This window comes from Microbacterium oxydans (assembly GCF_000956525.1).
GTDB classification, from domain to species: Bacteria; Actinomycetota; Actinomycetes; order Actinomycetales; family Microbacteriaceae; genus Microbacterium; species Microbacterium oxydans_A.
Genome location: NZ_JYIW01000019.1, coordinates 114630 through 170386, shown reverse-complemented (window position 1 = coordinate 170386; position 55757 = coordinate 114630). Strand labels below are relative to the sequence as shown.

Genomic DNA, 55757 nt, shown 5'->3' with positions numbered 1-55757 from the left:
ATCGACGCGCACGATCGGGTGAACGGAGCCTACGACTCACTCGAGCAGTTCCTGCACCTGGACCAGGAGGGCCTGAACGAGCCACCGGTCGTCGAGCCGTTCTTCTCGACCCCCCTCGGTCATGGCATCACGGCACTCATGCGTCGGAGAGTCGAGGGGGCGCTCCACGGTGTGCGCCTCTACGGGTGGGAACTCGGCAACACCTGGGTGTCGCTCAGCCTGGCGGACTTCGATCTCCGCTACCTCGATCGCCTCCGCGTGCACACCGACGCGCTCGCACGTGCGCTCGCGTTCGACCTGGATTCCGGTGCGGGACCGCAGCCGGCGCGAGCGCGGGACTGAAACTGCGAGAGGCGGCTCACACCGCCGGATCGAGGCGTGCAAGGGCAGCATCCATCTGCTCGGTCATGTGACGGTAGCCGGTGTCGGACGGGTGGATGCCGTCGGCTGCCATCCAGCTGTCGCCCGATCCGGCGTAGTGCCCGTCGAGCCAGCGACTCGCGCCGGGGATCCAGTCCGCATCGATCGCGGCCGCGGCATCCTGCACCCAGCCGATGATCGTCTCCACCGATTCGGGGCGCTCTTCGGTGTACCAGAACGGTTCGACGACGATGATCCGTGCGGTGGGCAAGGCGTCGCGCAGACGGGTCAGGTCGCTCGTGATGGTCTCGCGGATGAGGTCGGCGCGGGTGTCGAAGCTGAAGTTGTCGTTCAGTCCCATCGTCACGAACACGATGTCGGGATGCTGCGCGATGACGAGCTCGGGCAGGTCGTTCTCGCCGAAGTCGGAGCGGTGATTGACGAACCCGAGCCCGTTGACGCTCGGGTTGAACTCGCGCCATCCGCGCTCCTCGCTGATGACGGTCGACCAGCGGAGCGTCGGGTCGCTCGCGCCGGTGCCGAGGGTGTACGAGTCTCCGTAGAAGGCGACGACCGGTCCGTCGCCCGGTGTCGGAGACGCGTCCGGTGCGGGGGCGGCGCCGCAGGCCGCGAGGCCGAGGGCGAGGGCGACCACGGACGCGAGCGATCGGAGACGGCGCATGCGGGTTGTTCGGCGCCGAGCGCTGAGCGGATGGCCCGCGCCCCGCCCGCCCCCCGCCGAGGGGTCAAGAACCGCCGCACGCCCAGCGTCGGCAGCGGCGGGTGATGACCCCTCGCGCGCGGTCGGCGGCCGAGATGTGGCCGGCTAGGACGCGGTCGCTCGCGCGCGGGGCCGGGTGAGCCGCGGGATCAGCGCCGGCGTCTGCTCGCGGTACTCGCGGTAGTCGGCGCGATCGCCCCACTTCTCCTCGGCGCGGGCTTCGAGCAGCGGGATGCCGCTCACCCGCGTGAGCAGCAGGATCACGAACAGCGGCGAGAGCAGGGCGACCCACTGCCATCCGGCGAGCACGGGCGCGGCCGTGAGGAACACGCCCACCCAGATCACGATCTCGCCGAAGTAGTTGGGGTGCCGCGAGCGCGACCACAGCCCGGTGCGGATGAACTCGTGCCGGTTGCTCGGGTCTGCGCGGAACGCCGACTTCTGGGCGTCGGCCACGATCTCGATCGCCATGCCGATGACCCACACGATGATCCCGACGATCGTCAGCCAGCCGATCGGGGCTCGCGACCCGGCATCCGTGCTGATCGCGATCCATGCTGCTGCCGCGGTCAGCGACACCCACGCGCCCTGGATCACCCACACCTGCAGGAAGCGCAGCGGCGAGCCCTTGATCGCGTCGAATCGACCGTCCGATCCGGCCTTGTGCACGCGCAGGGCCAGGAACGACCCGAGGCGGACGGCCCACAGCATCACCATCGCCGCGAGGATCCAGCTGCGAGCGTCAGGCATGGGCGCGAGCAGCACGAGCGCGCCGGAGATCACGAAGAACGTGAGGCTGCCGGTGAGATCGAAGAACCGCTCGGTGCGCAGGAGCATCGCCGGGATGAAGGCGATGACCTGGATCGCGAAGGCAGCGGCGACGGCGATCGCGAACAGCGGGATGCCGCCGATCGTCTCACCGTGCTGGCTGCCGGCGATGGCGACGAGGGCTCCGATGACGAGCGCGACGATGATCGCGATGAGCGACGAGCGGGACGACTTGGCGTTGGTGGGTGTCGGGGAGGACATGATGTGCTTTCTGTTTCTCAGAGGTACAGGTCTTCGACGGTGACGGCTGCGCGATCCAGCACGACGCTCCGCTTGAGTTTCATGGTCGGGGTGACGAGGCCGCGGTCTTCGAGGTCGGCGAAGACCACGCTGAACCGACGCACCTGCTCGCTGCGGGCGACGAGCGTGTTGGCGGCGTCGACGGCTCGCTGCAGGTGTGCTCGCAGCGTCGGATCGGTCACCTCGCAGATCTCGAGACGCGTCACGGCGGGGATGCTCGCGCCCTCGGCATCCGCCCAGGCCAGAGTCTGCTCGGGATCGAGCACGAGCAGCGCGGAGAGGTACGGCTTGCCCTCGCCGACCATCACCGCATGCGAGACGAGCGGGTTGGCTTCGACCGCGTTCTCCCAGCGGGTGGGCACGATCGTCTTGCCGTTCGACGTCACGATCACGTCTTTCAGGCGCCCTTCGAGGATGAGCCTGCCCTGATCGTCGAGTCGTCCGAGGTCGCCGGTGCGGAAGAAACCGTCGACGAAGGCGCCCTCGTCGTGCGCCGGATTGCGGTAGCCGCCGAAGACGCCGACGCCGCGCGCGAGCACTTCGCCCTCGTCGCTGATCCGCACGGTGAGGCCGGGCAGAGGCGAGCCGACGCTGCCCGATGCGATGCGACCGGGCAGGTTGCCGGTGAGGGGCGCCGTCGTCTCGGTCAGTCCGTAGCCCTCGATCACCGGGACGCCGATGCCGCGGAAGAACAGGGAGAGCTCGGCGTCGAGCGCCGCGCCGCCGGACAGGATGTAGCCGACCCGGCCGCCCATCACGGTGCGAAGGCGTCGGTAGAAGAGCGCCTCGAACAGGCGATGGCGAAGGCTGAGTGCGGGGTGCCTGGCCGGCGTTCCGCCGGCGTCGATCTGCTCGGCGCGGCGGCCCCATGCGATGGCCGTCGACTCCGCCTTGGCCCAGACTCCGGACAGTCCCTTGTCTGCGGCCTTGGTGGCGGCGGCCGCCTGGATCTTCTGCAGCACCCGCGGCACGACGACCAGGAATGTCGGACGCAGCGTGTCGAGGGTGGCGACGACCGTCGACGGGTCGGAGAGGTGCGCGATGCGCATGCCGCTGGCCAGGCAGATCAGCTGCAGTCCGCGTGCCAGCACATGGGCGAGTGGCAGGAAGATGACGGTGTTCCCGTCTTCGTTCACGATCTCGCGGTAGGCCGCGGCGATGTTGAGCACCTGACCGAGGAAGTTGCGGTGGGTGAGGACGACGCCCTTGGGCTCACCGGTGGTGCCCGAGGTGTAGACGATCGTCGCGGGGTCGTCCTGGGCGGCGGATGCCCTTCGGGCCTCGAGCGCTTCGTCGGTGACGTCGACGCCGAGCGCGACCAGGTCGGAGAGGGTTCCGGATGCCGCGGCATCCGATGCATCGGCATCCATCATCCAGGCGCCGAGCGTGACGTCAGCCGTCTGCGCGAGTGCCTCGTGCAGCAGTGCCGCATGCTCGCGGCTGCCACCGATCGCCAGGCGCACGCCGGCATCGGCCACGATGGCGTTCACCTGCGAGGGCGACGAGGTCTCGTAGATCGGCACGACGACCGCGCCGGCGAACCAGGATGCGAGGTCGGCGACGGCCCATTCGTAGCGCGTCGGTGCCATGATCGCGATCGGGTCGCCGGCCTGCACGCCCTGCGCGATGAACCCCTTCGCGAGCGCGCGTACCTCGTTCGAGAACGCCCGTGTCGTGATCGGCCGCCACGATCCGGCATCCGCTCCGTCGACCTCGAAGGCGACGTGGTCCGGTGCTGCTGCGACGCGAGCGACCAGCAGGTCGGTGACGTTGCGGTAGCTGTCGAGGGCTGCCAGCGGCGGGGTCGATGATTCGATCATCGGGGCTCCTCTCGGTCGTACGGGCGGTTCGCTGGGCGCTCGAATACCGGCCCACCTGCTCTTGTTCGGAACCGATGCGGAATCGGATGGGAGCGCTGTCGTGCGCGGCGCGACGTGTGCGGCCGACGAGAAAACCCCCGGATAACCGGGGGTCTCATGGAGTGTCACTTCCAAAGCTAGTCCGGACTACTGTGCCGCTTTTGCCCCGTTGTTCGGACTGAAGTTTACGCTTATTCCTGTGAGTCGCGCAGGAGGGCGTTCCACAGCTACTCCAGACAAGTCGAGCCGGACAAAACCCAGCTCAAAGGCGTTTTTGAGGCTCCTGTGCGTCAAGTCGTGACTGATGGAGAACGCAGATCGACTGGCACCCGAACAGAGTCTGTTTGAAGTGCAAGAAAGATGAGGACTCTCAGGCCGGAGAGCCACCACCGGTGAGGGCCCGCCGACTTACCACGCCGGGCGCGTCGTAGGCGCGCCATGCCGGCGGCTAGCTTGGATGGGTGCGCAACATGACGGATGCTGCCGAGACGGCCAATCACATCGCCGAGCTCGCCTTGGTGGTGTCTTCGCTGGCTGCATTCTTCGCGCTGCTGGCAGCCGCATTCACCGGCTGGCAAGCGATAATCTTGCATCTCGAACGCACGAAGCCTCGACCCGCGGCGTTTGCTTTCTTGCCAGCGGCTCAGGGGCAACCTCGACTCATCAAGAACGAGGGCGGGTCTGCAGCCCACAGCATTCAGGTATTCGCGTGGGGTGTACCCCTGGCTCGCAAAGACCGCCGCGCCGCCCTTCGTATCGTCCGTAACGGCGTCAAGCGACGCTACGAATCGCCCGGTGAGCCCATCACCGGCGCGGTTGTCGACGGGTCGCTAGCAGCGGGCGAGCACGCGCCGCTCCGCGGCACTGGCCCTCGGGCAGAGATGGTAGGCCCGCCGCGGCAACACGGCGTCGGCGGGTTGGACCTTATGTACAGCCCAGCTCTTGTCTGTTGGCAGGACGGGGAGAACCGGCAACGGCACGATTGGGTGCCTCTTCGCTGACAGCCGGATCGATCCACGTGCGGGCGAACTAGGTCCCAGTAGATCTGTCGCCGATGCCCTGACTGGTGAGTCATCGGACCCCAGCGCAGCAGAACCTGTACTTCCTCCCGCTCCCGCATCGGCAGGGGCCGTACACGCCGAGTTGTGCACGGGCGTCCTCGTCCGTGTCTGCGAGGAGGCGTGGGTCGGCATCCCAGATCAGCTGACCCGCAGTGACGGAAATACTCATCCCCGGTTCGCGGGGGATGCCCCACGGGGTGTCCTCCACGCTGGGCGCGGCGGGCGCGTGCTGTACTCCTCTCACCTCATCGCTGACGCGCTGGTTGTGAGCGACCAGTGACGACCAGATGCGTACCGGACCCTCATCGCGCCGCGACCTGATGGCGTCGTCGGCGAATGTCCCGGCGACTGCGATGGCAGTCGCCGCCCCCAGCGTCCCGACAGTCACGTCTGTGGCAAGAGCCGCCGCGATGGCGAACTTGTTCTGAGATAGTGATGCGCCCAGCCGAGCGAGGAATCCGCGGGATGCTGCCCGCTCACCCTGCGTGATGAGGGGCTGCAAGAGTGCGTTCTCCTGGTCGCGGATATAGGCCGCAGCCGCCGCGGGGTCCTCGACCGGAGTGCCTTGATAGACCTGGTGCAGCGTTGCACGGAACTCACCGAAGGCGTCATCGTCATGCACGTCACGGATGACTTCGGGGGTCAGGTCGTGGAACACGGGGAGTCCCGAGCGTAGGACGGCGTCGACTACGCGCGATGAAGTTCCCACGAGCCGGCTCACGCCCTCCTGGCAGAGGTAGCGTTCGTGCGCGAACGGGGCTGTGTAGGTGACACCGTAGTTGTCGGCGAGGCTGAACTCGCGGGCGAAGTAGCGGACGCCGTGGCTAAGGGCCCGTCGAACCTGCGGCGCCGGGTCAGGCCCCGGTGCCATCGGAAAGTAGCCGCGGACGTTGTCCTCGGTCGCGATCTCTTCCGCGTTGAACCGTGCGGCGTAGTGCACCGGATCCATGGCCAGATGGCTTTCGATGTCCCGACGCAGGCGGTCGATTCGACCGCGTTCCCGGAAATACAATGGCTCAGACGGGACAGGTACGACGATGCCTGCTTCGATGAGCGGCCTCATGCGCATAAGCTGCGGAACGACCGTGGCGAGGAACGCGCGCGTACGCCGAGTCCTAGTCTCTGCATCCTCGTCAGGCGGGTGAAAGCCTCGTCGTGCGCTCATCATGTGCTCGACGCGGTACTGCTCGACGGAGAACCAGTCGGCGATGGGGTCCCTCACAAGCACCTGACCGCTGTACAGCAAGCTGGTCAGGATCATGTCGCCACCGAGGAGGGCGAAGTTCGCGGACGGCCATCCTCCGAGGTAGATCGGGTGGTTCCTTTGGTCGATGTCAGGTGTGTGGTGCGTCGAGAACTCTCTCACTCGCTCGCCGAACGATTCCAAATCTCGGCCGGCTACGGTGGTGAAATCCGCGTCGTCTCGGCCGGTGAGGTACGCATCGATGACGTCTATGGTGGACAGCACACTCTGATCCTGCCGGACGTTGCCGCATTGCACGTCCAGATGAGCGGCGGTGCCCCTTCTCAGCAGGAGCTTTCATCCGTTGATGCGTCCGGTGAAGAGCTGCGCGGGGTCTTTTTTCGGTGTGCGCGCGACCGTGCCGGAGTCAGTACGTCTGGGCTAGGTAGATGGGAAACCATCACCTGACCGAGGCCCGAAGCGCCCGGCAGGTCAGCACGTAAGGATCGACAATGTCTGTTGGCATCACCGCAAGAACCGGGGAGCGTTGCCCGGAGTCCGGCGTCTGGCAGGTCCAGGGTACGCCTTCGACCACCGCCCCCATCGCGAAGGGTAACATCATGCCGCCCTACGCGAACAAGGGTGTTACGTGGAAGTTGATCCGCCTCGCCTAATCACTGCTGCGGGGACAGCATCTGCTGTCCCCGCACGGCAGACCTGAGCACAGACGTTGCCACGCGCCCACCGAGAGGCCAGTATCGATAGCGGTGACGCTGTGGGAGGCGTGCGCGCAACGGTGCAGAAGCTGGGGAGGGTGGCATGGGTTCGCCTTACGAGGAGATGGATCGTGACGGGGAGATGGGCCCCGTCACGTATGCACTATTCATCGACCTCATTCCGCGAGCAGCTTCCTGGTACCCGCCGCCGCCCGGGTACAAGTCGTGGTCACGAGAGGCCTCAAGCGAATGGTTTCACTCGTACTTCCTTGAACACAAAGGGCATGCCACGGCCGTAAAGCTCTACGCCCTGGCCACCGACGACGAGTCCTTCGAGAACCTTGCGTTCCGCGCTATCGCGCGTGCGCTCATCGACTGGGCGCGAGCGACTGCTCCCGGTCGGCTGCAGAAGCGGCTGAGGGGGATCCTGCCCGCTGATAGCATCCTCGACGCGAAGGCTATCCTCGCAGGACAGGATGGGTGGACTCTCCCCGCGCTCGGCGAGAGCATCTTCAGCGGAGACTGGCGAGAGTTACTCGCCGCCCCCGGCCTGCGCATGGTAGGTGTCATCAGCGTCCTGAACGAAGGCGGACCCACTTCCGCGCACAATAGGCGGTGCCTAAGCGATGCCGCCCACGCGATTCTGAGCGAAGCAGGGGGCGCGATGCGGGCTCGGGAGCTTGCCTGCGCACTTGTCGAGCACTTCGAGCTCGACGACCCCGACCTCTACCTGCTGTTTGACGATGACCTTCCCGACAGCGATGCCTCCCTGCTGGAGGAACCCGGAGAGCGGGTAGAGGCCGTCGAGCAGGCCGACATCATTTGGTCCGCACTGAATGTGGACGAACGCCTTGTTCTTTGCCTGCTGCCAGCACCCCTGGCGACCATCAAGGTTGTGGTTCCCACAGCGACTGCGACGTTCGTGTCTGGTCTGGAAGACAAACTGCGCGCTTTGGTCGTTCGTGATGATACCGCGCAGGCCGTGCTCGGGATCGTGCGTGCGCGCAGCCTGGATATGCACGCAAAATGAACTATCGCCTTTCTTGGGTGAGGAGATGATTATGGCCGACGAAGAGCGCGACACCTTCTCGAGAGTCGCCGGACGGAGACCCGTGCGGCGTCACGACATAGAGGATCATGTACCGGGCCCCGGCAGTATCTGGCGTGCTCGATGGGACGATATCGTTCAGCTGGTTTTGGTGGACACCGCACCTGATGACAGCAACCGTGTGCGCGTGACACCGGTAGGGATAGGCGACGAGGACGCGGATGAGACGACGGTTGTCGTACCTGCGGAAGAAACGGAGCTGAACGAACCGCTGAGCATCTGGGTGACGCTCACCGCGGATGTCGGCGCCATCATCTTGGATCGCCAGGTGGCGACGATGAAGACGTACCGTTCTGTGGATGAAGTAGCCGTGGCCGCCGAGGCGGGGGTGCTTCGGTGCGGATACATGGTTGCCAACGAAAGTAGCCCGCGTCTCGCGCAGAAGAAGGTTCTTGAGTACTCGATTCAGGCTCTGACGCATGCTGCGTGTCTTCGGGGCGGTCAGGGAACGTTGCAGGAGCGGTTGAAAGGCATCGCTCTTGGCGACCTCGCCAGCGCTCTTGGCGGGGATACGCCGTTGGCAGTCAAACTGAAGCGCGGAAAGATCGCCCTGGACGAACCCCAAGCCGAGCCCGTCGCCGAGCTGTTGGGAGTCAGCGCAGAGGAGCTCTTGGACGCGAACCCGGCGCCGCCGGAGCAACTCGTGCCAATCGTGAACGATTGGCACCGCGGTGCGACATTGAGAGCGGTGGCCCGGCGTCGGCAAGAACCCGAGTCAGAAGTGTTCAATCATCTCGCGCAGAGCGTGCTGGGATTGGCCGCAAGGGGCGAAAGGCGCGATGAAGTCGACTGGGCAGGTCGCGTCGACACCTATCTGCAGATGGGGATGGCGGAGTGACGAGCACGAGCACTCAGGCATTCATCCTCGCTCGAGCCCTTGTTCCCCCCCGGGTGCAACGCATGCTTGAAATCGTGCGAGAACGGGGCTCAGAGACCCTCGTATCGCTGCGAACCTACCCCATCGCAGAGCTTGAGACGTGGCCTGAACTCGAGGTGATGCTTCTCGATGCGGTGCCGACCAGCGATTGCGCAATCGCGGGCGTGTACTTTTCTGACCATACCCCTGCCCGCATTGGCATCTGGGCGAAAAGTTCCATCCCCCGACAGCACTTCACCGCTCTGCACGAGCTCGGGCATCATCTCCAACTACATGATGCGACCCTGAGTGCCGAGTTCGACGCCCAAGTCGACCAAGGGGAGCAACTAGAGGAACTCACCTGCGACGCGTTCGCCGCAGCAGTGCTCTTCCCGGACGAAATGCTGAAGGTGCACCTGGGATCCGGAACACCGTTGGCTACGCAGGTCGCGGGGCTGTGGCAGGCGTCAGGGGCGTCGCGGGCAGCGGCATGCGTCGCGGCGGCTCAACGTCTGCAAAGCCCTGGACATGTTGTTCTCCTGGACGAGAATGATGATGTTGCCTTCGCGAGCAGTGTGGGAGAGCTCCCACTGAGACGAGGACGGGACCAGTCCCAGACAAAGGTACTGCGAGCGTTGCGCGCCACATCGCTGAACGCGGCTACGGTGCGCGACCACCGGTTCATCTACCGGGACGGTATCGAAGGCACGTCTCTCTATGCGCAAGCGACCGCGATGGGAGGTTACACGGTGGTCGTCGCGGTTGCTCATAACGCTCCATGGGAGGCGATCTCGCTTTCGACGTCTGCTCCGACGGTGCAAGCCAGGTGGCAGGAATGCACGCAGTGTCAGGAACTGTTTCAAGTCTGGGGCGAGCGGTGCGACCGGTGCAGCGCGGGATTCTGCCCAGAATGCGGTCGCTGCGACTGCGCGTCGCGTGTCGCGGTGCAGACGTGCAACGAGTGCTTCCTCGACAAACCCGCTCAACTATTCACCACCAGCGCGACCCTCTGCGACGAGTGCGCGGGTTTGTGACGCCAGAGGCCGCCCGCACGTTTGTGCAGCGGTGGCAGCTGGACATGACTTCCGCGCTCGCTTCGGTACTTGCTAGGCAAGCGAATGCGTCGGCGATGGCTGAGCCGACAGAACCGTTGCGGCTGGAGCGTCGGCGACTGCGGCACGCTAAATAGCATCCGTGGGGTCGGCGGACATGCATTTCGAAGGCCGCTGGTTGAATCTCGAAGCGAACTTTGTGCGCCCGTGTCCGAACTGATGGTTGCAGTTGCCCCCGTCCGCTCCGCTATGCAAAGGGCAACCCGTATGTTGGCTTCGAGTGCTTTGCTGTCTTGGCATGCTTCGCAACTGGAGGGGTCTATGAACGGACAAGCGTGGCGAGACACTGGTTGGTACTACCTACCAAAGAGCGCCTCAGAGCTCATGACTGCTGTCGCACGAGTGGGAACGCACGGTACGAATCATCGCTTCGCTTGGCGGGGGCACGCTGATGCCGACTTCATTTGGACTTCATCCCTTCAGCGTTTGCTACGGCGAGAAGGATTGCCTGAAACCGAGACAGCCATGCTTGAGCGCGAGAACCGCATCCTTGAGGAGGCCCGTCGTTGGGGCCTTGGCGTTGAGGGTGGGCAACTCGTTGACGACTTTCAACTACTTGCGGATCTTCAGCACTTCGGAGTTCCGACGAGGTTGATGGATGTGACCAGCAACCCGATGACGGCCCTCTGGTTCGCCACCGATTCGGTGACGATGGCTGTGAAAGGCGGTGCACGGTCGAAGCCAGGGCTTCTGATTGCCATGAACATGCCCTGGTATAGGGAGGTTGGAGAAGAAGGGCGCCCGCCAACTGTCTTCAAGACGGTCGGTAGCCCCGCTGTGACGTGGAACGACCTGGAGGGCTTGAGCGCCAAGAGAACGTTGGCGCTCAGCCTTTCGTCACCCTTCGTGGTCAGTTCGAGCATGCCCAACGCGCGACTTCGTGCACAGGAGGGCTACTTCATCGCTAGCGCGCTCCCGGATGAGCCGCTCCCTCCGTTGGCGGGCCTACACATGACGGTTCCGCAAGGTGACTCCGCGGAGGTTGCGCGGCTGCTAATGGAGCAGCGCCGACAGGGGTTGCCTAGAAGCATGCCATTCGTAGCCATCCTCGTGCCCGCGAAGATGAAGGAGCAACTGCGCACGTACCTCAGGCTCACATATAGCCGTACCGCGAAGAGCCTCTTCCCTGACTACACGGGCTTTCGTGAGTTTGGTAAGTGGATGGAACATTCGAAGGGCTAGTAGCTCATCGTCACCTCGTCGCCTTGTTCCCCGGCCGCTCATGCCACGGGCATTCCACGCACCCGCCCGACAGCCGCCGGTTCGGGATGCTCTGGTGGGTCTCGTGGCCGTTCTTGCACCTCCAGTGGTGCTTGTCATTCGACCCGCGCATCACCTCGTTCGGGTACTTGCGGTTGCGGTAGGGATGCCAGTCGCCAACGAGTTCCGGGTCTGTGGTGGCGAAGTCGTTGAACCCGGGGAGGATGAGGCGGCCGGCGCAGTACGGGCAGTCGGAGCCTCGGGTACGCGCCTCGAGGCGCATGGGGAAGGTGTGCGTGTGCCAGTTCTTGGTGCACAGCCAGATGACCTCGAGCTTCGAGCCCTTCGTGTAATCCGCGGGCTCGCGCCCGTCGTTGAGTTCCGGCAGCCAGCTCGGGACCAGGTGCGGGTGAGCGTCGACGATGCTGCGCCCGGAGGTGCGGGTGCGCTGCTTCTTGCAGTCAGGGCAGCTCTTGCCGCGCACGCGCTGCTTCACCGAGGCGCGGTACGCGTGGTCCTTCGGGCAGAGCCAGTCGCGCGTCTTCGGGTCGGCGGCGTTCAGCTGCGTCGCGGTCTTGGCGTAGCCGTTCTTCGGATGCAGCTCTCGCGCGATGCGTGGATGCGTGGTGGCGAGGTCGTTCACGCCGACCAGCGTCACGCGGTTGAGGCAGACGGCGCATCCGGCGTCGTTGAGCGTCCGGTTGAAGGGCATTGCCCGGAACGGGTGACCCTTCTCTGGGCACTTCCACCAAGCCACCGTGTGACTCCGCGCCGTGATGCCTGCGGCGGTCAGGTCCCCGTTCAGGGTGGGGTGGAGTTGTGCCCCGATGAGGGGTGACACCGTCGCGAGGTCGTTCACGCCCCGCTCTACGTGAACCCCGGTGCAGGTCGGGCACGGGGTCTCGACGTCATCTTCGTCCGCCGTGCGGACCTCGATGTAGAGGTGACCTCGCGTGCAGTGGATGGTGCGGAACTGCGGTTCCGTCACCGTCGGTGCTTCGTCACTGTCTCGGGCGAGGCGTGCGAGAGCCGAGAGGTTGTCGTCCCCGGTGCACGCGAGGTACTCCCGTGTGCTCTGCAGGGCCGAGGGGCGGGGATACCGGCTGGTGATGTCGTCGGGCAGCTGGAAGTCGTGGGCGTTGCTGGCGCGGTACCCGGCGTAGCCCCGGAGCGCCGTGTTCAGCGCGAGATGTGCGGGCCAGAGGTGCAGCCAGACCGCTCGAGCGGCGGCCGGGGTCGGGCGCGCGACGATGTTGGCCATCGCCTCTCGGAGCCAGGTGAACGTCGCGGCGTATGGGACGGCGGGGTCGAACAAGCGCTGCGCCGTCTCGGTCCGCTGGGCCCAGCCGACGATGGCGACGGCATGACGGAAGACATTGGCGGTCGGCTGGTCAAGGTCACCCTTGAGTGCGCTGAGGACTCCGAAGAACAGGTGGAGGTCGAGGCCGCCACCACGACGGAGGCGCTGGAACCGGCGGTGAGCGGCGACCTCGGCCGCCGTCACCGCGGTCTGTGTCTCCGCAGTCGTGCCCGGGCCAGTCCATCGCCGGTGGCGCTCGCAGACGAGGTCGTCGAGGTGAGGGTGCTGCTGGATGTGCTCACCGTGGCTGCAGAGCAAGCACGCCCACCGTTCGAACGCCTGCGACCGACACAACTCGCACTCGTCAAGCCCGGCGTCGTCGAGGGACGGGGTGGTGACGAGCCTGTCGAGCGGGCGCCGGACCTTGGTGCTGAGGAGCGACTCCCATGTCGCGTCGGCGTCGTGTTCCTTGGCGAGCGTGACGAGGTGCCGCGGGAGCGCGGTGCTTTCGCCGTTGACGGCGAGGGTGCGGCGCGTGAACGAGTCGAGGGTCTCGCGGTGGGCGGGGCGGACGGTGAACGGGAAGCTGCGGTGCAGGGCGGCGGGGGTCATGCCATCACCTTCTCGAGTGCCGACATCGACTTGGTCTTCTTCTTTGCGAGCACGTTCCGGTAGAAGGTCTCGGCGGTGAGGTCGAGCGTGTAGGCGTCGAGCAGCTTCTTGTCGAGGAGTTCCACCTTCGCCTTGTTCTGGATGAGGTCGATGGCGGTGCCGGTCAGCAGGCGGCCGAGCGAGCCGATGGAGCCGCGCGTGCGCTCGTAGAGGTACTCGGCGAGCGGGTCGAGCGTCTTGACCGGGTGGTGCCGGAGCTGGAGCTCGGCTTCGAATCCGCGGATGAGGTTCTTCCACTCCTTGCGGTGGTCGGCGTTGGACCACTTGTAGGTCTCGAGTTCGACGACCGCGAACCTGTTCATGAGCTGCCGGCCGCGCGGTCCGTGCATGAGGGTGGAGGTGGTCACGTCGAGGCCGCAGTAGAGGAACGTTGCGGAGACATCGTTGTGGAGGCCCTTGAGGAGGTCGACGGCTTCGCCGAGCCCGGAGGCGCGGCCCGCGAGGTTGTGGAGCTCGTCGACGACGATGAGCTGGGTGCGGGCGCGGCGGATGGCGCCTACGACTTTGGTCCGGAGGTCGGCGGTCGTGTCGCGGGACAGGACTGAGAGGCCGTAGAAGTCGCAGAACTCGCGGAGCAGATCCTTGGCGTTGCTGCCGGAGGGCACCTCGACATACATGACCGGGATGTGCTCGTCCTGCTCCCAGTGGGGAACCTGCTTGGTGTACTCCTCGAGGACCCAGCGCATCAGGCGCTTGGCGGTCGTGGTCTTGCCGAGAGCGGAGTCACCGGAGAGCATGACGCCGGCGTGCCCGGAGTTGCGGGACCGGTTCTCCTGGAAGGCGCGGGTGAGGAGGAGCTTGCCCTCGGCGACGGTTGAGGTGCGGAGGACGATGCCTCCGGAGAGGTAGTCCATCCGCTGCTGGTCGTGCTCGTGCCTGTCGGCGGATGACGTGGAGTCGAGCGGCGCCGGCGCGGTCAGAGGGTGCTGCAGGTAGTGGAGAAGGGACTCCCAGCGGTTGAGGGCGGTGATGTCGGAGTCGTGGCTGGTGAAGGCGAGCGTGGTCATGGTGGTCCTTTCAGAAGGTGGGGAGGTAGTCGTCGTCGTCGAGGGCTTCCTCGATGACCGTGTACTCGGGAGGGGCCGTGGGCTGCTTGGCCTGCGGGAACGGCGTTCCGACGAGTTCGGCGTCGGCCTTTGCGGTGAGGACGCGGTAGTCGTCCTCGACCGGGGCGAAGTCGGGCTCGTACCGACGCATTTCAGCGCCGCGCTCAAGGCACTCGATGAGCTCGCCTTCTCCGCCGATAACCCACACAGCCTCGGGGTTGTATGGGTCGACCTTCACTTCCCACTTGCCCTTGTGGCGCGGCATGTCCGACAGCGTGCCGCGGAGCATGTTGAGTTCCGGAGCGTCGTACTCGCGCTTATCGACCTTGACGCCGGTGGCCGTGATGCGGCGGAACTTACTCGGGAACATGAGGATGAAGTTGTCCTCGGTGAGCGGCAGGTGCAGCTGCGCGACGCTGAGCGCTGCTTGCCCAGCCTTCTCGTTGGGTGAGATGAGACGCGTCTGATGCAGACGATGGCGGAGGCTGCTGTGAGGCTCGTTCTGCCACACGCTGACGACCCAGTCCTCGAACAGCTCCCGGAGCGCCTCCAGGGTCAGCAGCTTCTCGGTCGGGACTTCCTTGCCCTTGTGCTCGGGGCTGCGGCCGACGTAGCCCTCGAGGTGTTGAACGAACATCGTGTTGATGGTGTGGAACTGGCGCTCGACATGCGGCTTGCTCGTCGGCGTGTACGGCGCCGAGAGGACAACGCTCCCGCCGCGCTGCTCCACCGCGTTACGGAACGTCGGGGTGATGTAGTCGGTGCCGCGGTCCACGGTGATGTTGGCCGGGTAGATGTACGGGTGCTCTGCAGCGTGACGCTCATAGTCCTCGTTGGTGAGGAGGGGCAGACCTGGGTGCTTCCGTCGAAGCTGCTCGCGGTAGTCCGAACGGGAGCGGCGATTGGTCCGCGGCATCAGGGCCTGGGCGAGCAGCATGGTGTGGTCGACGCCCTTCGCCGCGTCCAGGCGGAACGTGTAGGCCATGATTGTGCGCGAGTGCACGTCCAGCATGAGGGACAGGCGTGCGCGCTTGCGCTCGCCCTTCGGCGTTTGGACCTCCAGGTCCATGGTGTTCGTGTCGACCTCGACCTGTGAGCCGGGGAGGAGGGGCTCGCTCTTCCCCATCATGCGGTCCTTGGGCCGGTTGGCGAGAGACTTGCGGGTCTTGGCGCTGCCGGTGACATGCTTGCCGTGACCGAATCGGTCAATGAGCAGGTACCACGCGGACTTGCTCGGGAGCTTGATGCCCGGGTACACGGCTTCGACTGACTTCGTGGTCTGCTCGATGACACGCTTCTTCGTGCCGGTGGACCACTTGACCTGGTCGTTAATGGCCTTGATGAGGTGACTGATAACGGCCGGCTCGACCTTCTCGTTCGGGACGTAGTTCCTAAGGGCGCGTCCGTCGATGAGCCCGACGAGTCCGTCTCGCTGGTACTTCATGAGCTTGTCGAAGAAGGTGGAGCGGGCCATGCCACGCCCGGCGCGCTCCAGCTCGACGAGCTTGCGGGCGATGCGCTGCTCCTGGCTGGTGGTCTCCAGGTCGTACTCCGGCCAGCACTTCCCCTTCCGGCCCACGCCGGTGAGGACTTCGTCGATGTCGGTGGCAAGGATGCTCGCAGCGTGCAGCACGTGGGTCGGTACCTGCTCGAGCAGGCGAGGTGAGCGCTGCTCTTCGCCGGGGACGATGTTGGCGAGCTCGGCGTGGGTCACGGTGCGGCTGTCGCCCGTGACACGGTGGATGAGAGTCACGCCCCTAGTGGTGGCGGCTTCGAGCTCGTAGATGTCTCCGTCGATGGATACGGCGACGGCGATGTTAGGCGTGGGCATGCGGGAACTCCTGACGGTGAGAGGCGGGGGTGACGAGCGGGGTGCTGTTGGAGAAGAGAGCGTTCATGTCGATGGACAGGGCGCCCGCCCAGATGAGGTGGAAGACGTGGCTTCGGGCGAGGGGCGTGCTCTTCGCGGTGATGAGCGTGATGGCGTCGCCGACGGTTGAGTCGGGGCCGAGCGCGGCGAGCAGTTCGTCTTCTGCGTCCATGCCGGGGTGGTGGCCGGGATGGCGGAACTGGCCGAGCCAGGTGAGGTTGACGTGATGCTGGTGCGGGAGCTCGGTGAGGATGCGGTAGTTCCAGCCCACGGTCTCGCAGACGGTTCGGGTCCACTCGAACTGCGCCAGCGCCTTAGCGTTGAGCCGCCCGTAGGGTTTCACGTCGTAGACGGTCTGCTCGCCGCGGGCGTCGAGGGCGATGAAGTCAGGGTAGTGGTAGACGCCGCCTCCGTTCACGAGCAGCATCGGCTGGGAAGCGATGGCGACGATGTCTGCCGTGTGGTCAAGCCACATCAGGGAGTCGCGCTCCAGCAGCGACTCATGCCAGACGTGCTTCTGAGTTGCGGCCATCCAGTAGTAGCCGTGGTAGTTCCGCTGGTGTGGATAGGCGTTTCCGACGCGAACCGGGTCGGCGACGTAGAGCTCCTGTGCGAGGAGGCCGGCGTCGAGCGGTGCGGACTGCGCGACTCCGTCTCGAATCCAGGTCGCAGTGCCGGGTGAGTGTGTTGTGTTTTCTGTCATGTCTAGTATTTCCGCGGCACCAGGAATCCAAATGCGTCAGACAGTGAAATCCCAGATGCGACCCATAAATGGCGAGATTTCGCTCCCGGCTAGATGCCATATAACATCGGGAAAACGATGAAATATGAGAAACGAGAGATCACGGCGGCGGACGCGGCAGCAGTTCTCGCAGTCAGCGAGCGGCATGCTGAGGCTTTGCTGAAGGATCGGTTGATAGCGGGTCGTCAGTTGCGTTCAGGGGCGTGGCTCACGAGCCGAGCTGCCGTCGAGCGCTACCGAACGACTGCGCAGCGAGGGAGAGGGCGTGCACTGAGCGCGCCGACTGCGTGGGGGATGCTCTGGGAGCTATCAGGTCTACAGGCGACGTGGCTGTCGACGAGCACGTTGGCTCGGGTGCGTCAGCAGGTCACTGCGCTATCTGCGGAGGAGATCGTGCAAGCCACCTCTGGTCGAACTCGTGCGCGCTACTACGCTCCGTCATCAACGACTCCAGACGTCGCATGGGAGGGCCTCATCCGCACGGGAAGGCCGGCTGCGCGTCACCTCGGAGTGCGGGTCAATCGCGCGTACAACTACGCAGCGGGATACGTCCGGGACGGAACGAGTGCAGCCTTCGCCACCCGTCATGCCTTCGTCGAGGACTACGAAGGAATGAACGTGCTGTTCGATAACACGCTTCCAATTCCCTATTCGCGGCAGTCCATGCCGGATGCGGTCGTGGCCGTGGACCTGGCGCTCACTGGAGGTGTTTACGAGCGCGAACGGGGGGCTGTCATCATCGCGAGGCTCCAGAACACGTGGCGAGAAGCGCGCCTCCGTAGCTGACCTGGGGGGCTCGGATGGAGCCTGCCAAAGATGGCTGCGCCTCATGGGGTAGCACTGTAATCCCGGTTTACCGGGATTACAAGCGGCGCGCCAAGAATCACGAATGGGACCTTGTACCGTTAGACACGTCCAACGGGGCGCTTTCGCACCTGAAACGCATCGCCCCCTGTCAAGGCGTGGTGTGCGATGTGGGGTCCTGAAGCGGCTGAAAGGTTCGGCGGCGTCGTCCGTGCGCTCCGTCAGGGCTCGGGCCTGACGCAGGAGATGCTCGCCGTGCGAATCGGGATCACCAAGAACCAGCTCCAGCTCATCGAAGCCGGCCGGTCGGCAAGTGGTAAACAGGATGCCGGGCCGTCAAATCCTCGCATGACGACGCTGGTCGGCATCGCTGACGCTTTCGATCTGTCTGTCGAACAGCTCATGGCTGAGTCTCGCCTTTAGCATGCGCTCTACCGGCGCGAGCGACTCGCACTGACGGGCCTCGGGCGCCGCGGGGCGGCGGGGCCGCCAGCCGCAACTGCTCAGCCTTTCTTGGCAACGGATCTTTGACTGCTCAGCGAGCCCTCAGCAAGTGTGAAGCAGACCGCTTGGGGCGGTCATCCGCGTCGGAGGTGGGAGATAGCCTGACCTCGACGGTTGGACGAGCGGGGGATTCACGGATGGCAAGACGGCGACTGCGCTACTACGGTTCGGGGGACTTTGCGACGTACTGGCAGGTCGATGATGCGGCATCGATCTTGCGAGACTTTGACCATGGCGCACCGCTCATTGACGCGACGGACGCCATCGAACTGTACAACGCTCACCGGTTCGAGGATTCGGGCTTCGTGCCAGTGTCGATGGCGGAGGGGGACCGCTTCGTCCTATCCGAACAGAGCGCTCGCGCCAAGAGCGCCGTCGCCCGCTTTTTCACTGAGGTGAATGAGGCCAACGTGCGTGATCTTGTTCAGGGAGTCCCGCGCGAGTATCACTCCGACGCGCTCACGCTGCTGGGTAGCAATCGTGCGTTCGAGCGCTGCAGCCCGGAGGTAATGCTCGCTGTACTTGTGGGCAACGGCATCCATCTGAGCGAGATGTTGTCGAACAAGGCGTTGGTGAAGGCGTACGACTCGAGTCTTCGAGAGCTACTTCTGAACGATTCGAAGAACGCCGAGTTGCTCATACGGCAGCTCTTTTCAAAGGACAGGCGGAATGCGCGCTACCTTCCTAGATCGCTCACGGCCGCAGACTCTCGGGAGCTGATGGCCAGTTATGTTCGAGCCGAAGAAGCCAACTCGAACTACCTGCGTCTCATAGAAACTGCCCCAATCAGCGAGAAGACTACCGGCGTTGATGCTCGCTTGAAGCTTGAGGCCAAGCGGCGCCGGGATCGCGAGACCGAGGCGATCTTCAAACAGAACCCCGGCATCAAGTCGGGTGCCGAGCTCCGGATCGTTGACGACCAAGCAGAGCCTGTCGTGTCGGACATCGATGGCATGGTGGTGCACTCCTCGTACAGTCGGGAATGGCTAGAGAAGACGACAGACAACCCGAGCATTCTGAACAACTTTCAGCACCTCTTCGAGTTCACCGACGAGAACGTGCTGCTCTCCCTTCCGTCTCACCAGGCAGAGTTGGGCGTTTTCGAGCGTTTCATGATGACGACCGGACAGACCGACTATCACATCGGTGCGGCATACCGGGTTCGAGACATGTTGTCGACGCTGCAGACGCAACTCGCGCTGAGCTTCCTGGAGAGCCAAGACGTCGAACTAGAATCCGTCGTTTCGTGGTTCTTTCACGACTACCTCCCTGATGAGTTCGGCGCCCGAGGATTCTCGTTCAGGGCATCCGCTAGAGGATCCAGCTTCCTTGAGAAGACACGACACTTGCTTGTCGAGATGGAGAGCGTAGTTCGTCAGTTCGCACTCTACGCAGAAGACGGTGAGATCGACCGCGAACTGCTCGGAATCGCTTCCGACAACGTCCGCTACCACCAGGTGCCGAGCCTGTTGGACAAGAAGTACCTCTACTCGAGCAATGCGCCGGAAATCGAGGGGATCCTTTACGCCCTGTTCTCGGACCAGTCGGCGATGAACTACATCAGCGAGGATCTGCAAGCCGACGATCTGGCCACGCTACTCCTCCGCAACCAGGTCACCTACGACCAGTTTGAAGAGCATCAGAGGCCGACGCTTGACCAGCTCATCGGCCTCGGAGTCTTGCGGAACTCCGGCAACCGGGTTCAGGTTGGGAGCGCGCCCCAGTTCCTAATCCTTCGGTCCTTGGTTTCGAACGAAGCGGCAAGCTATATCCATCTCACAGAGCGTGCCCGCGCTGCAGCAGACGAGATGGTGGACCGAGGGTGGCTACGGCTGGCCGCTAGCTTGCTCACGACCGCCGAAGCCAGCTACTTCAACTATCAGCTCAATAAATCGCAGTTTCACAATGGGCCTGAGATCCGTAACAAGTACCTGCACGGTTCGCAGGCGGATCTAGACGGTCCAGGCGCCCACTTCGAGGCGTACATCACAACACTGAAGCTCACCATCGCCCTAGTCATCAAGATCAACGACGAGTTCGTGTCTGCAGCGATGCTTGTGGAGGGCGAAGAACGCGAACTGTAGCGACAGTTCGCCACGGGTCACGAGCTCCACGACCAGGCATCGTGCCGGGCATCCCGCAACGCCTCCCCGAGGCGTCCTTCGTAGAGCAGCGTGATGTTGCGGGGCGGGTCCTCTTCGGGCAATGCGGCGTTCAACCACTGCGCCCACGTCCAGGGGTCGTCTGCCCCCGTCTGGAGAACGACAAGACTTCCCGCAGCCCCTCAACGACCTTTCCGTCCAAGAGCTGGAATGACGGGAAGAGGTAAACGCCGTCGTCGGTGTGCAGCATGAGGAGACGGAGCGTGCGTCCACCCTCCATGACCTCCTCCTCCGACCATCCGAGTGCGCGGGCCACGCTCGACACCGTGTAGCACGGGCCGACAATCTCAGCCCACGGGTTCGGTGCATCCTCGGTCATGACTCTTCCTCACGGTTACGGGTGTGGCGGCGCCGGACGTCTTCGATGAGCTCGTCGAGGGTGCGGGCTCCGTCGATGTAGTCCTGAGCGTCCCGGAGCGCCCGAGTAGAGGGCTTCAATCCGCCAAGGACGCCCGAGTGCAGGGCTTCAGCGGTACTGTGCATCCGCTGCTCTCTCGTGCGACGAGAGTCCTCCGAGTAGCCGCGGAGTATCGCCAGGCTCGGGGTCGCCATCCTCAGGTTCTTCATGTCGAGGATCCCGAGGTTCCACTCGTGGCCCTCGCGTCCGAGGCTCGCCACGCGGCGGCCGTCCGGGGTCTTGCCGCCTGCCCCGACGTGCATGTGGCCGTGCGTGAGCAGCTCGGGGCGCACGGCATCCCAGACTTCGCTGATTCGCGCGCGTGATGCCGCGGACGCCTCCAACGCCGCCTTCGTGAACCAATGCGGGTTCTTCCGCAGGGTCTCACGGACAGCGCGGACAGGCGTGCCTGCCGGAGACTCGTGCGTGAGCATCAGGTCCGCGGGACCTCCGGCGATGGCCTCGGCGACCTGGGTGTCGGTGATGGCCTCGTCCGGCCACCACGTCAATCCTTCCTGCCTGGACTCGCGGTCGACGGATGAGGCGCCGCCGAGCGACAACACGGAGCGCCCGCCGATGGTGAGGCGTGCCGGCCGCGGGAGTATCCAGGTGAGCTCGGAGACCTTCACGGCTTCGCCGGAGTGCTGCTCAAGGAGCGGGGTGATCTCGTCCCACTGCTCGTGGTTCCCAAGCGTGACGTAGAAGCGGGTGATGGAGGTCTTGGCGAAGATCTCGTCGACCGCACGAGGAGGCATCCACCAGTCACCGAGATGCAACAGCGTCGTCACGTCGGGCGCAATATAAGGCAGCGCTCGGGAAATCATCCGAGCCCACCCCTGGTTACCATGCCAATCTCCACAGACCGCCACTCGCTGGTCGGGTAGATCAATGTCCTTCGCGTGGTCGCGTGTCTGCATGATGCCTCCGAATCCAGGTATACCGGGTTTGACGCTTATGCAACACTGTGCGTTCCGGAGCGCGCTGCTCGCGGGACCCCTTGCTGGTGCGTGTGCATGGTGTAGCGAGCGGTCACCTGCTGTTTCGGACTCTTGCCGGCGACTGTTTCAAGCGCTGTCGAGCTCGGGCTCATCGCGGCGTTGCCTGATGCGGCTTCACGGTGTCGCTGCTGCGCGCACATCCCGAGTCCAGCATGGAGCTGGGGGCCAGTATCTGAAGCAGAGGTGGGGGTCAGCTTCGGAAGCGCAAGTGGATGCAGGTTCAGCGCAGAGCGAGGATCCGACCCTCCGGGTCATACTCACCCTGGAGGGTAGGTGTGCGACCGTCTTCTCTGGCTACGGCAGGGAGGGAGGGCCAATCATCCTTGAGAACTTCAGTCTGAAGTAACTCAAGAATGTCCGGAGTAACTCTGGAAGTCACATGGAGGGACTGACGGGAATCGAACCCGCGCTATCTGCTTGGGAAGCAGAAGTTCTGCCATTGAACTACAGTCCCGTACCTGCATCCGAGGAGCGGGTGAACGCAAGCCTACCCGCCCGCCGCCGGTTGGCCAAAGCACGGCGGATGGACGGACGGGCAGGCAGGGTGCCCGAGGGCGAACCCGTCAGGCGATGATATCCAGCGGATGCTCGAGCAGGTCGGTCAGCATCGCGAGGAACTTCGCGGCCAGCGCCCCGTCGATGATGCGGTGGTCGGCGGAGAGCGTGTACCGCATCCGCCGTCGCACCTCGACGGCTCCGTCGATGACGACCGGCTCTTCCATCGCGGCGCCGACGGCGAGGATCGCACCCTCCGGTGGGTTGATGATCGCGGTGAACTGCTCGACGCCGAACATCCCGAGGTTGCTGATCGTGAATGTGCCGCCGGCCATGTCATCGGCGGTGAGCCCGCGCTCCTTCGCGCGTTCCGCCAGTCGCCGGGAGTCCGCCGCGATCTGCGACGCGGGCTTGCGGTCGGCGTCGGAGATGACGGGGACGACGAGTCCGGCATCCGAGGCGACCGCGATCCCGATGTTCACGCGCCCGTGCTGGAGCGTCGCGCCCGAGCCCTCAGGCGAGTACGAGGCGTTGACGCCGGGGAACGCCGTGAGCGCGATCGCGCACGCGCGCACCACCAGGTCGTTCACGCTGATGCGGGCACGTCCTGCCGCGTCGAGGCGGGCGTTGAGCTCGGCCCGGAGCGCGAGGAGGTCGTCGACGACGGCAACGGACGCGACGGTGAAATGCGGCACGGATGCTGCGCTCTCGGTGAGGCGCCGGCTGATCACCTGACGGGTGCGATCGAACGGCACCGCGGTGGACTGCCGTGCGTCGTCGGAGCCCCGCGGCTCCGGAGCAGTCGGCTGAGCGACGGATGCCGCGGCCTGCGGCACCGAGAGACGATCGAGGTCGGCGCGGACGATCCGCCCGCCGGGGCCCGACCCCTCGATGTGCGCGAGATCGATCGCGTGCTCCCTGGCGAGCCGACGCACCAGGGGAGTGGCAAGCACTCGGGCGGATGCTTCGGTCGGCACCTCGGGCTCCGGAACCGGCACGCCGGCATCCGCGACCGGCGCCTCGGCATCCGGAACCGGCGCGGCACTCGGACTCGCAGGCTTCCCGTCGTCGAGCAACGCGATGACCATGCCGATCGTGGCCTGCTCGCCTTCCGGCACGAGGATCTCGCGCAGGATGCCGGCCTCGTACGCCTCGTACTCCATGGTGGCCTTGTCGGTCTCGATCTCGACGAGGATGTCGCCGATCGCGACCTGGTCGCCCGGTTGCTTGTGCCAGGTGGCGATCGCGCCCTCCTCCATGGTGTCGGAGAGGCGGGGCATGAGGATGTCGATCATCGGGGGTCCTTCTGCGAACGGTGGCCGACGGCGGCGAGGGTCTGCCGGATGGCGGTGGCCACATCATCGGATGAGGGGAGCGCCGCGGTCTCGAGCGGCTTCGAGTAGGGGAGCGGCACCTCGGCCATGGCCACCCGGCGCACCGGGGCATCGAGCCAGTCGAACGCGCCGTCCGAGATCGTGGCGGCGATCTCTGCGCCGATGCCGTACGTCAGCCAGTCGTCTTCCAGCACGACGGCGCAGTGCGTCTTCTGCACCGACGCGATCACGGTCTCCCGATCGAGCGGCCGCAGGCTCCGCAGGTCGACCACCTCCACCGAGATCCCGTCGGTCTCGGCGAGGCGCTCAGCCACGTCGAGGGCGACGGCCGCCATCCGCGAATAGGCGACCACGGTGATGTCGGCGCCGGTGCGGGTGATGGCCGCGCGGCCGATCTCGGCCGGGGTGTCATCGTCGGGCACCTCGCCCTTCGTGTTGTACAGGGCCAGGTTCTCGAGGAAGAGCACGGGGTCGTCGTCGCGGATCGCGGCGAGCAGCAGTGCTTTCGCGTCTGCAGGACTCGACGGTGCGACGACCTTCATGCCGGGCACGAAGGCGTAGTACAGCTCGATGTTCTGCGAGTGCGTCGCGCCGAGCTGCTGACCGCCGCCGCCTGGCGTGCGGATCACGAGCGGCACGCGCGCCTGCCCGCCGAACATGCCGTAGATCTTGGCGGCATGGTTCACGATCTGGTCGAGCGCGAGCAGCGAGAAGTTGATCGTCATGATCTCGACGACAGGGCGCAGGCCCAGCATCGCCGCGCCGATCGCGGCACCGGTGAATCCCTCCTCGGCGATCGGGGTGTCGCGCACCCGTTTCTCGCCGAACTCGTCGAGGAGTCCTGCCGTGATCTTGTACGAGCCCTCGAAGACGCCGATCTCCTCGCCGAGGAGCAGCACGTCTGGGTCGCGCAGCATCTCCGCACGGAGGGTGTCGTGCAGTGCCTGCCGGTAGGTCATGATGCTCATGCGGATGCTCCGTTCGAGGTGCGGGATGCCGAGCCGAGGGGCGCGGGGGTGAACAGCGGTTCTCCCGGCAGGCGGCGCGAATCGTTGGGCACCGGGGTCGCGTAGGTGTAATCGAAGAGGGTGTCGACGGAGGGGTGCGGGCTGGCCTCGGCGAAGGCGACGGCATCCGCGACGACGTGCATGGCGTCAGCGTCGATCTCGGTGATGAGTTCGTCGGTGAGCAGGCCGTCGGCAGCCAGGCGCACCGCGAAGGCCGCGATCGGGTCGGCGGCCTTGAGCGCCTCGGCCTCGTCGCGCGTGCGGTACTTGGCGGGGTCGACGACGGAGTGCCCCTTCAGTCGTTCGCTCACGGTCTCGAGCAGGAACGGACGGCCCGACCTGGCCGATGCCAGCGCAGCGAGTGCGGCCTCGCGTACCGCGACGGGGTCGTTCCCGTCGACGCGGGCGGACGGCATCCGATACGAGGCAGCGCGCTTGTAGAGCTCCGGCTCGCCGGCGGCCTTCTCGACGGTCGTGCCCATGCCGAGGCCGTTGTTGACGACCACGTAGACGATCGGGAGGTTCCAGAGCGCGGCGATGTTGAGGGATTCGTGGAAGGCGCCGATGTTCGTGGTTCCATCGCCCATGACGCAGACGACGGCCTCGGTCCCGCCGCGGTAGTCGATGGCGAGGGCGGCGCCGGTCGCGAGCGGCACCTGGCCGCCGACGATGCCGTAGCCGCCGAGCAGCCGCGCCTCGAGGTCGAACAGGTGCATGGAGCCGCCCCATCCCTTCGAGACGCCGTCGCGGCGACCGTAGAGCTCGGCCATGATGCGGCCGGGGGCGATGTTCCGCCCGATCGCGTACCCGTGTTCGCGGTAGTTCGTGAAGAGGTAGTCGCTCGGATCCATCGCCGACATCAGGCCGGTGACCGTTGCCTCCTCGCCGAGGTTGAGGTGGCAGTAGCCGCCGATCTCGGCCTGGGTGTAGGCGCGGGCGGCCCGCTCCTCGAATCGGCGGATCAGCACCATCTGGCGGTAGAAGTCGAGGAGGGCATCGGTGTCCCTCGTCTCGGTGCGGGGCGTCGGGGTCTCCGTGCGCCGCTTGGCAGCCGATGTGCGCGTGGCCATGCGGACCTCCTAATAATGAAACGAATCCGTCTCATTATATGATGGGAGGGGGGGCGCAGATCGCATCGCTCCGAATCGAGGAGAATCATGGATGCCGCGTCAGCAGGAGCCCCGCGCAAGCGCGGCCGACCGACGCCGGAAGAACGTGAGGAGCGCCGCGACCAGATCCTCGATGCGGCCGTCGCGCTGTTCGTCGCCCGAGGGCTCGGGCAGGTGACGATCGACGAGATCGCGGCAGCCTCCCGCGTGACGAAACGCACCATCTACACGTACTTCGGCGACAGGACAGAGGTGTTCACGGCAGTCATCGAACGCTTCAGGACCAGGGCGCTCTCGGAGTCGGATGCCGCGGCCTCGACCCTCCTCGACGCCGCCGCGCGCCTGGTGTTCGTGCTGCACTCCGACGACGCGGTCGGCATGCATCGGCTGATGATCGGCGAGTCCGCGCAGTTCCCTGACCTGGCGGCGCGCTTCTACACCAGCGGGCCGGAGGGGTACATCGGGATGCTGCAGCAGCACCTCGCGGGCGACGACAGCGCCGAGCGCGCAGAAGCCCTCTTCGGCCTCCTGCTCGGCGAACCGCACCGGCGCCGGCTGCTCGGCCTGACCGCTGCGCCGAACCGTGCGGATGCGCTGGCTCAAGCCGAGCGCGCGCTGCGGCTGCTCGGACATCAGGGCGGCACGCAGCAGTGATCGTCGAAGTCTTGTTGCGCGATGAGGCGCGAAGACGGGGCGCGGAGTAGTTTCCGGCCCCGTCCGAGAACTTACTGTTCGCGTCGAGAGTGGTCGCGAAGTCGGGTACCCATCGTCATGGCCGCGAACAGCGCGACTGCGACAACAGCGAGACCAGCTGCCACGATAAACGCGCTATCGCGGCCTGTGCTCACTCCGAAGACGACAGCACCCGCAGCGCACGCCGCCGCGATAACAATGCCGATCCACCACAATGTCCTCGCGGTGCTTGCATTTTGTGCTTGATTCATTTTGTTTCCTTGCGATCTGAGTCAGCTCTTGGAGCAGACAAAGGTGCCATTCAGCGACCGTTACGCTTTGCGCGCTTCATACGTTCCCCCTGGGATTCCGACCCAGCAGCGGCGCTGGATGGTTGGTCCAACGTACAGAGTAGAAATTCCCGCGCGCCCCACGAACTGGGGGTATTGGGCTCAAGCGTCGCCAAGCTTCCCGCAAGTGGTTGCTCGGGTGTATTGCGCTCATGCCATGGGTATCTCCGTGCCCGGCGTCTATCGGTTTTGCCTCGAAGGCTCGGCGGATGTGTCAGTGACCTCGGACATCAGGGCGGCACGGGCAACTAGGCTGAACCCGTGCTTCTCAGCGATCGCGACATCAAGGCAGAACTCGCATCAGGCCGCATCGGCCTCGAACCGCACGAGCCGGAGATGATCCAACCGTCGAGCATCGATGTGCGCCTCGACCGGTACTTCCGTCTGTTCGACAACCACAAGTACCCGTTCATCGATCCGTCCGAGGATCAGCCGGAGCTCACGCGCCTGATCGAGGTCGCCCCCGACGAGCCCTTCATCCTGCACCCGGGTGAGTTCGCGCTCGGCGCGACCTTCGAGCAGGTCACCCTGCCCGACGACGTGGCCGCGCGCCTCGAGGGCAAGTCGTCGCTCGGGCGCCTCGGTCTCATCACGCACTCCACCGCCGGGTTCATCGATCCGGGCTTCACCGGACACGTCACGCTCGAGCTCGCGAACGTCGCGACCCTGCCGATCAAGCTGTGGCCCGGCATGAAGATCGGTCAGCTGTGCTTCTTCCGCCTGACATCGCCGGCTGAGAACCCCTACGGTTCGGGTCCGTACGGCAACCGCTACCAGGGGCAGCGTGGACCGACGGCGTCGCGCTCGTTCCAGAACTTCCACAGGACAGACGTCGGGATCACCGACAACGGCGCAGTCGGAGGTTGACATGAGTGATGACGGCACGAACCAGCAGGATCCGCAGACCCCGCCGGACGCTGTCATCCCCCCGGCCCCGCCCGAGACGCCCATCCCGGAGGGGCTCATCTCCGCCGAGCCGGTGATCCCGCCCCCGCCCGCCGACATCCCGCCGGCCGACGACGTCATCCCGCCGCCTCCGCCGGAGGCCATGCTCCCGTCGTCGCGTAGCGCGCGCCGGAAGCCCGCGATCCTCGACGGCGAGCAGCCATCGGCCGTCGCCGATGACTGGGCCACGCCGACGGTCGCGCCCGAGGTGCCGTCATCCGGCGGCTACCGCGGCCTGACCGTGGCGATCTTCGCATTCCTGCTGATCCTGCTCGTCGCGGCGGTCGGTGTCGGCATCTTCCTGGCGACGACCACGACGTTCCCCTTCGCGGCGGGATCCGCGGTCGACGTCACCGCGCAGATCGTCGGCGGGGTGCTGCCGCTCTGAGCGGGCGGATGGCGTGGGAGCTGCGCCCGAGCACGACGGCTGACGCGACCTGGATCGCGGAGCTGCGGGCGGTCGTGCTGTTCGATGACCTGGATCGCCTCGGCCGGTACGACCCGGTCCGGGTGCGGCAGCGTTTCCTCGACGCCTTCGATCCGTCGTCGACTCGGGTGATCATGGTCGACGGCGCGGATGCCGGGTCGATCGCGCTGCGCCGTGACGATGCGGGCGCGGTGTGGGTCGAGCACTTCTACCTCGACCCGGCGATGCAGGGGCGCGGGATCGGATCCGGGGTGCTCGCGCAGGTGCTCGGCGATGCTCAGGCGCAGACGTTCCGACTCAACGTGCTGCAGGGGAGTCCGGCTCGGCGGTTGTACGAACGCGCCGGCTTCGTCGTCGACGACGAGGACGAGGTCGACGTCTTCATGCTGCGCGCGCTGAGTTGACCTGCATCCGCTGACGTGTCGCGAGCAGGTACGCGGGAACCGCGACGAGAACGACCACGACGTGCATCGCCATCAGCGCGATCGCAGCCGACGTCGTCGTGCCGGGGATGAATCGGAGCACGAGCAGCAGGATGTCCGGGATGAACGACGCGACGAGGACGACCGGGACCAGCACCGAAAGGGTGCGGCTCGGGTGCTCTGAGCGGCTGAGCACGAGGCGCCATCCGAGCCAGCCGATGCCGACGCCGAGCACGGTGAAGAGTCCGTACGCGGGTGGGGTGAGCGGACCGTAGCCCGAGGGTGCTCCGGCGGCGACGGCCACGGCGGCGACCGCCGCGTTCAGGAGGATCGCGACGACGGCGGCCGCGAGCAGGGTGATGCCGACGCGCACGCGGGACCGTGTCGTCGGGTGTTCGGTGGGGGCGATGGCGGCCATGAGGGGCTCCTTCAGCAGATGATGCACGCGATATCGGGATCGGTTGGTACCGATATATACGGTACTGCTCGGTACCGAAAGATACAATGGCGACACATGGACACCGAAGAGACCAGAGCGGCGGGGCGTCCTCGCGACCCTGGGCTCGAGCGGAGCATCCTCACTGCCGTGCAGGATCTGCTGATCGAGCACGGGTACGCGGGTATGACGATCTCGGCCGTGGCCACCCGCGCCCGCTGCGGGAAGTCTGCGATCTACCGACGGTGGGAGACGAAGGCGGAGCTCGTGGTCGCCGCCATGCGCGCGCTGCAGGTCACCCCGGACGAGCCCGACACCGGGAGCCTCCGGGAAGACCTGATCGCCGCCGGCATGCACTTCGCCGGCGCGGACGAGCGCGCAGCGACAGTGCTCGCCAGCCTGCTGAGCGAGATCGGACGCGACGAGGAGCTGCGAGACGTGGCCTACCGGCTGATCGGCGGCCCGCCGGTCGCTGCGATCACGGCGGTGATCGAACGGTGGATCGAACGTGGCGTGGTGCCGGCTGACGTGCCGGTCGCGCTCATCGCCGGCATCGTGCCGACCGCGGCGTTCGGCAGCATCAGCCTGCGCCGTCGATCTCTCGACGCGGCGACCGTGACCGATCTCGTCGACCACGTGATGCTCCCGGCGCTGCGCCAGGGGTAGCGCAGAAACGCCCCACCCGACGTCGTGTCCGGTGGGGCGTTCCGTGTGCGCCTGGTGTCAGGCGTCGCGACCGCGGCTGAAGCCGGCGTCGAAACCGCGCTCGTAGGCGTGCTGGGCGTGGCGGGCGGCCCGGAGTGGGCCGCCGTGTCCGCGGTGTCCGTGGTCTCCGTGCTCGCCGTGGCGGGCGTCGCGTCCGTGCTCGCAGCCGTGCTGGTGCTCGCCGCCCTCGCGCGGGCCGAAGCCCTCACGCGGGCCGAAGCCGTGTCCTGGGCCGAAGCCGCGACCGAACGGGCGACCGAAGCCGCGCGGGAAGCCGTGGCCTCGTCCGTGCCCGCCGAAGCCGTGGCGACGTCCTCGGGGGAGAGGAGTCTCCTCGTCCCAGCCGAACGCGCGGGCGATCTTCTCCAGCGAGGCGAGGGTGGTGGCCATCTCCTCCTCGGAGACGGCGTCGGTGACCTTCGAGCGGATGCCGTCGACGATCGCGCCGAGGCGATCCTTCGCGGCGCGACCGTCATCGGTCAGGGCCCAGTCGTCGCCGTCGGCGGTGACCCAGCCGCGCTCGACCAGCTCGTGCAGCTTGTGCTCGTGCAGCGGGCGACGGGCGGGAACAGTGCCGTCGATCACGTTGAGCAGGCGCCAGTCGCGGCGACTCGTGCGCTCGCCTTCGAAGGCGTTGGCGAACTCGGCCGCCATGAGGCGGTCGATGGCCTTCAGCCAGTAGCCGAAGGGGCGGGCGGTGTTGTCGGTGTTGTGTGATTCAGAGGTGTTCATCGGAAAGTCCTTTTGTTGTCAGTGTGCATGTGTATGTCACAGTGCATGTACATGTAGTGTGACATGGAGTAGTGATGCATGTCAAGTCGCATGTAAAATCGTGCTGTGACCTCCGACGACATCGATCCAGCCGAAGCGATCGCCCATGCCCTCTCACGCCTCCGTGGACGGCGGCCGGGCGAGCGCGGTGCGGGCCCGCACGGCTGGCACGGCACGGAACACGGGCATGACCACCCGCACGGCGAGCCCTTCGGCCGCCGCGGATTCCCCGGGGCCCCGCCATGGATGGGTGACCCATCGGCTCGGATCGGCGGGCCGGCCAGGATGCGGATGCTGGAGGCGCTCGCCGCAGCATCCACTCCCCTCAGCGTGAGTGCGCTCGGCGAGGCGATCGGCGTCGATCAGCCCCGTGCCTCCCGCCTCGTGCAGCAGGGGGTCGACCACGGTCTGGTGCGCCGTGAGGCAGACCCCGACGACGCCCGCCGAACCCGCATCGCGCTCACCGATGAGGGTCGTCGTTTCGCGCGTGGCCTGCGCGGCGAGCGGCGTGAGCACCTCGGACGCGCGCTCGAGTCGTTCACCGATGAGGAGCGCATCGAGCTCGCTCGGCTCCTGAACAAGCTCGCCGACAACTGGCAGCGCTGACGCGCAGGTCTGCGGGGAGCTAGTCCGCGCCCTCCACGAACTCGAGCGATGTCTCATCGTCGACCGAGAGCGACAGCACGACCGTCTCGATCGCCTCGTGCGCCTCGATCCGCTGTTCGATGTCGCGCAGCTGCTTGGCCACGTCATGCTCTCTCGCATCGCCGGCCAGATCGATCTCGGCGACGAGGAACAGCCTGTTCGGCCCGACGTACTCGATGTGCAGATAGGTGACGCGCTCGATCTGCGGGAGGCTGAGCAGCGCATCGCCGACTCGCGCGCGCAACGTTGGCGAGGCGTTCGCGCCGACCAGGAACGCGATGTTCCGCCGGATCAGGATGATCGCGACCACGCCGAGCAGCACGCCGACCAGGATCGAGCCGATGGCATCCCAGGCCGCGACGCCGGTGATCTGGTGTAGGAAGATCGCGCCACCGGCGAGGGCCAGGCCGATCAGGGCCGCGGCATCCTCGAAGAACACGGCCCGCAGCGTGGTGTCGCTCGTCTCGAGCACGTAGTCCCACGTCGAGGAGCCGCGCTCCTTCGCGAGGCGGCGGGATTTCACCATCGCCTGCGTGAACGATGCGCCCTCGAGCACGAACGAGATGCCGAGCACGATGTAGGCGACGAGCGGGCTCTCGACCGGTCCCGTCTCCGAGAGCTCCTGGATGCCATGCATGATCGACACGATCGAACCGGCCGTGAAGATGCCGAAGGCGGCGATCAGAGACCACACGAACGCGTTGCGTCCGTAGCCGAGCGGATGCCGGGAGTCCTTCGCCTTGCCCCCTCGGCGGTCGGCGATCAGCAGGAACACCTCGTTGCCGGCATCCGCCCACGAATGCGCGGCCTCGGCGACCATCGACGCCGAGGAGGTGATGATCGCCGCGACCGTCTTGGCGATCGCGACCAGGATGTTGGCGAGGAACGCGATGATCACTGTCACGCGGTCAGGCTACTCCCGTCGGCGGGGTGTGAAGACGCCTCTCCGACGTACGGAGGATTGCCGTACACTCCTGATATGACTGCCCCGCTGAAGGATCGACGAATCGAGCTGCGCGTGACCGCCGCGCAGAAGGCCGCGATCGAGGAGGCGGCATCCTTGCAGGGGCGTTCGGTCACAGACTTCTCGGCAGACGCGCTCATGGCCAGGGCCGACGAGGTCATCCAGCGCGACCGCCAACTCCGTGTCGACGCGATCCGCTTCGATGCATTCATCGAGGTGCTGGATCGACCGGCGCAGAGCCTCGACGGACTCCGCGAACTGCTGACACGGAAGTCACTGTTCGTTGACTGAGTTCCTCACACCGAGGCCGCTTGCCGCCGGCGATCGCGTCGGCGAGTTCCGGTGCGGACAGGAGCAGCTCGATGCCTGGCTGCGCGGCCGCGCGCGCGGCAACGAGCGTTCCGGCGCCTCGCGCGCGATGGTCTCGGTGACCCGAGAGGGTCGTGTCGCCGGCTATTACTGCCTGTCGTCGAGTTCGATCGTCCGTGACCTCGCGCCCGCAGGCCTCGCGAAGCAGCAGCCCGACCCGATCCCGGTGGTCCTGCTCGGGCGCCTCGCGGTGGACGAGGAGTACGCCGGTCGAGGTCTCGGAGCATCATTGCTGCAGCACGCCGTGACGCGAGCGATCGAAGCGGCCGAAGCCATCGGCATCCGCGCGATCCTCGTGCACGCCATGATGGAACACGAGGTCCCGTTCTACGAACGGTTCGGGTTCACGCGATTCCCGGGCGAAGAGCGCACGCTCTTCCTGCTCCTCGCAGACGTCCGCGCGACGATCGCGTGACGCCTTCTTCGCTCAGCGGGGGGCCTTCACCGGGAGCAGCAGCAGGAAGCCGGCGATCAGCACGACCATGATGCCGAGGATGCCGAAGGCGGTCTGGGCGGTCAGGGCGATCAGCACGGTCCAGGCACCGGATGCCATCCAGCTCGCCGCACGCCCGGTGGTGGCGTAGAGGCCGAAGATCTCGCCCTCGCGCCCGGCCGGAGTGACTCTGGCGAGGAAGGAACGGGCGGCGGCCTGTGCCGGCCCGACGAAGGCGCACAGGATGAGCCCGCCGATCCAGAACACCATCGTGCCGCCGTCGCGCAGCAGGAAGACGGCGAGGCCTGCGACGATCATCGACCCGATCGAGGCGAGGATGATGCGCTTCGGGCCGACCCGGTCGTCGAGGCGGCCGGCGAGGATCGTCGAGACGCCCGCGATCAGGTTCGCAGCGATGCCGAAGATGATGATGTCCTGCGTGCCGAACTTGAACACCGCGGTGCCGATGATCGCGCCGAACGCGAAGACGCCGCCGAGTCCGTCGCGGAACACCGCGCTCGAGAGCAGGTACCAGAACGTGGGTCGCGTCTCGGGGTCGCGGTAGAGCCCGGCGACGTCCTTCACGAGCAGCACGTACGACTTGAAGAAGCCGACCTTGCGCTCCGGGCGCCCGAGCGACGGCTCCGGCACGTTGAGGAAGATCGGGATGCTGAAGATGATCGCCCAGACCGCGCATCCGACGGCGATCAGTCGGTAGGCGAGGCCGTTGTCGGTCGACATGCCGAACCAGTCGAAGGTGTCGAGCACGACGACGATCACGAGGGCGATGATGCCGCCGAGGTACCCGAAGCCCCAGCCGAGCCCGGAGATGCGCCCGACGTTCTTCGGGTTCGCGATGCCGATCAGCATGGCGTTGGAGTTGACCGCCGCGATCTCCTGGAACACGGTCGCCGCCGAGATCAGCGCGACACCCAGCCAGAACAGGTTCGGGGTCGGCTCGACGAACCACAGTCCGAGCATGCAGAAGATGAGCGCCCCGGTGCCGATGCCCAGCCACAGCTTCTGGCGGCCGGCGGCATCCGCTCGTTGTCCGAGCACCGGCGCGAGCAGCAGGATGCCGAAGGCGGCGATGGTCGACCCGAGACCGAGGCTCGACGTGAGACCGGCGATCGCGGTGTCGTACGCCTTGCTCGACGGGTCGAGGGCGGCGAGGTCTGCCGGGAGGAATGAGTCCGTCGTGAGATACAGCGCCGTGAACACGAAGGTGAGGATGACCGTGTTGAAGGGTTGCGTCGCCCAGTCCCACAGTGCCCAGGAGTACACCTGCTTCTTCGGCGCCGGGGTCTCGCCGCGCAGGTCGAGGCCGATCACGCCGACGGCACCGCTGTTCGCGATCGCCGGCGGCTCCGGAACGGCGGGGCGAGATTCGGGTTCGCTCATGATCGAAGTCTGGCCGTCTGCGGTGAACGGCCGGTGACGGCGCGCCGCATGCTGCTGCGCGCTCCCCCTCTCCCTCCTTGCCGAGCGGCCCCTCTCTGTGCGAGCGGCCCCCTTGGTGCGCGCGCATAGCGGGGTGGCTCGCACGAAGAGGGGTGGCTCGGCAAGGAGGAGCTCGGCGCAAGGAGGGGCTCGGCGTAAGGAGGGGCTCGGCGCAAGAGCTCGGCGTCTCTCGCGCGTCGATCAGAGCGCGGGGCCGCGGATGATGCGCACAGGCCCCCGCGCCTCCGCGATCCGTACGGGCTCGCCCTGCTGCGTCACGATGACCTCGTCGCGCTCGGCCAGCTCTCCGGCGACGCGTCGCACCTCGTCCATCCGCGACCGCCAGGTCTCGCCGCCGATCGCGCGGGCGACGTCGCTCGGGCAGATCGACGACTCGTCTCGCTTGCGGGTGAGGGCGCGGATCGCGGCAGCCGCCCGCTCGGCGAACTCCGCATCCGATGACTCCTCCCACCAGGGTGCGCCGCGTTCGCCGAGCGCGGTCTTCGCATCGTGCACCCGCCGACGAGCGTCGGATTCGGAGGCTTTGACCGCACGCCGCGCCGCCATCAGCTCGTCGACGAGTTCCTGACGCAGCTTCTCCGGGATCTTCGGATCCGTCGCACGCCAGCGCCGCCCGTTCACGACGATGTGGTGCCCGTCGGCGGTGCGTTCTGGCTCGTGGCTCTCCGTCATCCGCTCAGCATCCCTCCCCACCCGCGCGCCGAACCACCCCCTTGCGCGCGAGCGGCCCCCTTCGGAACGTCGACAAAGGGGTGGCTCGCGCACAAAGGGGTGGGTCGGCGCAAGGGGCGGGTCGACCGGTCCCGACCCCGCGACATCCGACATCCGCTCGCGCCCCGGCCCCGCGCCCCACGTCCTACGCGAACGACGCGGCGACGAGCTCGGCGAACAGTTCCTCGGCGTCGCACTCGACCCGCCGACGCGTGAACCAGTCGCAGATGTTGACGCAGTCCCGGTGCAGCAGATCGAGGCCCTGTGGGTTCGCGATGATGTCGACGATCTGCGGCAGGTCGATCACCCGCACCCGCCCTTCGTGTACGAGCAGGTTGTACGCCGAGAGGTCGCCGTGCGCGAAGCCCGGTGCGGCGAACACGCGCATGATGTCGACCACCTGCTCGTAGTGGTCGGTCAGCTCGGCGCGGCCGCTGCGCAGCTGCGCGAGTCGAGGCGCCGCTCTGCCGGCCGAGTCGCCGAGGAACTCCATGAGCACCTCGGTGCCGCTCACCTGCACAGGGTATGGCACGGGCGCGCCGAGCTCCCACATACGGCAGAGGGCTTCGAACTCGGCGAACGACCACTGTGCGGCGGCGACCTCGCGTCCGTGGACCGACTTCTTGGCGAGGGCCCGCGTGTCGCGCGAGTTCCGCGTGGTGCGTCCTTCGGTGTAGAGGGCGGATCGGTGGAAGCTGCGCTGCTCGCTGCTGCGGTACCGCTTCGCCGCGAGCAACGTGCGCTGCGTCGGATCATCCGGCACGGCTCGCTCGATCAGGAACACGTCGGCCTCCTTGCCGGTCTTGAGGATGCCGAGTTCGGTGTCGAACGCACCGGCCGAGGTGACGACCCATGCCGGCCAGGGCTGCGGCCCTCGCTCGGTCGGCGTCACGGACGGCCAGGTCGTCCAGCGTTGGCCGTCGCCGGGTTCGGCATCGGCGAAGAAGAGATCGGTGGATGCGTCAGCAGACGCTGCTTCCGAGGAAGCGAAGTGGTCAGACACGATGTGGCTCCGAGGAGGTGGAGGCCACTCGCGGATCAGGCGCGGGCGGCCTCGAAGGGAAGGTGGTCGGCGGTGTGCCCGACAAAGACGGTGTTCATCGTCCGCTCCCTCCGCTCTGGCCTTCCGGGCTCGTCCCGGTGCGTCGTCGACCCTAGGGCGTCCACGGGACGCTGTCCAGGGTCAGGGCCAGTTGTCGACCGGCGGCGTGAGCCGCACGAGCACCCCGTCGCTCTCGCCGCCGATCGCGACGACCCATGACTCGCCGGTCCAGACCGCGTCGTTCGCTCCGCACAGGAAGGGCAGCGGATGCGCTCCGGCGGCGTCGCTCAGGCGGAGGGCATCCTCGCTCGACCTCCCCTGGCACTGCGCCCGGCGCTCGATCGCGGATCGCGCCTCGGACGAGCCGCCGACGATCACGCCGCGCGCTTCAGACTGCTCCTGTCCGCCACCCCACCAGAGCGCGGTGCCGTCCGGACCCACCGCGACGAGCGGGGCGTTGGCCACCTGCGGCTCCCGGCTCAGCTCGGTGCCGTCGGCCGCCAGCACGATCCGTGCGGAAGGAGTCGCGAGATGCACGCGGCCGGCCTCGTCGACGTCGATGCCGATCGGCGGCACGCCAGGCCGAGCATCCGGCGCATCGTCGAGTTCGAGCTCGCCGCTGTGCAGCAGGGTCCGGGCGCCGCTGTCGAGGTCGACGCGCAGCACCTCGTAGTCGAGGTAGTCGTCGGGAGGGCGCGGCTGGTAGCGCACCACGATCGCGTCGCCGTCGTGCGTTGCGACGTCGCCGAACTCGAAGTCGCCGAAGTCCGAGTCCCCCTCGTCGCCCACGATGTCGCCAGGCAGGTCTCGCATGGTCATGGTGGTGGTGTCGAGCACTGAGAGCATGGGCATGACGTGCACCCGATCGCCCTGCGCCACGACGAGCTCGGTCGGCGACAGTGCTGCCATCGCCCCGATCTGCGACAGCGGGGCGCCGGGCTCGGCGTTGAATCTGGCGAGCGTCTCGCCGTCGTCGCCGACGTGCAGCCATGATCCGGCGGATGCAGCCCAGAAGCCGCCTGCGCCGTCGGCTGACAGCACGTGCATCCCGAAAGCGACATCGGTCGGCTGACCGGCCGGATCCGCATCTGTTCCGGTACCAGTGAACGAGGCCTGGAACGAGATCGGTTCGAGGGCCCAGTCGCGCGGTCCCGCCGTCGGCCGCGGAGTGCATCCGGCGACGAGCATGATCGTCGTGACGGCTGCGGCACCGCGCAGCATCCGCTGCCGTGCTGCTCCCCGAACCTGCATGCCACCACTCTGCAAGCTCCGGCTGGGAAGCGGCAGGGACCACGCCGGACGAATGGTCGGATGCCGCGGACGCCTGGTCGGGCGCCGGGGTCCGCCGACTGCGAGTGTGGAGAGCATGACAACCACTGCGCCCATCCCCACTGCCGCGTCCGCCGCGGAGCGCATCCGCTACGGCGGCCTCATCATGCTGATGCTGATGGGATTCCTGCTGGTCACCGCCGAGTTCCTGCCGAACGGCGTACTCACCGAGATGGCCGAGGCGCTGCACGTGACCCCCGGCCAGGCCGGGCAGACCGTGACCGTCACCGCACTGGTCGGACTCGTCGTCGCACCGACGATCGGCCTGATGTTCCCTCGCCTCGACCGCCGCTCGCTGCTGGTGTGGATGGCGCTCGCCGCAGCCGTCTCGAACCTGATCGTGGCGATCTCGCCGAACCTGATCATCATCCTGCTGGCGCGGTTCCTGCTCGGCGCGGCGATCAGTGCCTTCTGGGCGATGTCGATCACGGTCGCATCGACGCTCGCCGGACCCCGGCATCTCGGACGGGGCGTCATGTTCACCTCCGCCGGCGTCTCGCTCGCGACCGTCGCCGGCGTCCCGCTCGGTGTGATGCTCAGCGAGCTCGTCGACTGGCGCATGGTCTTCGCGATCGCCGGCGTGCTGATGGTGCTGCTGTCGGTCGCGCTGCGGTTCGCGCTGCCCTCGGTGCCGGCGGCTCAGGCCTCGAGCCTGCGTCTGCTCGTCGACACCGTGCGTCGCCCCGGCATCGGGCTCGGCATGCTCGGGCACGTCTTCGTCGTGCTCGGACACTTCTCGGCGTACACCTACGTGCGGCTCGCGCTGGAGCGCATCCCCGACGTCGACGCCTCGACCATCGTGGTGCTGCTCGCGCTCTTCGGACTCGGCGGACTGGCCGGCAACATCACGATCGGGCTGGTGATCGACCGGTCCTTCGCGTTCTTCTCGGTGTTCGCGCCGCTCGTCATCGCCGTCTCGGTGCTCGCGATGATCCTGTCGTCCGGCTCGGTCATCGGCGTCGCCGTGGTCGTGCTCGTCTGGGGATTCTTCTTCTCCTCGTGGCTGATCGTCGCGAACACCTGGGTCGGGCATCGGATGCCGGACCGCCTCGAAGCCGGCGGCAGCCTGGTCGTGGTCGGCTTCCAGGGTGCGATCGCGCTGGCAGCGGGCTTCGGCGGACTGCTCGTCGATGCGCTGAACGTCGAGCTGGTCTACGTGCTCGGGGCGATCATGCTCGTGGTCGGGGCTGTGCTGTTCGGCTTGTCGAACCGGGTGCGCACGACGGGCTGAGTGCCCTGAACGGGTCTGCGCGCGGGTCGCGCCCTATGCCGGGATCGGCGTACGGTGCGCGGCTCGCCAGGCGGAGGGCGTCATGCCGGTGCGGCGGCGGAAGGCGCGGCTGAATCCCTCGTCCGAGGCGTAGCCGAGCTCCCGCGAGGTCTCCGACACCGAGCGGCCGGCGTCGAGCATCCGCTTCGCCGTGTCGATGCGCACCTCGGTGACGTAGTCCGCGGGGGAGCGGCCGATCGCCGTGCGGAAGCGCTCCGCGAACGCCGACCGCGACATGGCGCTGACGCTGGCGAGCCGCTCGACGGTCCACTCGCGGCCAGGTGCCTCGTGGATCGCATCGACCACGCGGTCGAGGAACGGGTCGTTCGACACCGACGGCCAGCCGACCGGTGCGCAGCCGTTGGCAGCCCAGGCGCGGATGACCGAGAGCAGCACGGTCGTCGCCATCATGCGGCAGATGAGTGGATCGCCCTGCCGCACCGGGCAGGTGCCGGCGTCGACGACGCCCATGGTCGCGGCGAGTGCTGCCGCCGGCGGCTCGATCGCGTCGAACCCGGTGACGGTGATGATTCCGGGCAGCACGGCGCTCAGGCGCGATGCGCTGTCCGACAGCAGGAGGTCGATGACCAGCACGCTGGCTCCGGCATCCGCCTGCAACGTCATGGGCGATCCGCCGAGGGTGAGGAACGCGTCACCGCCCACGAGACGGTCGGAGCCCTGGGTCACGGCGAGCTGCTGCGACGCTCGATCGACGTCGAGGTGGCAGCGGGATCCGAGCGGCGGATGCCCGTGCACGCTGCCGTCGGCGATGTACACGAGGGTGACCGCGTCGCTGACGAGGGGGAGCCGTCCGCCGGCAGGCAGCGTGATGCGTCGCGCCACGCCGACCTCGAGGTCGACGGAGCGGAGCAGCTGCGAGAGCGCGTCGGCATCCACCATGCCTTCGGCAACGTCCGCTCGCGTGCTGGTATTCCGGGGGCCGGGACCACGGCGCGCCGCCGATACCCTGGAAGGACCCCCGACCCCACCCGAGGAGTCCCGTGTTCCGTTCGCCCGCCCGTCTGTACCGTGCCCTCGCGATCGCCGAGGCGATCACCTGGACCATCCTGATCTCCGCGATCATCGCCAGGGCTGTGGGGGCCCCGGGCATCGTGGTCACGATCGGTGGCGGCATCCACGGATTCGTCTTCCTCGCCTATGCGGCGACCGCGATCCTCGTCGCACTCAACCAGCGTTGGCATCTCGGCGTCGCCGCGCTCGCCGTGGTCAGTGCCGTGATCCCGTACGCCACGATCCCGACCGAGATCTGGCTGCATCGCACCGGGCGTCTCGACGGCGTGTGGCGGCTGGAGCCGGGCGACGATCCACGCGACCGGCGGTGGGTGGATCGGCTGATGCGGTGGTTCCTGCGTCGACCCTGGGTGCTCGCTCTGCTGCTCGCTGCCGGCATCGTCGCGCTGTACGTGATCCTGTTGCTCGTCGGCCCGCCCGGAGGCAAGTGAGCTCGGTCGGCCCGAACGCCGGGCTCGTGCACCTCAGGGCGTGACGACGACCGCGTTCTTGTCGGTGACCTCCGACAAGATCGTGGCGGCGTCGCCGGTGCTGCAGTCGACGATGACGTACAGGCCGACCCCGATCGCGGTGAACGCGCGTGCGGCCATGACCCAGGTGCGCTCGCCGTCGGCGCCGACGATCTGACGGTTCTCGACGCCCCCGGATCCGCCGACCTGGTAGCTGAACTCCCCGGTCGTGGCGAGTGGCGTGATCACGGCCGCAGTCGATCGCAGGAGCGCGGCGAGGATGGCATCCGACGAGGCGCTGTCGTCGCCGTCGACGACTGCCACATCAGAGGTGAGGCCCTGCCAGAACCGGGCGGTGCAGGAACCGTCGGCCGTGGCGTAGCTCCACCCGCCGTTGCCGTCATCCGGCGATTCGGTCACCCAGCCGTCGTCGACCAGCAGCCCGTCACCCCACTCGACGGAGACCGTCGGGGAGAGTTCCTGTCCTTCCGCGAAGCCGAGCGTGCGCGGCAGATCGCCGGCCGGCTCATCGGCGGGAGCATCCGGCTCGTCGGTCGTCACCACGTCGATGGTCGGTACCTCGTCCGGGATCTGCGCGTACAGGCATCCGCTGAGCGAGAGGGTCGCTGCCGTGACGGCGGCGATCGTGACGAGACGGAGCAGCGGTCGGGACGTGGTCATGCGAGTCAGCGTAGCCCTCGGTCGCGGCGCCCACGATGGGGCGCAATGCCCATCCGGGGAGGGCGTCAGTGGGCGGTCGCGACGCCGACCGAGTCGTGCACGATCACTGCGGCCACGCGGGCTCCGGCGCCGGCGGCGACGATGAGCTGCTGGGGTCCGGGGGTGGCTGCATCGCCTGCCGCGTAGAGCCCCGGTATGTCGGTGCGCCCGGATCGGTCGGTCAGCAGGTTGCCCGCATCGTCGACCGCCGGATGGATGCCGTCGAGGAACGACAGCTCGGTCTCCCACTCGGGACGCACGAAGCCGCCGTCGATCGCGACGCTCGTGCCGTCTGCGAGTCGGATCGCCTCGATCCTGCCGCGTTCGCCGACGAGTTCGGTGATCGGATGCCGCTGCACCGCCACCCCGATGGCGGCGAGCTCGACCTGTTCTCCGGCAGTGACGACGTCGGCGCCGTTCGTGAACACCGTGAGGCTCTCGGTCCAGCGCGCGATCAGGCGTGCGCGGTCGGCGAGATCGGCGGACTCGCCGATCAGGGCCAGTCTCCGATCCTGCAGCTCCCAGGCGTCGCAGGCCGCGCAGCTGAACAGGCTGATGCCGTAGTAGCCGCGCAGGTTCGGCACGTCGGGCAACGTCTCACGCAGCCCGGTGGCGAGCACGACGGCGGATGCCGTGGCGGTGCCGGAGGGATCGCGGCGTCCGATATCGGCCGTGAACCCGGCATCCGTCTGTCGCAGCGACAGGACCCGCACCCGCGACCGCACCTCGACGTTCGGGTAGGCGGTCAGTTCCTCGCGCGCCAGCCGTCGCAGCTCGTGCGGGGGGATGCCGTCGCGCGTGAGGAAGCCATGCGACAGCAGCGTCGCGGCGTTGCGCGGCCGGTCGGCGTCGATCACGAGCACCCGTGAGCGGGCGCGGCCGAGGTTGAGCGCGGCGGAGAGTCCTGCCGGCCCGCCGCCGATGATGAGCACGTCGTACTCGGCTGTCTCGGTCACGCGCTTCCTCCCCGTGCGGGGCGGTGTCGGATCGCAGGCCGGGCGGCGATCGAGGCGACGCCGCCATGCGAGCGCTGTTCGGATACGGCTCGCCTCAGTCCCATCCTGCCATCTGCAGGACGGGTGGGTCTCAGGTTCTGCCGGCGACCGGCACGCCCGCATCGCGGAGCGCGGCTCGCAGCGGACGGATGCCGGTGAACGCATGCGCGTGCATGCCGACCTCGCGGGCACCGATGAGCTTCGAGGGGGAGTCATCGGTGAAGAAGACGGCGTCTCCCGGCAGCGGCAGGGCGTTGAGCGCGTGCGTGAATGCGCGCGGGTCGGGCTTGGCGAATCCGATCTCGGCGGTGTTGAAGATCGGATCGAAATGCTGGTCCAGGTCGCAGGATGCCGCCTCCTGCGGGATCGTGTCGGTGCCGTTCGTCAGGATCGCCGTGATCAGTCCGAGCGAGCGCAGTTCGGCGGCGAGCTCGAGCAGGTCGGGGTCGACGTGGAATGGCGTGCGGCCCCACTCGGCAGCTGCCTCGGGGGAGCCGAGCCGCTCGCCGACGGTGCGGATCCACTCGGCGCGCGTGATGCGACCGCAGGTGACGTCATCGAGCAGGGCAGGTGCGAGCGCGGCCTGCGCGATCGCGCCGTCAGGGAGTCCGTGTCGGCGTTCCAGGTCGGGATCGCGATCGAAGTGGCGCACCACCCCGTCGAGGTCGAAGAGCACGGCGCGGATCATGCTTCCATCCTGCCCTGTGCCTCTGACAGTGGGGGCGTCTGGGCGTGTGGATCTGGGCTGTACGGGGGCTGTGCGGGTTGCTGTGTGTGTGGTCGCGATCCGCCGGCTGTGGAGGTGTCGCGTATGGCCGCTTCCGGCGGCGTGACCCGGCAATCTGCGACCCCTCTCGGCGCCACCGAGCGATATGCCGGTATGCAATTCGAACCGGCCCTTTTTGTGCGCTGATCAGGTCGTGAATGTCGGTGGTCGCTGATGGAATCGAGGTATGGAAGCACTCATCGATGCCACGGACCAGCAGATGGCCACGCTCTGCGCGCTGGTCGACATGGTGCAGTCGATCGAGGACGTGATCGGCGGCCTGCAGGCGGCTCGCGATGGTGTCCTCGCGCTCGCGTCACGATGGGCGATCGAGGTCGCGCAGCAGGGAGAGCATCCTGACCTGGGTGACATGACGACGCGCTCGGTCGCCGCAGAGCTCGGTGCCGCGCTGCGCATGAGTGACCGCACGGTGCAACGGCGCATGGCAGATGCTGAGTTCTTCGTCACGCGGTACCCGCTCGTCTGGGCGGCGCAGGGCGCTGGTCGCATCAGTGCCGCGCACGCGAGAGTGATCGTCGAAGCCGGAGCACACCTCGAACATGCGACGGATCGGGATGCATACGCCGACACGATGATCGCGACAGCAGAGGTCGAGTCGCCCAACCGGCTGGCTCGGATCGCACGACGAGCCGCCGAGCGCTTTCAGCCCCGAACGCTCGATGAGCGACATGCCGATGCGCGCGAGCAGCGGAGGGTCTGGATCAGGGATGCTCCCGACGGCATGGCCGAAATCGGCCTTCTCGGCCCTGCGGCACTCGTGCAGGGGGCGTTCGAGCGGTTGACGGGCATGGCGAAGGCTGTGCAGGCCCAACGAACCGCGACGTGGTCAGGAGAGGATGCCGTCCTTGAGCTTGAGCATGACGCCGGGAGCGCCACCGATCGGGACTCTGTCACTGACCACCGCTCGCATGACCACCGCTCGAATGAACACCGCTCGCATGACGAGCGCTCGCTCGACCAGCTCCGTGCAGATGTCGCGCTCGATGTGCTGCTCTCCGGAGTTCCGCTCGGCCACGACGGCGACGGGGGAGTGCTCGGTGCGATCCGCGCGCACGTCTCGGTCACGGTTCCGGTGATGACGCTTCTGGAGAGCACTCAGACGCCGGCTGAGCTCGACGGGCGTCGTCCGGTCGATGCCAGGACTGCGCGGGCGCTCGCCGCTGCGGCACCCGGGTGGGACCGCGTGCTCACGCATCCGATCACCGGTGCCGTGCTCGCGGTCGACCGCTACCGCCCGGGGGCCGATCTTCGCCGGCACCTCCGAGCGCGCGATCAACGGTGCCGCTTCCCCGGCTGCGGGCGATCACCCGACGAGAGCGACATCGACCACACCCATGACGCGGCGCTCGGGGGAGCCACTCGCGAAGAGAACCTCGCTCATCTGTGTCGACGCCATCACATGCTCAAGCATCACAGCCCTTGGCATATCGAGCGGCTCGACGCCGGTCTCTTCGCCTGGACGAGCCCCTCGGGGCGCACATACATCGACCGTCCGCAGCCGCCGACCACTGTGACGTTCGTCGAAGACGACGCCACTCCGCCGTTCTGATCGTGATGACGTCCGTGCACCCGATCATGCCCCCGGTTGACTCACTTATCTCCGTTCGTTTTGGTAGCACGACTGTACTAACATGGCGGCATGATTCTTCTGGCGATCCTGGCGTGCGAGATCGGTTTCTGGGTGGCCGTCATCGGCGGCCTCTGTGTGCGGTACCTCGCGGGCATGCCACGGCTGGGGGCGGCACTGCTGGTCGCCGCTCCGGTGATCGATCTGGTGCTGCTGGCGCTCGTCGCGGCAGATCTGCTGGGTGGCGGCACGGCGTCCTGGCATCACGGGCTGGCCGCCCTCTACATCGGCATCTCGGTCGCCTACGGACACAGGATGATGGCGTGGGTCGACCGCCGATTCGAGCAGCGGATCTCCGGTGCCGCGATGCCGCCGAAGCCGACCGGCACCGCATACACGATCTCGTGTTGGAAGGATGCCGCGCGCACACTGCTCGCGGCCGTGATCGCCGCAGCCATCCTCGGCGCATTGATCCTGATCGTCGGTGCGCCGGCGCGCACGCAGGAGCTGCTCGGGTTCTTCCCCATCTTGGGCGTCATCGTCGCCATCGATACGCTCTGGGCTGTGAGCTACACGATCTGGCCGAAGCCCGCGCGACCGCACCCGGTCGAGGTGCGGTGATGCCGCGCCTCATCGACCACGACTCGAGGGCGCGCCAGATCGGCGAGGCCGTGCTGCGCGTGCTCGTGGCCGAGGGGCTCTCGAGCCTGTCGGTGCGCAAAGTGGCCGACGAGGCCGGTATCGCCACCGCATCGCTGCGCCGGGCATTCCCCACGCAGGATGCGCTGCAGGCCTGGTGCTTCACCTTCGTGCGCGATCGAGTGGCGGCCAGGATCGGCGGCCTGTCAGGGGAGGGGCGGGGGTTCGTCCTCTCGCTGCTCGAGCAACTGCTCCCGCTCGACGACGACCGGCGCGCTGAGCTGGTCGCGCAACTGCAGCTCGCGACGCTCGCGATCACCCAGCCGCATCTGCGCTCCGCGAGCGCAGCACTCACCAGCGACGTCCGCGCCGTCTGTCGCGCGGCGATCGACGAGCTCGTCCGAACCGGCGAGTTGCGCGACGGCGCTGCCGCCGACCTCGACGTGACGACCGATGCGCTGCACGCCACCCTCGACGGCATCGCCCTGCAGGCCCTGCTCGACCCCGCCACCTTCACGGCCGACGTGACCGCAGCGAGGTTGGCACGAAGCATCGACGCGCTCGTCGGCGGGCGGTGACGCGCAAACCGCGCCGCGGATCCCCGCGCCGGCAGTGACCCACGCCAAAAGTTGAGCCAGTTCATATCAACTTTGTTTGACAGCATCCGAACTCCGACGTATCCTTGAGTCATCGCGACTCAGGTTTTCCTGATCGCCAGAGATTTCCGAACTTCCGAAACCGTAACTTCCGCAACAAAGGAGAATCACATGGCACGTGCTGTTGGAATCGACCTCGGTACGACGAACTCCGTCGTCAGCGTCCTCGAAGGCGGCGAGCCGAAGGTCATCGCGAACGCCGAAGGCTTCCGCACCACCCCGTCGGTGGTCGCATTCACCAAGGACGGTGAGGTGCTCGTCGGCGAGACCGCGAAGCGCCAGGCCGTCACGAACGTCGACCGCACCATCGCGTCGGTCAAGCGCCACATCGGCACCGACTGGACGTTCGACGTCGACGGCAAGAAGTGGACGCCGCAGGAGATCTCCGCGCGCATCCTCATGAAGCTGAAGCGCGACGCCGAGTCCTACCTCGGTGACACGGTGACGGATGCCGTCATCACGGTCCCCGCGTACTTCAACGACGCCGAGCGCCAGGCCACGAAGGAGGCCGGTGAGATCTCCGGTCTCAACGTGCTCCGCATCATCAACGAGCCGACCGCTGCCGCTCTCGCCTACGGCCTCGACAAGGGCAAGGAAGACGAGCTCATCCTCGTCTTCGACCTCGGTGGCGGAACCTTCGACGTCTCCCTCCTCGAGGTGGGCAAGGACGACGACTTCTCCACCATCCAGGTGCGCTCGACCGCCGGTGACAACCGCCTCGGTGGTGACGACTGGGACCAGCGTCTCGTCGACTACCTGATCTCGCAGTTCAAGTCCACGACCGGCGTCGACGTCTCGGGTGACAAGATCGCCCTGCAGCGCCTCAAGGAGGCCGCTGAGCAGGCGAAGAAGGAGCTCTCCAGCTCCACGAGCACGAGCATCAACCTGCCCTACCTCTCGCTCACCGACTCGGGTCCCGTCTCGCTCAGCGAGACCATCACCCGCGCGAAGTTCGAGGACCTCACGAAGGACCTGCTCGACCGCACCAAGAAGCCCTTCGAGGACGTCATCCGCGAAGCCGGCATCAAGGTGTCCGAGATCGACCACATCGTGCTGGTCGGTGGCTCGACCCGTATGCCCGCCGTCGCCGAGCTCGTCAAGCGCGAGACCGGCAAGGAAGCCAACAAGGGCGTCAACCCGGATGAGGTCGTCGCAGTCGGCGCCGCACTCCAGGCCGGCGTGCTGAAGGGCGAGCGCAAGGACGTCCTGCTGATCGACGTCACCCCGCTGAGCCTCGGCATCGAGACCAAGGGCGGCATGATGACGAAGCTCATCGACCGCAACACCGCGATCCCGACCAAGCGCAGCGAGACCTTCACCACGGCAGATGACAACCAGCCGTCCGTCGCGATCCAGGTCTTCCAGGGCGAGCGCGAGTTCACCCGCGACAACAAGCCGCTCGGAACGTTCGAGCTCACCGGCATCGCCCCGGCTCCTCGCGGCATCCCGCAGGTCGAGGTGACCTTCGACATCGACGCGAACGGCATCGTGCACGTGTCCGCCAAGGACAAGGGCACCGGCAAGGAGCAGTCGATGACGATCACCGGCGGCTCGTCGCTGTCGAAGGAAGACATCGAGCGCATGGTGCGCGAGGCCGAGGAGAACGCGGCCGAGGACAAGAAGCGTCGCGAGGCAGCCGAGGTCCGCAACCAGGCCGAGACGCTCGCGTACTCGATCGACAAGCTCATCAAGGACAACGACGAGAAGCTCCCCGCCGACGTCAAGGACTCGGTCCAGGCCGATGTCGACGCACTCAAGACCGCGCTCGCCGGAGACGACGACGAGGCCGTGAAGACCGCGTTCGACAAGCTGAACGAGTCGCAGGGCAAGCTCGGCGAGGCCATCTACGCGCAGTCCCAGGCGGATGCCGCAGCCGGCGCTCCGACCGAGGGCGAGGCGCCCACGGCCGATGACGCCTCCTCCGAGGAGGATGTCATCGACGCCGAGGTCGTCGATGACGAGGAAGACAAGAAGTAACCATGACGGACAAGAACTTCGACGAGAACGAGATTCCCGAGTCCGCCGAAGGTCGCAGCGAGGGGTCGGACGCTCAGGCGCCCGGCCCCGCGCCGCACCACCAGGACTCCCGCGAGGCGCAGGCGGCCGAGGGCTCTGATGAGACGCCGGTCGACGGCGCCGCTGACGAGCTCACGGTCGACGACATCCTCGGCGCACCGCAGACCGGTGAGGCCGCGGCGGAGGACGCCGTGCTCGCCGACCTCGAGTCGACCCTGCTGAACGACCTCAAGCGTCTGCAGGCCGAGTACGCCAACTACCGCCGCCGCACCGAGGAGCAGCGTCAGATCGAGAACGAGCGGGCGAAGGGCGAGGCAGTCAAGGGCCTCATCCCCGTGCTCGACGACCTCGACCGCGCAGCAGCCCACGGTGACCTGGTCGACGGCACCCCCTTCGCGGTCATCGCGGACAAGGTGCGGGCGGTCGTCGAGCGCCTCGGCGTCGTCTCGTACGGTGAGCAGGGCGAGGACTTCGACCCGCAGCGCCACGAGGCGATCTTCCAGCAGCCCACCCCCGGTGCGGCCAAGGCGACAGTGCTCGAGGTCGTCGAGGTGGGCTACCGCCTCGGAGATGTCGAGCTGCGCCCCGCGAAGGTCGTCGTCGCTGTTCCGGTCGACCCTTCGACAGGCTCAGGGACCCAGTAGTCGAAGATGGCTAGCCAGGACTGGTTCGACAAGGACTTCTACAAGACGCTCGGGGTCTCCAAGGACGTCACTGCTGCCGATCTCAAGAAGACGTATCGCAAGCTCGCGCGCAAGTATCACCCTGACTCCAATCAGGGCGATGCGAAGGCCGAGACCAAGTTCAAGGAGATCAGCGAGGCCTACTCGGTGCTCTCCGACGTCGAGCAGCGCAAGGAGTACGACGAGATCCGCGCCATGGGCTCGGGCGCTCGCTTCACGGCGGGCGGCTCGGGTGCGGGCGGGTTCGAAGACGTCTTCAGCCGCTACGGCCAGCAGGGCCGTGGCGGTCAGTCCGCCGACTTCGAGGACATCTTCGCGATGTTCAACCAGGGACAGGGCGGAGCGTTCGGCAACGGCCGCTTCGGTCAGACGTCCGGCGGATACCGTGGCTTCGGCGGGCCGCAGCGCGGCGCCGACGTCACGGCCCGCACGACGCTCGACTTCGTCACCGCCGTGCAGGGTGAGACCATCACCCTGCAGGGCGAGGACGGCAAGCCGTTCAAGGTGAAGATCCCCGCCGGGGTCGCCGACGGGCAGAAGATCCGTCTCCGCGGCCGTGGTCGTCCTTCTCCTGACGGCGGCGAGAGCGGCGACATCGTGGTGCAGATCGCGGTGCGGCCGCACCCGGTGTTCACCCGCGATGGCCTGAACCTCCGCCTCACGGTCCCCGTGACCTTCACCGAGGCGACGCTCGGCGCCACCATCGAGGTGCCGACGCTGAGCGGCGACATCGTCAAGCTCCGCGTCGCCCCCGGCACGCCCTCCGGGCGCGTGCTCCGGGTCAAGGGTCGTGGCGTCGCCACGTCGAAGGGCACCGGCGATCTGCTCGCCGAGCTGCAGGTCGCTGTGCCATCGCACCTCGACGAGGCCGCTCGAGAGGCGCTGGAGAAGTTCCAGGCGCTCGAGCCCGCGGAGAACCCTCGGGCCGAGTTGATGGCGAAGGCCCGCCGCTGAGCATGGGAGCATCGATGACCGCGACACCGGGGAGCGAGGTGATCAGGAATGGCTGACCTCCGCCCGGACCCCGATACCCCGGTGTTCGCGATCGCCGCCGCCGCCGAGCTCGCCGGCATGCATCCGCAGACCCTGCGACAGTACGACCGCATCGGGCTCGTCGTCCCCGGGCGCACCTCCGGCGGCTCTCGCCGCTACTCGCCTCGGAACATCGAGCAGCTCCGTGAGGTCGCTCAACTCTCTGCCGCGGGAATGAGCCTGCCAGCGATCGCGCGCGTGCTCGACCTGGAGGACGAGAATCGGATGCTGCGCCGCCGCATCTCCGAGCTCGAAGCCGCCATCCGCGCCGAGCGCGAGAACCGACCGGGCGTGCGAGTCTTCGCCGCCGGTTCCGCGGGCGTCGTACCGATGCCGAGCGGGCGCCGTCTGCGCCGCTCGACCGACGTCGTGCTCTGGAACCCGCGAGGGAACTGATCCCCGCACCGGGTGTGTATCCTGTCAACTGTTAACAGGAGGTCGCCGTGACGCAGAGCGTGAAGCGTGGAGAATCCCTCGGGGCACAAGTGGCCCGGGTGCTGAGACAGCGCATCGTGCGCGGCGAACTCGCGCCGGGCGCCCGCATCACCGAAGAGGCGCTCGCCGAGGAGTTCGACGTGAGCCGCGGTCCGATCCGCGACGCACTCACGCAGCTCAGCTTCGAGAAGCTCGTCGAGGTGCAGCGCCCTCGCGGCGTGTACATCGTCGGCCTCTCGCCCGATGACGTCGAGCAGCTCTACAGCCTGCGCGGGGCGCTCGAACAGCTCGCGCTCTCCAGGGCCATGCGGGTCGAGGATGCCGCTCGGTGGGCGCCGATGGCAGCCGCCGTGGGGCGCATGGGCACGGCGGCCGACGACGGCGACCACGCGGCCTTCGTCACCGCCGACCTCGACTTCCACTCGCAGATCTACGCGCTCGCCGATCATCCGCGTCTCGAGGGGGCGTGGAACCAGTACCTTCCGACGTTCACCGCGCTGCTCGACGTCACGATCAACCATGACGAAGACCTGCACGAGTCGTCCGGCGACCACATGAAACTGCTCGACGTCATGCGCACCGGCACTCCGGAGAAGGCTGCGGAGGTGCTCGCCTCGCACCTCGACGGCGCCCGTGACCGGATGCTCAGCGAGATCACCGCGCGGCGCTGACCTCTATCGCGGACCCCCGGGCGGCCGTTCGAGTGTTGACTGTTAACAGTCAACACTGCTAGCCTCGGGACGTCGACAACACGGTCGACCCACGTAGAGGAGCAAAGATGCCCCGCAAGCGCATCACCCGGGCGGCCGCAGCGATCGCCGCCCTCGCAGCCACCGCACTCGTCCTCTCGGCCTGCACCAAGGTCGAGGAGGGTGAAGACGCAGCGTCGGCCTTCCCCGTGAACGACATCCGCCTGATCATCCAGGCCAACCCCGGTGGCGGCTCCGACCTCTCGTCGCGCGCCCTCGCGACCGAGCTCGAGAAGATCCTCGGCGTCAGCATCATCCCCGAGAACATGCCGGGCGCAGCAGGCGCACTCGCCATGGAGTATGTCGGCGCGCAGGACCCCGACGGTTACGTCATCGGCTTCGCGCCGGTCGAGATCGCGATGCTGAACACCACGCAGAGCGCGAACGTGCTCCCCGAGGACTTCGACCTGCTCGGCCAGATCATGCTCGCCCCCGGCGTCATCACGGTCGGCGCGAACAGCGGCATCGAGACCCTGGAAGACCTCGTCGCACAGGCCGGATCCGGCGCGGTCACGGTCGCCAACTCCGGCGCAGGCTCGATCTGGGAGGCAGCGACCATCGGCCTCGGCAACGCCACCGACGCGACCTTCACGCCCGTTCCCTACGACGGTGGCGCGACCGCCGTCGCCGCAGCAGCATCGGGTGAGACCGTCGCCGCCGTCTCCGGCCTCGGCGAGGCGCTCGCGCAGGGCGAGGCCGTGCGCATCCTCGCCGTCATGAACGACGAGCGTCACCCCGACGCGAAAGACGTCGAGACGGTCGAAGAGGCCATCGGCGAAGACGTCGTGTTCGGCGGCTGGGGTGGCATCTACGCGCCCAAGGGCCTGCCCGACGACGTGAAGTCGACACTCGAGGCCGCCGTCAAGGAAGCCGTCGAGTCCGACACCTACACGCAGTTCCAGAAGGACGCGGGCAACCTCGTGGTCTACCGCGACTCCGCCGAGTGGACCACCTTCGTCGACGAGCAGTTCACGCTGTTCAAGGACCTCCTGGGCTGAGCAGGCCCGGTCACTCAGCATGTCTCCTTCAGAAGCGGGAGTCGTCGTCGCCGACGACGACTCCCAGCGTGCACCGGCATCCCGGCCGCTCGAGATCGTCTTCGGCATCGTCGCGCTTGCCTTCTCAGCCGGCTATCTCTTCCTCACCACGCAGATCCCGCTGCGCCGTGAGGCAGCGCCCGGCCAGATCGACGCCCGGTTCTGGCCGACGGTGATCGCCGTCACCGCCGTCGTCATCGCGCTCGCGATCCTGGCCATGGCGCTCACGCGTCCCGCTCCCGGTCGCGAAGACCTCGAGCGCATCCAGCCGGGCGGCTACATCCGCGTCATCGCCACGCTCGTGATCACCTGCGCCTTCGTCGCACTCTGGTCGCTGAGCACCGTCATCCTGTTCGGTTACCGCATCGAGGTCTTCCCGATCGCCGCCGCCGTGCTGATGGCCGCTCTCATGCTGCTCTACGGCCACCGCGGCTGGATCAGCCTGATCATCTACTCGGTCTCCGTCACGGCGTTCGTCTACGTCGTGTTCGGGATGCTCCTGAGGATCCCCCTGTGAACGCACTCATGGAGGGGCTGAACTCGCTCCTCGACATCTCGATCCTGCTCTACATGCTCGTCGGCCTCGTGCTCGGCTTCATGGTCGGAGCCTTCCCCGGCATCACCGCGACCATGGCGGTCGCGCTCGCCGCCGGCTTCACGATGACCCTCGAGCCCGTGCAGGGCCTGGCAGTGCTGCTGACGATCTACGTCGCCGCCAACTTCGGCGACCGGGTGCCCTCCATCCTGATCAACACGCCAGGCACCCCGGCCTCCATCGCGACCACCCTCGACGGCTATCCGATGGCGAAGCAGGGCAGGGCCGGCCTCGCGCTGACCATCTCGGCGATCGTCTCGGCCGTCGGCATCCTCGCCTCGCTCGTGCTGTTCGCGGTGGCCGCCGTGCCGATCGCCAGCTTCGCCCGCGACTACTTCAAGTCGCCCGAGCTCTTCGCCCTCGTGGTCTTCGGCATCTCGATCATGATCGGCATCTCGTCGAAGTCGATGCTCAAGGGCATCCTGGCTGGTCTCTTCGGTCTCGCGCTCGGCACCGTCGGCACCTATGCCGCCACCGCCGATCAGCGCTTCACCTTCGGCGTGCTCGAGCTCGTCGAGGGCGTCAACTTCATTGCCGTCATCATCGGCCTCTTCGGCATCGCTGAGCTGTTCGACCAGCTGCTCACGTACCGCAAATCGAACGTGCGCCCCATCTCGAGCCTCGGCCGCTGGTGGCCCAACAGGGCAGAGCTCAAGCAGTCAGGACGCGCCACCGCGGTCGGCGGAGCGGTCGGGCTCGGCGTCGGCCTCATCCCGGCAGCCGGCGGCGACATCGCCGGACTCATCGGTTGGGAGCGGGCTCGCAAGGCCTCGAAGCATCCGGAGCTGTTCGGCAAGGGCTCGATCGAGGGCGTCGCGGCATCCGACACCGCCTCCAGCGCCACGCTCGGCGGATCACTCACCACGACGATGGCGCTCGGCATCCCCGGCGACTCCGTCATGGCGGTCATGATCGGCTCGATGATCATCTGGGGCATCACCCCCGGCCCGACGCTCTTCACGAACCGGCCGGACCTCGTCGTCTCGATCGTGGGGATCATGCTCGTCGCGACGATCCTGTCGCTGGCGCTGAGCCTGGTGCGCATGAAGGGCATGGTGAAGCTGCTCGACGTGCCGCAGCCGTATCTGTGGAGCGGCATCCTGATCTTCTGCATCATCGGCACCTACGCCACCTCGAACAGCCTGTCGACGGTGCTCACGATGCTCGTCTTCGGCGTCGTCGGCGTGCTGCTCAAGCGCATGCAGGTGCCCGCTGGTCCGGTCGTGCTCGGCCTGCTCCTCGGGCCGCTCGCCGAGGAGAACCTCGCCCGCACGCTCGCGATCCTGCCCACTCGTCCGTTCTTCGAGGTCGTCAGCCCGATCGCACTCGTGCTGCTCGCGCTCGCGGTGCTGTCGATCGTGATGCCGGCGATCCGCGCGGCCCGCACGCCTCGTGCCAAGCGGGCATCGCTCGAGGACTCGATCCTGCAGGACGAGAGCATCGTGCAGATCGAGAAGGCGCACGACGAGCTCGCAGCGAACCCCGACCTGCTCACGTCGACCGTGCGCAACGTCGACACCTCAGCCCGGGCGTCCCGCAAGGCACGCTCGTCCCGCACGAACTCCGAGGAGAACCAGAAGTGACCCGCTACGACATCCTGACCGCCGTCCCCACCGCGTTCCGCCGCGACGGGAGCCTCGACCTGGAGGGCTCGCGGGCCATCTTCCGCTTCGTGGGGCGATCGGGCAACGAGGGTGCGTTCATCCTCGGCACGACGGGGGAGTTCCCGGCGGTCGACGTCGCCGAGTTCACCGAACTGGTGGGTGCCGCGATCGACGAGCTCGCCGACCGCATGCGCGTGATCGTGCACGTCGGCCAGCCCAGCACGTACGAGGCCGTGCGGCTCGTCGAGATCGCGAAGGGGCTCGGTGCGACCGAGTTCGCCGCCCTCACGCCGTACTACCTGAAGTCGACCGAGGACGCGATCTTCGAGTACTTCACCGCGGTGTCGGATGCCGTGGGCGACGGTCGCCTCTACGTGTACATCTACCCGGCCCGCAGCGGCAACACGGTCTCGCCGGAGCTGCTCGTGCGGCTGTCGGCGCTGCCGAACATCGTCGGCGCGAAGGTGAGCGAGCTGTCGCTCGACGAGATCGCCGCGTACCGCGCCGTGGTGCCGGAGAGCTTCGACCTGTACACCGGGGCCGATCGCGACCTGATCGCCGCGGTCAGCGTGGGAGCGCAGGGCGTGGTGTCCGGCGTCTCCTCGGTGACGCCGAAGCCGTTCCGCGCGCTGGCCGACGCAGGGCGCTCGGGCGACGCCGACGCCATCGCCGCAGCGCAGACGGCCGTCGATGACGTGGTCTCGCTGATCGGCGGCGACATGGCCCGCATGAAGGAGGCGTACCGCGTGCTCGACGTGGTCGACACCCACTGCCGCATGGCGATCGCCGAGCCGACGGATGCCGAGCGCGCCGCCGTCGCGCAGGTCGTGGCCGCACACAGCTGAGGGATATCTCTTCTTCCTAGCGTGGACGCAGGGAACGACCCTGCTCCGCGCCTGGCGCGCGGGTGTCCTGCCACGAAGGAAGAACTCCTCATGACGAACACCAAAGCCCCCTCCTCCGCCGCCTCGCTCGGACTCCTCGTCCTGCGCTTCGTGGTCGGCGCGATCTTCGCAGCGCACGGCGCACAGAAGATCTTCGAGTACACGATTCCCGGCACCATCGGCAGCTTCGCCGACATGGGGGTGCCGTTGGCGGAGATCGCTGCTCCCGTGGTGGCGTTCGTCGAGCTCATCGGCGGCATCCTGCTGATCCTCGGACTCCTCACGCGTCCGGTCGGCATCATCCTGGCGATCGACATGGTCGTGGCCCTGATCCTGGTGCACCTGCCCGCGGGCCTCTGGGTCGGCGAGGGCGGGTACGAGTTCGTCGCCGTGCTCGGTGTCGCGGCGCTCGCGCTCGCGCTCACGGGTGCTGGCCGCTTCTCGATCGACGGCGCCTTCCTGCGCGGCCGCGCACCTGCCTGGCTCAGCTGAGCAGCACGCACACGAACACGGATGCCGTGGCCCGCTGGGTCACGGCATCCGTGTTTCTGCGTGGAGAGCAGGAGGTTTCATATCTCCAGAAAAGTTACGTAACCATTTTCCTTGACATCCGCTGAATTCCGGGGTTACGGTAGCGAAATCGATTTCACGCGTCCCGGGCGGAAATCGACTGCATCGTCGCAATCAACTTGCTGCCCAAAGGAGTGAACAGTGAAGTCGAACCACGCACACCCGTCCCGCCGTGCCCGAGCGCTGCGGATCACCGGCATCGCCGCCGTCGCGGCGATCGCCCTCGCAGGCTGCTCCGGTGGGAGCGACTCGGGCGACAACGGAGAGGCGGCCGGCGGAGAGCTCACGTTCTCCAACTGGCAGTTCCTCGAAGACGGCAAGGGCCCGATCATCTGGGACGCCGTCAAGGGATACACCGGCCCGAACGACGACATCGAGCTGACCAAGGTCGAGATCCCCTTCGCCAACTACGCCGACAAGCTCAGCACCGAGCTCGGCGCCGGCGGCGGACCCGACGTCATGGTCCTCCAGGACAGCCAGTTCGCCTCGCTGGTGGATGCCGGGGTGCTCGAGCCCCTCGACGACATCGCCGACGAACTCGGCGACAGCCTCAACACCACCAACGAGGCCGGCTTCTTCCAGGACGGCCAGTACGGCTTCAACTGGGAGCGGCCTACCTACAACACCGTGATCTACAACAAGGACATCTTCGCCCAGCTCGGGCTCGAGGT

At 67.1% G+C, this 55757-nt stretch carries 57 protein-coding genes and 1 tRNA gene (2 of these 58 cut by a window edge); 33 read left to right on the top strand and 25 right to left on the bottom strand.

Annotated elements, in window-relative coordinates; translation table 11 throughout:
- Positions 1–342 carry the 3' portion of a hypothetical protein gene (locus RS83_RS04495; RefSeq protein ID WP_045278316.1) on the top strand. Its footprint begins 285 nt before the window's first position, so the window shows 342 of its 627 coding nt (coding positions 286–627); its start codon lies beyond the left edge, outside the window; it ends in the stop codon at positions 340–342.
- A 16-nt stretch (positions 343–358) separates the two neighbouring features.
- Here the strand turns inward: RS83_RS04495 and RS83_RS04490 are convergent, their stop codons facing one another.
- The 3 genes from RS83_RS04490 to RS83_RS04480 form a co-directional block, all read right to left on the bottom strand.
- Entirely contained in the window at positions 359–1042 is a 684-nt protein-coding gene (locus tag RS83_RS04490) for an SGNH/GDSL hydrolase family protein (RefSeq protein ID WP_045278315.1), read from the bottom strand.
- Between the two features lie 144 nt (positions 1043–1186).
- A complete protein-coding gene (locus RS83_RS04485) occupies positions 1187–2110 on the bottom strand; it encodes a DUF1295 domain-containing protein (protein WP_045278314.1) in 924 nt (307 codons plus the stop codon).
- 17 nt (positions 2111–2127) lie between these two features.
- The gene (locus RS83_RS04480; RefSeq protein ID WP_045278313.1) at positions 2128–3969 is read right to left on the bottom strand and encodes an AMP-dependent synthetase/ligase; all 1842 of its coding nucleotides are present in this window, start codon (positions 3967–3969) and stop codon (positions 2128–2130) included.
- Between the two features lie 500 nt (positions 3970–4469).
- Here RS83_RS04480 and RS83_RS04475 point away from each other — a divergent pair, with 500 nt between their 5' ends.
- Positions 4470–5009 carry a hypothetical protein gene (locus RS83_RS04475; RefSeq protein ID WP_156153113.1) on the top strand — a complete coding sequence of 180 codons (540 nt, stop codon included), beginning with the start codon at positions 4470–4472 and terminating at the stop codon, positions 5007–5009.
- A 70-nt stretch (positions 5010–5079) separates the two neighbouring features.
- Here RS83_RS04475 and RS83_RS04470 read toward each other — a convergent pair whose 3' ends face one another.
- Positions 5080–6537 (bottom strand): hypothetical protein, encoded by a 1458-nt coding sequence (locus tag RS83_RS04470; RefSeq protein WP_045278311.1) that lies wholly within the window; start codon positions 6535–6537, stop codon positions 5080–5082.
- Positions 6538–7071: 534 nt separating this feature from the next.
- Here RS83_RS04470 and RS83_RS04465 point away from each other — a divergent pair.
- The 4 genes from RS83_RS04465 to RS83_RS18205 all read left to right on the top strand — a co-directional run bounded on the left by RS83_RS04465 (position 7072) and on the right by RS83_RS18205 (position 11226).
- Positions 7072–7998 carry a hypothetical protein gene (locus RS83_RS04465; RefSeq protein WP_045278310.1) on the top strand — a complete coding sequence of 309 codons (927 nt, stop codon included), beginning with the start codon at positions 7072–7074 and terminating at the stop codon, positions 7996–7998.
- Positions 7999–8029: 31 nt separating this feature from the next.
- Positions 8030–8914: a hypothetical protein gene (locus tag RS83_RS04460; protein WP_156153112.1), complete on the top strand. Its 885-nt coding sequence runs from the start codon at positions 8030–8032 to the stop codon at positions 8912–8914.
- A gap of 62 nt (positions 8915–8976) precedes the next feature.
- On the top strand, positions 8977–9966 hold the full coding sequence (locus RS83_RS04455; RefSeq protein WP_045278340.1) for an ImmA/IrrE family metallo-endopeptidase: 990 nt from the start codon (positions 8977–8979) through the stop codon (positions 9964–9966).
- Between the two features lie 84 nt (positions 9967–10050).
- On the top strand, positions 10051–11226 hold the full coding sequence (locus RS83_RS18205; RefSeq protein WP_156153111.1) for an FRG domain-containing protein: 1176 nt from the start codon (positions 10051–10053) through the stop codon (positions 11224–11226).
- A gap of 10 nt (positions 11227–11236) precedes the next feature.
- Here the strand turns inward: RS83_RS18205 and RS83_RS04445 are convergent, their stop codons facing one another.
- From RS83_RS04445 to RS83_RS18200, 4 genes are read right to left on the bottom strand one after another with little or no spacing between them, the layout of a single operon-like run.
- Entirely contained in the window at positions 11237–13156 is a 1920-nt protein-coding gene (locus tag RS83_RS04445; protein ID WP_045278308.1) for a zinc-ribbon domain-containing protein, read from the bottom strand.
- Entirely contained in the window at positions 13153–14223 is a 1071-nt protein-coding gene (locus RS83_RS04440; protein ID WP_045278307.1) for a TniB family NTP-binding protein, read from the bottom strand. Before RS83_RS04440 ends, RS83_RS04445 begins: the two co-directional genes overlap by 4 nt.
- Before the next feature lie 10 nt (positions 14224–14233).
- Positions 14234–16093 carry a Mu transposase C-terminal domain-containing protein gene (locus tag RS83_RS04435; RefSeq protein ID WP_045278306.1) on the bottom strand — a complete coding sequence of 620 codons (1860 nt, stop codon included), beginning with the start codon at positions 16091–16093 and terminating at the stop codon, positions 14234–14236.
- A complete protein-coding gene (locus RS83_RS18200; protein WP_052678844.1) occupies positions 16080–16835 on the bottom strand; it encodes a TnsA-like heteromeric transposase endonuclease subunit in 756 nt (251 codons plus the stop codon). Before RS83_RS18200 ends, RS83_RS04435 begins: the two co-directional genes overlap by 14 nt.
- 117 nt (positions 16836–16952) lie before the next feature.
- Here RS83_RS18200 and RS83_RS18685 point away from each other — a divergent pair, with 117 nt between their 5' ends.
- The 3 genes from RS83_RS18685 (at position 16953) to RS83_RS04420 (ending at position 20266) form a co-directional block, all read left to right on the top strand.
- Entirely contained in the window at positions 16953–17660 is a 708-nt protein-coding gene (locus RS83_RS18685; RefSeq protein WP_156153110.1) for a hypothetical protein, read from the top strand.
- Positions 17661–17846: 186 nt separating this feature from the next.
- Positions 17847–18101 (top strand): helix-turn-helix domain-containing protein, encoded by a 255-nt coding sequence (locus RS83_RS04425; protein WP_045278305.1) that lies wholly within the window; start codon positions 17847–17849, stop codon positions 18099–18101.
- Between the two features lie 218 nt (positions 18102–18319).
- Positions 18320–20266 carry a hypothetical protein gene (locus RS83_RS04420; RefSeq protein ID WP_045278304.1) on the top strand — a complete coding sequence of 649 codons (1947 nt, stop codon included), beginning with the start codon at positions 18320–18322 and terminating at the stop codon, positions 20264–20266.
- 130 nt (positions 20267–20396) lie between these two features.
- Here the strand turns inward: RS83_RS04420 and RS83_RS04415 are convergent, their stop codons facing one another.
- From RS83_RS04415 to pdhA, 6 genes are all read right to left on the bottom strand, one after another.
- Positions 20397–20663 carry a hypothetical protein gene (locus RS83_RS04415; protein ID WP_045278303.1) on the bottom strand — a complete coding sequence of 89 codons (267 nt, stop codon included), beginning with the start codon at positions 20661–20663 and terminating at the stop codon, positions 20397–20399.
- Complete coding sequence (locus tag RS83_RS04410; RefSeq protein WP_045278302.1) at positions 20660–21658, bottom strand: metallophosphoesterase; 999 nt, start codon at positions 21656–21658, stop codon at positions 20660–20662. Before RS83_RS04410 ends, RS83_RS04415 begins: the two co-directional genes overlap by 4 nt.
- A gap of 461 nt (positions 21659–22119) precedes the next feature.
- Positions 22120–22193, bottom strand: a tRNA-Gly gene (locus RS83_RS04405).
- 109 nt (positions 22194–22302) lie between these two features.
- Positions 22303–23529: a dihydrolipoamide acetyltransferase family protein gene (locus RS83_RS04400; RefSeq protein ID WP_045278301.1), complete on the bottom strand. Its 1227-nt coding sequence runs from the start codon at positions 23527–23529 to the stop codon at positions 22303–22305.
- Positions 23526–24536 carry an alpha-ketoacid dehydrogenase subunit beta gene (locus RS83_RS04395; RefSeq protein ID WP_045278300.1) on the bottom strand — a complete coding sequence of 337 codons (1011 nt, stop codon included), beginning with the start codon at positions 24534–24536 and terminating at the stop codon, positions 23526–23528. The genes RS83_RS04400 and RS83_RS04395 overlap by 4 nt, the downstream gene beginning before the upstream one ends.
- The gene (gene pdhA, locus RS83_RS04390; RefSeq protein ID WP_045278299.1) at positions 24533–25645 is read right to left on the bottom strand and encodes a pyruvate dehydrogenase (acetyl-transferring) E1 component subunit alpha; all 1113 of its coding nucleotides are present in this window, start codon (positions 25643–25645) and stop codon (positions 24533–24535) included. The genes RS83_RS04395 and pdhA overlap by 4 nt, the downstream gene beginning before the upstream one ends.
- 87 nt (positions 25646–25732) lie before the next feature.
- On the opposite strand from pdhA, the gene RS83_RS04385 reads away from it, so the two are divergent.
- The 4 genes from RS83_RS04385 (at position 25733) to RS83_RS04370 (ending at position 28482) form a co-directional block, all read left to right on the top strand.
- Positions 25733–26338 carry a TetR/AcrR family transcriptional regulator gene (locus tag RS83_RS04385; protein WP_045278298.1) on the top strand — a complete coding sequence of 202 codons (606 nt, stop codon included), beginning with the start codon at positions 25733–25735 and terminating at the stop codon, positions 26336–26338.
- Between the two features lie 629 nt (positions 26339–26967).
- Positions 26968–27573: a dCTP deaminase gene (dcd, locus tag RS83_RS04380; protein ID WP_045278297.1), complete on the top strand. Its 606-nt coding sequence runs from the start codon at positions 26968–26970 to the stop codon at positions 27571–27573.
- A 1-nt stretch (position 27574) separates the two neighbouring features.
- On the top strand, positions 27575–28039 hold the full coding sequence (locus RS83_RS04375; protein ID WP_045278296.1) for a hypothetical protein: 465 nt from the start codon (positions 27575–27577) through the stop codon (positions 28037–28039).
- An 8-nt stretch (positions 28040–28047) separates the two neighbouring features.
- Complete coding sequence (locus RS83_RS04370) at positions 28048–28482, top strand: GNAT family N-acetyltransferase (protein ID WP_045278295.1); 435 nt, start codon at positions 28048–28050, stop codon at positions 28480–28482.
- On the opposite strand, the gene RS83_RS04365 is transcribed toward RS83_RS04370, so the two are convergent.
- Complete coding sequence (locus RS83_RS04365; protein WP_045278294.1) at positions 28460–28918, bottom strand: DUF6069 family protein; 459 nt, start codon at positions 28916–28918, stop codon at positions 28460–28462. The two genes, RS83_RS04370 and RS83_RS04365, sit on opposite strands and share 23 nt — an antisense overlap.
- 96 nt (positions 28919–29014) lie before the next feature.
- On the opposite strand from RS83_RS04365, the gene RS83_RS04360 reads away from it, so the two are divergent.
- Positions 29015–29602 (top strand): TetR/AcrR family transcriptional regulator, encoded by a 588-nt coding sequence (locus tag RS83_RS04360; RefSeq protein ID WP_045278293.1) that lies wholly within the window; start codon positions 29015–29017, stop codon positions 29600–29602.
- Positions 29603–29659: 57 nt separating this feature from the next.
- On the opposite strand, the gene RS83_RS04355 is transcribed toward RS83_RS04360, so the two are convergent.
- Complete coding sequence (locus tag RS83_RS04355) at positions 29660–30373, bottom strand: hypothetical protein (protein WP_045278292.1); 714 nt, start codon at positions 30371–30373, stop codon at positions 29660–29662.
- A gap of 105 nt (positions 30374–30478) precedes the next feature.
- On the opposite strand from RS83_RS04355, the gene RS83_RS19065 reads away from it, so the two are divergent.
- Positions 30479–31018, top strand: a complete 540-nt coding sequence (locus RS83_RS19065; protein ID WP_231587717.1) for a MarR family winged helix-turn-helix transcriptional regulator — start codon at positions 30479–30481, stop codon at positions 31016–31018.
- 19 nt (positions 31019–31037) lie between these two features.
- Here the strand turns inward: RS83_RS19065 and RS83_RS04345 are convergent, their stop codons facing one another.
- Positions 31038–31961 carry a cation diffusion facilitator family transporter gene (locus RS83_RS04345; protein ID WP_045278291.1) on the bottom strand — a complete coding sequence of 308 codons (924 nt, stop codon included), beginning with the start codon at positions 31959–31961 and terminating at the stop codon, positions 31038–31040.
- Between the two features lie 75 nt (positions 31962–32036).
- Here RS83_RS04345 and RS83_RS04340 point away from each other — a divergent pair, with 75 nt between their 5' ends.
- Both RS83_RS04340 and RS83_RS04335 read left to right on the top strand, forming a co-directional pair.
- Positions 32037–32312 (top strand): DUF1778 domain-containing protein, encoded by a 276-nt coding sequence (locus RS83_RS04340; protein ID WP_045278290.1) that lies wholly within the window; start codon positions 32037–32039, stop codon positions 32310–32312.
- On the top strand, positions 32305–32805 hold the full coding sequence (locus RS83_RS04335) for a GNAT family N-acetyltransferase (protein WP_045278289.1): 501 nt from the start codon (positions 32305–32307) through the stop codon (positions 32803–32805). The genes RS83_RS04340 and RS83_RS04335 overlap by 8 nt, the downstream gene beginning before the upstream one ends.
- A gap of 12 nt (positions 32806–32817) precedes the next feature.
- On the opposite strand, the gene RS83_RS04330 is transcribed toward RS83_RS04335, so the two are convergent.
- From RS83_RS04330 to RS83_RS04315, 4 genes are all read right to left on the bottom strand, one after another.
- Positions 32818–34224 carry an MFS transporter gene (locus RS83_RS04330; RefSeq protein ID WP_052678842.1) on the bottom strand — a complete coding sequence of 469 codons (1407 nt, stop codon included), beginning with the start codon at positions 34222–34224 and terminating at the stop codon, positions 32818–32820.
- Positions 34225–34464: 240 nt separating this feature from the next.
- Entirely contained in the window at positions 34465–34956 is a 492-nt protein-coding gene (locus tag RS83_RS04325; RefSeq protein ID WP_045278288.1) for a DUF3253 domain-containing protein, read from the bottom strand.
- A gap of 184 nt (positions 34957–35140) precedes the next feature.
- A complete protein-coding gene (locus RS83_RS04320; protein ID WP_045278287.1) occupies positions 35141–35998 on the bottom strand; it encodes a serine protein kinase RIO in 858 nt (285 codons plus the stop codon).
- 180 nt (positions 35999–36178) lie between these two features.
- Positions 36179–37288, bottom strand: coding sequence for a hypothetical protein (locus RS83_RS04315; protein ID WP_156153109.1), 1110 nt, complete (start codon positions 37286–37288; stop codon positions 36179–36181).
- A 115-nt stretch (positions 37289–37403) separates the two neighbouring features.
- Between RS83_RS04315 and RS83_RS04310 the strand changes: the two genes are divergently transcribed.
- Positions 37404–38597, top strand: coding sequence for an MFS transporter (locus tag RS83_RS04310; protein WP_045278285.1), 1194 nt, complete (start codon positions 37404–37406; stop codon positions 38595–38597).
- 33 nt (positions 38598–38630) lie between these two features.
- Here the strand turns inward: RS83_RS04310 and RS83_RS18500 are convergent, their stop codons facing one another.
- A complete protein-coding gene (locus RS83_RS18500; protein WP_082071517.1) occupies positions 38631–39536 on the bottom strand; it encodes a helix-turn-helix domain-containing protein in 906 nt (301 codons plus the stop codon).
- 101 nt (positions 39537–39637) lie between these two features.
- Here RS83_RS18500 and RS83_RS04300 point away from each other — a divergent pair, with 101 nt between their 5' ends.
- Positions 39638–40099: a DUF3817 domain-containing protein gene (locus RS83_RS04300; RefSeq protein ID WP_045278284.1), complete on the top strand. Its 462-nt coding sequence runs from the start codon at positions 39638–39640 to the stop codon at positions 40097–40099.
- Between the two features lie 33 nt (positions 40100–40132).
- Here RS83_RS04300 and RS83_RS04295 read toward each other — a convergent pair whose 3' ends face one another.
- The 3 genes from RS83_RS04295 to RS83_RS04285 form a co-directional block, all read right to left on the bottom strand.
- Positions 40133–40798 (bottom strand): hypothetical protein, encoded by a 666-nt coding sequence (locus tag RS83_RS04295; RefSeq protein WP_045278283.1) that lies wholly within the window; start codon positions 40796–40798, stop codon positions 40133–40135.
- Between the two features lie 65 nt (positions 40799–40863).
- Positions 40864–41793 carry an NAD(P)/FAD-dependent oxidoreductase gene (locus tag RS83_RS04290; protein WP_045278282.1) on the bottom strand — a complete coding sequence of 310 codons (930 nt, stop codon included), beginning with the start codon at positions 41791–41793 and terminating at the stop codon, positions 40864–40866.
- 130 nt (positions 41794–41923) lie between these two features.
- Positions 41924–42520 (bottom strand): HAD-IA family hydrolase, encoded by a 597-nt coding sequence (locus tag RS83_RS04285; RefSeq protein WP_045278281.1) that lies wholly within the window; start codon positions 42518–42520, stop codon positions 41924–41926.
- 265 nt (positions 42521–42785) lie between these two features.
- Between RS83_RS04285 and RS83_RS04280 the strand changes: the two genes are divergently transcribed.
- The 14 genes from RS83_RS04280 to RS83_RS04215 all read left to right on the top strand — a co-directional run.
- The gene (locus RS83_RS04280; RefSeq protein ID WP_052678840.1) at positions 42786–44168 is read left to right on the top strand and encodes an HNH endonuclease signature motif containing protein; all 1383 of its coding nucleotides are present in this window, start codon (positions 42786–42788) and stop codon (positions 44166–44168) included.
- A gap of 90 nt (positions 44169–44258) precedes the next feature.
- A complete protein-coding gene (locus tag RS83_RS04275; protein ID WP_045278280.1) occupies positions 44259–44807 on the top strand; it encodes a hypothetical protein in 549 nt (182 codons plus the stop codon).
- Positions 44807–45403: a TetR/AcrR family transcriptional regulator gene (locus tag RS83_RS04270; RefSeq protein WP_045278279.1), complete on the top strand. Its 597-nt coding sequence runs from the start codon at positions 44807–44809 to the stop codon at positions 45401–45403. Before RS83_RS04275 ends, RS83_RS04270 begins: the two co-directional genes overlap by 1 nt.
- A gap of 189 nt (positions 45404–45592) precedes the next feature.
- Positions 45593–47458 (top strand): molecular chaperone DnaK, encoded by a 1866-nt coding sequence (gene dnaK / locus RS83_RS04265; RefSeq protein WP_045278278.1) that lies wholly within the window; start codon positions 45593–45595, stop codon positions 47456–47458.
- 2 nt (positions 47459–47460) lie between these two features.
- A complete protein-coding gene (gene grpE, locus RS83_RS04260; RefSeq protein WP_045278277.1) occupies positions 47461–48141 on the top strand; it encodes a nucleotide exchange factor GrpE in 681 nt (226 codons plus the stop codon).
- Between the two features lie 6 nt (positions 48142–48147).
- Positions 48148–49134: a DnaJ C-terminal domain-containing protein gene (locus RS83_RS04255; RefSeq protein WP_045278276.1), complete on the top strand. Its 987-nt coding sequence runs from the start codon at positions 48148–48150 to the stop codon at positions 49132–49134.
- 48 nt (positions 49135–49182) lie between these two features.
- Positions 49183–49608: a heat shock protein transcriptional repressor HspR gene (locus RS83_RS04250; protein ID WP_045278275.1), complete on the top strand. Its 426-nt coding sequence runs from the start codon at positions 49183–49185 to the stop codon at positions 49606–49608.
- 47 nt (positions 49609–49655) lie between these two features.
- Positions 49656–50318, top strand: coding sequence for a GntR family transcriptional regulator (locus RS83_RS04245; protein WP_045278274.1), 663 nt, complete (start codon positions 49656–49658; stop codon positions 50316–50318).
- 107 nt (positions 50319–50425) lie between these two features.
- Entirely contained in the window at positions 50426–51394 is a 969-nt protein-coding gene (locus RS83_RS04240) for a tripartite tricarboxylate transporter substrate binding protein (protein WP_045278273.1), read from the top strand.
- Positions 51395–51413: 19 nt separating this feature from the next.
- Positions 51414–51950, top strand: coding sequence for a tripartite tricarboxylate transporter TctB family protein (locus RS83_RS04235; protein ID WP_045278272.1), 537 nt, complete (start codon positions 51414–51416; stop codon positions 51948–51950).
- Positions 51947–53611 carry a tripartite tricarboxylate transporter permease gene (locus RS83_RS04230; protein WP_045278271.1) on the top strand — a complete coding sequence of 555 codons (1665 nt, stop codon included), beginning with the start codon at positions 51947–51949 and terminating at the stop codon, positions 53609–53611. The genes RS83_RS04235 and RS83_RS04230 overlap by 4 nt, the downstream gene beginning before the upstream one ends.
- On the top strand, positions 53608–54477 hold the full coding sequence (locus RS83_RS04225; protein WP_045278270.1) for a dihydrodipicolinate synthase family protein: 870 nt from the start codon (positions 53608–53610) through the stop codon (positions 54475–54477). The genes RS83_RS04230 and RS83_RS04225 overlap by 4 nt, the downstream gene beginning before the upstream one ends.
- A 90-nt stretch (positions 54478–54567) precedes the next feature.
- Positions 54568–55008, top strand: coding sequence for a DoxX family protein (locus tag RS83_RS04220; RefSeq protein ID WP_045278269.1), 441 nt, complete (start codon positions 54568–54570; stop codon positions 55006–55008).
- Between the two features lie 219 nt (positions 55009–55227).
- A protein-coding gene (locus tag RS83_RS04215) for an ABC transporter substrate-binding protein (RefSeq protein ID WP_045278268.1) crosses the window boundary here: on the top strand, positions 55228–55757 show its 5' portion. It continues 766 nt past the right edge of the window; only the first 530 of its 1296 coding nucleotides appear in the window; the start codon lies at positions 55228–55230; the stop codon falls past the right edge of the window.

Bases quoted from the DNA above. Each gene is read 5' to 3' on its own strand.
- pdhA (WP_045278299.1), bottom strand. From the start codon at position 25,645: ATGGCCACGCGCACATCGGCTGCCAAGCGGCGCACGGAGACCCCGACG.
- RS83_RS04270 (WP_045278279.1), top strand. From the start codon at position 44,807: ATGCCGCGCCTCATCGACCACGACTCGAGGGCGCGCCAGATCGGCGAG.
- RS83_RS04395 (WP_045278300.1), bottom strand. From the start codon at position 24,536: ATGAGCATCATGACCTACCGGCAGGCACTGCACGACACCCTCCGTGCG.
- RS83_RS04480 (WP_045278313.1), bottom strand. From the start codon at position 3,969: ATGATCGAATCATCGACCCCGCCGCTGGCAGCCCTCGACAGCTACCGC.
- RS83_RS04220 (WP_045278269.1), top strand. From the start codon at position 54,568: ATGACGAACACCAAAGCCCCCTCCTCCGCCGCCTCGCTCGGACTCCTC.
- RS83_RS04340 (WP_045278290.1), top strand. From the start codon at position 32,037: ATGACTGCCCCGCTGAAGGATCGACGAATCGAGCTGCGCGTGACCGCC.
- RS83_RS04325 (WP_045278288.1), bottom strand. From the start codon at position 34,956: ATGACGGAGAGCCACGAGCCAGAACGCACCGCCGACGGGCACCACATC.
- RS83_RS04285 (WP_045278281.1), bottom strand. From the start codon at position 42,520: ATGATCCGCGCCGTGCTCTTCGACCTCGACGGGGTGGTGCGCCACTTC.
- RS83_RS04485 (WP_045278314.1), bottom strand. From the start codon at position 2,110: ATGTCCTCCCCGACACCCACCAACGCCAAGTCGTCCCGCTCGTCGCTC.
- RS83_RS04465 (WP_045278310.1), top strand. From the start codon at position 7,072: ATGGGTTCGCCTTACGAGGAGATGGATCGTGACGGGGAGATGGGCCCC.
- RS83_RS04360 (WP_045278293.1), top strand. From the start codon at position 29,015: ATGGACACCGAAGAGACCAGAGCGGCGGGGCGTCCTCGCGACCCTGGG.
- RS83_RS04240 (WP_045278273.1), top strand. From the start codon at position 50,426: ATGCCCCGCAAGCGCATCACCCGGGCGGCCGCAGCGATCGCCGCCCTC.
- dnaK (WP_045278278.1), top strand. From the start codon at position 45,593: ATGGCACGTGCTGTTGGAATCGACCTCGGTACGACGAACTCCGTCGTC.
- RS83_RS04315 (WP_156153109.1), bottom strand. From the start codon at position 37,288: ATGCAGGTTCGGGGAGCAGCACGGCAGCGGATGCTGCGCGGTGCCGCA.
- RS83_RS04355 (WP_045278292.1), bottom strand. From the start codon at position 30,373: ATGAACACCTCTGAATCACACAACACCGACAACACCGCCCGCCCCTTC.
- RS83_RS04255 (WP_045278276.1), top strand. From the start codon at position 48,148: ATGGCTAGCCAGGACTGGTTCGACAAGGACTTCTACAAGACGCTCGGG.
- RS83_RS04330 (WP_052678842.1), bottom strand. From the start codon at position 34,224: ATGAGCGAACCCGAATCTCGCCCCGCCGTTCCGGAGCCGCCGGCGATC.
- RS83_RS04370 (WP_045278295.1), top strand. From the start codon at position 28,048: ATGGCGTGGGAGCTGCGCCCGAGCACGACGGCTGACGCGACCTGGATC.
- RS83_RS04375 (WP_045278296.1), top strand. From the start codon at position 27,575: ATGAGTGATGACGGCACGAACCAGCAGGATCCGCAGACCCCGCCGGAC.
- RS83_RS04440 (WP_045278307.1), bottom strand. From the start codon at position 14,223: ATGACCACGCTCGCCTTCACCAGCCACGACTCCGACATCACCGCCCTC.
- RS83_RS18685 (WP_156153110.1), top strand. From the start codon at position 16,953: ATGAAATATGAGAAACGAGAGATCACGGCGGCGGACGCGGCAGCAGTT.
- RS83_RS04455 (WP_045278340.1), top strand. From the start codon at position 8,977: ATGCTTGAAATCGTGCGAGAACGGGGCTCAGAGACCCTCGTATCGCTG.
- RS83_RS04250 (WP_045278275.1), top strand. From the start codon at position 49,183: ATGGCTGACCTCCGCCCGGACCCCGATACCCCGGTGTTCGCGATCGCC.
- RS83_RS04280 (WP_052678840.1), top strand. From the start codon at position 42,786: ATGGAAGCACTCATCGATGCCACGGACCAGCAGATGGCCACGCTCTGC.
- RS83_RS04295 (WP_045278283.1), bottom strand. From the start codon at position 40,798: ATGACCACGTCCCGACCGCTGCTCCGTCTCGTCACGATCGCCGCCGTC.
- RS83_RS04490 (WP_045278315.1), bottom strand. From the start codon at position 1,042: ATGCGCCGTCTCCGATCGCTCGCGTCCGTGGTCGCCCTCGCCCTCGGC.
- RS83_RS04385 (WP_045278298.1), top strand. From the start codon at position 25,733: ATGGATGCCGCGTCAGCAGGAGCCCCGCGCAAGCGCGGCCGACCGACG.
- RS83_RS04365 (WP_045278294.1), bottom strand. From the start codon at position 28,918: ATGGCCGCCATCGCCCCCACCGAACACCCGACGACACGGTCCCGCGTG.
- RS83_RS04420 (WP_045278304.1), top strand. From the start codon at position 18,320: ATGGCAAGACGGCGACTGCGCTACTACGGTTCGGGGGACTTTGCGACG.
- RS83_RS04400 (WP_045278301.1), bottom strand. From the start codon at position 23,529: ATGATCGACATCCTCATGCCCCGCCTCTCCGACACCATGGAGGAGGGC.
- RS83_RS04235 (WP_045278272.1), top strand. From the start codon at position 51,414: ATGTCTCCTTCAGAAGCGGGAGTCGTCGTCGCCGACGACGACTCCCAG.
- RS83_RS04410 (WP_045278302.1), bottom strand. From the start codon at position 21,658: ATGCAGACACGCGACCACGCGAAGGACATTGATCTACCCGACCAGCGA.
- RS83_RS18205 (WP_156153111.1), top strand. From the start codon at position 10,051: ATGCGTCGGCGATGGCTGAGCCGACAGAACCGTTGCGGCTGGAGCGTC.
- RS83_RS04415 (WP_045278303.1), bottom strand. From the start codon at position 20,663: ATGACCGAGGATGCACCGAACCCGTGGGCTGAGATTGTCGGCCCGTGC.
- RS83_RS04310 (WP_045278285.1), top strand. From the start codon at position 37,404: ATGACAACCACTGCGCCCATCCCCACTGCCGCGTCCGCCGCGGAGCGC.
- RS83_RS18200 (WP_052678844.1), bottom strand. From the start codon at position 16,835: ATGACAGAAAACACAACACACTCACCCGGCACTGCGACCTGGATTCGA.
- grpE (WP_045278277.1), top strand. From the start codon at position 47,461: ATGACGGACAAGAACTTCGACGAGAACGAGATTCCCGAGTCCGCCGAA.
- RS83_RS04460 (WP_156153112.1), top strand. From the start codon at position 8,030: ATGGCCGACGAAGAGCGCGACACCTTCTCGAGAGTCGCCGGACGGAGA.
- RS83_RS18500 (WP_082071517.1), bottom strand. From the start codon at position 39,536: ATGGTGGATGCCGACGCGCTCTCGCAGCTGCTCCGCTCCGTCGACCTC.
- RS83_RS04435 (WP_045278306.1), bottom strand. From the start codon at position 16,093: ATGCCCACGCCTAACATCGCCGTCGCCGTATCCATCGACGGAGACATC.
- RS83_RS04445 (WP_045278308.1), bottom strand. From the start codon at position 13,156: ATGACCCCCGCCGCCCTGCACCGCAGCTTCCCGTTCACCGTCCGCCCC.
- RS83_RS04425 (WP_045278305.1), top strand. From the start codon at position 17,847: ATGTGGGGTCCTGAAGCGGCTGAAAGGTTCGGCGGCGTCGTCCGTGCG.
- RS83_RS04275 (WP_045278280.1), top strand. From the start codon at position 44,259: ATGATTCTTCTGGCGATCCTGGCGTGCGAGATCGGTTTCTGGGTGGCC.